Origin of the sequence: Nonomuraea sp. NPDC049725 (genome assembly GCF_040674795.1) — a bacterium.
GTDB lineage: Bacteria > Actinomycetota > Actinomycetes > Streptosporangiales > Streptosporangiaceae > Nonomuraea > Nonomuraea ceibae.
The window spans coordinates 1-54312 of the sequence record NZ_JBFANJ010000013.1 but is presented as its reverse complement, the minus strand read 5'-3'; the positions used below and the strand labels follow the sequence as shown (position 1 = coordinate 54312).

The following is a 54312-nucleotide window of genomic DNA, read 5'->3' as shown; positions in this document are numbered from 1 at the left end:
CCGCCGCCGGTCGGCAGCACGTACACCTCCTCGGGCCCCTCCTCCCGCCCCACGAACGCGACCTGGTCGCCGCGCGGTGAGATGCGCGGATACCCGGCCTCGGCCACGCCCGCCGTCAGCCGGAACGCCCGGCCGCCCTCGGCCGACACCATCCACAGGTCGTCCTCGGCGGCGAACACCACGACGTCCCGCAGCACCGCGGGGAAGCGCAGATATCCGGACATGAGGCCCTCCCCAACAGCCGATCAGGCAGCCGGAACCCCGGCTGCCTGATCACGTCACCGCGTCACGCCTCTTCGGGGCGCGTGGTGGCTTCCTTCTTCGTCTCCTTGGCCTGGCGATTCGCCTTGATCGCCTGCTTCTTGCCCTTGCCGGACTTCGCGCTGGGTTTCTTCTTCGTGTCAGCCATGGTGTTTTCCCCCCTGTACGGACAGGAGCGCCGGATTGGCGCAACCAATGGCGTTACTACCCATCTATCGCCATAATCCGACATACCACTATTTCGACACCCTTTCAGGCGGCTATCGCCCACCGGCGATCAGTCGAGGGTGGCGGCGAGCCGTTCGAGGAGGGCGGCGAGCCGGTCGCGCTCGTCCGGGGTGAGCCCGGCCAGGAGCCTGCGCTGGTTGTCCAGGTGGGCGGCCATGAGCTCGCCGGTCAGCGCCACGCCCTCGGCGGTGAGCGTGATCAGCCGGCCGCGCGAGTCGCCCTCGGCCACGCTCCGGCTGACCAGGCCGCGCGCCTCCAGCCGGTCGACCCGCTTGGTGATCGCGCCGGTGGTGACCAGGACCGTGCGGCTGAGCTCGCCCGCCGACAGCGTGTAGGGCTCGCCGGAGCGCCGGAGCGCGGCGAGCACGTCGAAGTCGCCGTTGCCCAGCCCGGCGGCGGCGAAGGGCGGCCGCAGCCGCTGGTCGAGCGCGTCGGTGAGCCGGAAGAGGCGGCCGACGACGAGCATCGGGGCGGTGTCGAGGTCCGGCCGTTCGCGTTTCCACTGCTCGACCATGGCGGCGATGGCGTCTGGCTGCATGGCTTCCATTATAGCTTCCATGGAAGATAAAGTATCTTCCATGGAAGATTCCTCGGCCGTCGTGCCCGTCGTCTGCTACTTCGACCCCGCCTGCCCCTTCGCCTGGGTCACCTCCCGCTGGCTCCTGGAGGTCGAACGCCTCCGGCCGATCGACCTGACCTTCCGGATCATGAGCCTGTCCGTGCTCAACGAGCACCGCGAGCTCGAACCCTGGTACCGGGAGTTCAACGACCGCGCCTGGGGCCCCGCCCGGGTGTGCGCCGCTGCCGAGGCCGGGCACGGCACCGCGATCCTGCGCGACCTCTACACCGCGCTCGGCGAGCGCATCCACCGCGCGGGCGACAAGGACTACTCCGCCGTCATCGCCGCCGCCCTCGACGAGCTGGGTCTGCCCGCGTCGCTGGCCGAAGCCGCCACCGGCGACCGGTTCGACGCCGCCCTGCGCGCCAGTCACCAGGCCGCCCAGGACGCCGTCGGCGAGGAGGCCGGCACGCCCGTCGTCACCGTGGACGGCGCCGCGTTCTTCGGCCCCGTCCTCACCGCCGCCCCCACGGGCGAGGCGGCCGGCCGGCTGTTCGACGCCGTACGGACCCTGGCCGGCCTGCGCGCCTTCGCCGAGCTCAAGCGGGGACGCGGTGCGCTCGACCTCGCCTGAGCGCGTCGCGCCGCGCAGGCTCATCGCCGCGAGCCTGGCCGGGTCGATCGGCGACGGCATCTACGTGCCGCTCACCCTGCTGTTCATCCACTCGCTCACCGGCCTGTCGCTGACCGCGATCGGCGCCGGGCTGACCGTCGCCGGGCTGTGCGCGCTGGCGTTCATGCCGGTCGTGGGCGTCCTCATCGACCGGGCCGGCGCCCGGCGCGTGGTGATCGGCGCGCTGGCGCTGCGGGCCGCCGGGTTCGCCGCCTACCCGTTCGCCGGCGGCTACCCGGCGTTCCTGGCGGTCGCGCTGGTCGTCGCCGTCGGCATGTGGGCCTCCTCGCCCGGCCAGCACGCGCTCATCGGCGAGCTCGCCGAAGGCGCCGAACGCGACCGGCTGCTCGCCTGGGACCGCAGCCTGCGCAACGGCGGCATGGGCTTCGGCAGCCTGGCCGCGGCGGGCCTCCTCGCCGTCGACGGCGACGCCGGGTACACCGCCGCCACCGTCGCCCTGGCCGCCGTCTTCGCCGTCGCCGCGGTGCTGGTCACCCGCATCCCGGCCGCCCGCCGGGGCGTCAGGCGCCCCGAGGAGGCGGGGGAGGGCTACCGCCGCGTCCTCGCCGACCGGCCCTACCTGCTGCTCACCGCCGCGAACTTCCTCATCGCCTTCGGCTACACCGCCCAGGCCATCGCCCTGCCGATCTTCCTCACCCGCGACGTCGGCCTCCCGGGCGCGCTGGCCGGGGTCGTGTTCGCGGTCAACACCGCGCTTGTCGCGCTGCTCGGCGTCCCGGCCGCCCGCCTGGCCCTGCGCGGCCGGCGCACCCGGGGGGCCGCGCTCGGCGCGCTCGTCTTCGCGATCTCCTTCGCCGCCTTCGCCGTCCTCCCGCAGGTCGCGGCCGGCACGTACGCGATCGTCGCCGTGCTGGCGGTCGCGGCCGTCTACACCGCCGGGGAGCTCGTCCACTCCGCGCCCGCGCAGAGCCTGTCGGTCCAGGCCGCCCCCGCGCACCTGCGCGGCCGGTACCTGTCGGTCTACCAGCTCTCCTGGTCGCTGTGCCGGACCGTCGCGCCGCTGCTGCTCGGGTTCCTGCTGGAGGCCGGCCCGTGGCTGCTGTGGGCGGTGCTCGCGGTGACGGTCCTGTCCGGCGCGGCCATCCTCCTGTACGCCGAACGCGGCCTCCCGGCCCACGCCGTCAGCCCTCGTGACGCCCTCGACCCGGACCCCCGCCCGGACCCCGAACAGGTCCCGGCCTGACAGCCGGTCAGTGCTGGACCAGCCCGCCGACCGGGACGGGGGCGACGTGGCCGGTCGGCGGCAGGGTCAGGGCCAGCGCGAGGCCCACGTCGACCAGCGACGACCGGCGCAGACCGGCGACGCCGGCCACCGGGGTCCAGACCGACTCGGCGATCTCGCCGCCGGGCTCGGGCCGCAGCCGCCCGCCCGTGATCCGGACCCGGTAGAAGACGCCGACGTTGTGGTGCTCGACGCCCGCGCGGGCCTCGGCGGCGGGGATCACCCGGGAGTCCACGCCCAGCAGCCGCTCGGCCACCGCGTCGCAGCCGGTCTCCTCGGCGACCTCGCGGATCACCGCGTCGAACGGGTCCTCCCCGTGCTCGACCCGCCCGCCGGGCAGCGTCCACGCGGACCCGCCCTCGGGCGGCACGTGCCGCGCGAGCAGCACCCGCCCGTCCTCGACACACACGGCGTACGCCGCCAACCGGAAGCTGATGCCCCCCACCTCCACGTACTGATCTTCGCCGTGAACGGCCTGATCCTAAGGGCTCACAGGAGGGTCAGCTGCTCAGGGGCGGCCCGCGGGGCGGCCCCGCCTGGGGCCGGGCGGGGCGGGAGGCGGCGGGCCGTGGCCGGGGTGGCGCGGCCCACGCCGTGACGCTCGGCCAGGGCCCTGACCTGGGCCGTGACGCGCTCCTGGTAGGACTTGGGCGCGTAGGCGCCCCGGCCGTAGAGCTCCAGGTAGCGCGGGACGAGCCGAGGGTGCTCGCGCGACAGCCAGGCCAGCCACCACTCGCGCGCCCCCGGCCGCAGGTGCAGCACGATGGGCGCGATGTGGGTCGCGCCCGCCTCGGCGATCTCCCGGACCGTGCGGTCGAGCTGGGCGGGGGAGTCGGTGAGGTAGGGCAGGATCGGCGCCATCAGCACGCCGGTCGCGATGCCGTTGTCGTTGAGCGTGGCGCACGTCTCCAGGCGGCGCCGGGGCGAGGGGGTGCCGGGCTCGACCGCGCGCCACACGTCGGCGTCGACGAACCCCACCGACAGGTTGGCCCCCACCTCGGCGCGCTCGGCGGCCTCGGTGAGCAGGTCGAGGTCGCGCAGGATCAGCGTGCCCTTGGTCAGCACCGAGAACGGGTTGGCCGCGTCGCGCAGCGCCGACAGGATGCCGCGCATGAGCCGGTAGCGGCCCTCGGCGCGCTGGTAGCAGTCGACGTTGGTGCCCATCGCCACGTGCTGCCCCCGCCAGCGCGGCGAGGCCAGCTCCCTGCGGGCCAGCTCGGCCGCGTTGACCTTGACCACGATCTTCGAGTCGAAGTCGGCGCCCGCGTCGAGGTCGAGGTATTCGTGGGTCTTGCGGGCGAAGCAGTAGACGCACCGGTGGCCGCAGCCCCGGTAGGGGTTGATCGTGAACTCGAACGGCACCCGGCTCGCCGCCGGGACCCGGTTGATGATCGAACGGGCCTGGATCTCGTAGAAGGTCATCCCCCGGAATCCGGGCGTGTCGAACGTGCGGGTGACCGCGCCGCGGGCGAACAGCGGCGCGGCCGGATCGTCCCGGCCGGAGTCGGCCAGGCGCAGGTTGTCCCAGCGCATGCCATGATTAGAACAAAGGTTCGACGGTGATCGCAAATGGAAAGAGGTCGCAATTACCTGGTCAGGGCGGGGCTAATGATCTTCATGGTTGGGCAGGAAACCCCGCACAGAGCTTGCGTTCCGGAGGTGCACCCATGGCCTGGTCGCAGGACGAGGAGCGGATGCTGGCCCAGATCGAGCAGCACCTCGTCGAGGACGATCCGCGACTCGTGGCACGGCTCGAGTCGTTCAACGAGCGGGTGCGTCGCAGCGAGGAGAGGTCCGGACGGACACCCGGGGCGCGCCGCAGGCCCCGCAGGTCGACCGTCATCATCCTGGTCAGCTGGCTGCTCATCGCCACGCTGGTCACCACACTGCTGATCATGGTGCTGCGGCACGAGGCCGCCGGCGCGCTGGCGCTGGGCGGCTCCGCGAGCCGACCCGCCCCCGTTCCCGTGCCCGCCCAGGCCGCCCCGCCCGCCGCCGAAACGCTCACGCTCACCGCCCGCCGCTGACCCGCGCCGCCGGACCCGGCCCGCCTGCGGTCTGCCCGTACGCTCTCAGCCCACCTCGACCGTCGGCTCGTGGTGCACCGGGAAGTTGACCGAGCTCGCGATGAAGCACGCCTTCTGCGCGTCCTCGTGCAGCCGGACGGCGGCCTCCACCATGTCGGGCGAGGCCACGGTGACGTGCGGGCGCAGCGTCGCCTCGGTGAAGTGCCCGCCGGTCGCGGTCTGCGTCATGATGCCGGTGGCGTGATCGGCGTACGCGGTGACGACGACGCCCGCGACGGCGCACACGTGCAGGTAGGACAGCAGGTGGCACTGGGAGAGTGCGCCCAGCAGGAGCTGCTCGGGGTTCCAGCGGGCGGGGTCGCCGCGGAAGGCCGGGTCCGAGCTGCCCGCGATGGGCGCCGGGCCGTCGGCGGTGAGCTCGTGGGCGCGGTCGTAGGCGCGGTAGCCGCTGGTGCCCGTCCCCAGGTTGCCGGTCCAGGTGACGGTGGTGGCGTAGGTGTGCAGGTGGGACATGGGTGCTCCTCGTGTCAGTGATCGGTGGGCGGGTCGCCGGCGCTGGCGCGGGTGTCGAGGACGTGCAGGCGGGCGACGTGGCCGGCCTCCTCGGCGTCGCCGCGCCGGATCGCCGCGAGCAGGTCGTCGTGCTGCGCGCTGACGTGCGCGTGGCGGGCCGGGGGCGCCAGCGAACGCAGGGTGGAGACGTGGATCTGGTCCCACACCCGGTCCAGCGTGTCGAGGGCGATGGCGTTGCCGGCCAGCTCGGCCACGCGGCGGTGGAAGCGCCGGTTGAGCGTGACCGCCTCCGCCATGCGTCCGGCGTCGGTGGCCTCGGCGGTGGTGGTGGCCAGGTCGTCCAGGGCCGCCAGGTCGGCGGGGGCGATGCGGCCCTCGCGCTGCCTGCGGGCGGCGGTCTCGGCGGTCAGCGCCTCCAGCGCGGCCCGTACCTGATAGGCGTCCTCCAGGGCGGCCGGGTCGAGGGCGACCACGACCACGCCCCGGCCGGTGGGCCGCACCAGCCCGTGGGCCGCGAGCGCGCGCAGCGCCTCGCGGACGGGGGTGCGCGACATCTGGAGAGCGGCCGCGGCGTCCAGCTCCGTCAGGCGCGCGCCCGGCGGATAGGTGCCGTCGAGGATCAGCTCGCGCAGCCGGCGATGTGCCACGTCGTTCTGCATGGCACCTGACCCTAAGCTATTGCATGCATTGCATGCAAACAACGGTGACGTTGTCCCGCCCGCCCTCGGCGAGCGCGTGATGGACCAGCCGGCGCGCGTCCTCCAGCGGGCCGCCGCCCGGCCCCAGCGCCTCCCGCAGCGACGCCGCGTCGGGCAGATATCGCCACAGCCCGTCCGTGCACAGCAGGAGGCGGCCCGGCCCGCGCGGCCGGTAGCCGCGCACGCGCGGCACGGGCTCGCCCGCGTCGGCGCCCAGCCAGGCGGTGATCACCTCGTCGCCGTCCACGTCGTCCTCGGTCAGCGCCATCGCCGTGCCCTCGTCGGGCAGCCAGTACGCCCTGCTGTCGCCCACCCACGCGCACCACACGCCCTGCGGACCGGCGATCCCCGCCACGTACGTGCAGGCCGGGGCGGCCCGGACGGACGACGCCAGCGCCGCCACCGCGCGCCCGGCGCGGACCGCCGAGGCCGCCAGCGCCTCCTCCGGCAGCAGCGGCACGGCCAGCAGCGCGGCCAGCGCCGCGACGCCCGTCTCGGCGGCGACCCGGGCCGCCCGTTCCGCCCTCGGCGACATCGACACCCCGTCGCACACCACCCCCGCCGTCCACGGGCCCGGCGTGGCCAGCGCCATCGCGTCGGCGTTCACCTCACGCCGCAGGCCGCGGTCGCTCACCCCGGCCGCGCCCGGACCGGCGGTGATCTCCAGGTGCGCGCGGAAGGCCGGCTGCGCGGCGCCGCAGTGCCAGCAGTGCCCGTCGGGGGCCACCGTGCCGCCGCACCGGACGCACTCCGTGATCTCCGTCATGCCGCCAGGATTCCACCGGAGATCCACCGGGCGCGCAGCGCCCGTACGGGACGGGGACGCGCGTCCGGCGGCGCCGCGAGCGGACCGACTACCGGGCCACCCGCCCCGGAGGGCGCGCGGTCACACGGACGGGAGGGCGCGCAGGAAGTCGGCGGCGATCGGGGCCGCGACCTTGCCGCCGCCTCCGCCGCCCTCGACCACCACCGCGAACGCCACGTCCTCGGTGAAGCCGATGAACCAGGCGTGCGAGTCGAGCTTCGGCCCGCTGCCGTACTCGGCGGTGCCCGTCTTGCCGCGGGTGCCCGACGGCAGCCCGGCCGACTTCGCGGTGCCCTTGGTGACGACGGCCGCCATCATGCCGTGCAGCGCCTCGGTGACGCCGCCGGGCAGCTTGCGGGCCTCGGCCTTCTGCTTCAGCTCGGGGACCAGCGTCGGCGGGCGCCAGGTGCCGTCGGCGATCGCGGCGGCCACCGACGCCATCGACAGCGGGCTGGCCGTGATCCGGCCCTGGCCGAACGACTCGGCGGCCAGCTCCGCGTCGGACTCGGCGCGGGGGAAGCTCGCCTTCGTGGCCGGGACGCCGATCGACAGCGGCTGGTTGAAGCCCACCAGCTCGGCGGTCTGGAGCAGCTTGTCCGCCCCCAGCCGCTCCTCGGCCAGCGGCGCGAACGTCGTGTTGCACGAGTGGGCGAAGGAGTCGGAGAACGACAGCGACCCGAACTCCGCCTTCTCCGAGTTGCGGATCCGCAGCCCGCCGACGGTCACGTACTTGGGGCACGTCACGGTGTCGCGCGGCGACAGCCCGTCGGCGAGCAGCCCGATGGCGGTGACGGCCTTGAACGTCGAGCCGGGCGCGTAGCGGCCGTCGAGCGCCCGGTTGAAGCCGCCCCGGTTGTTGACCACGGCCAGGATCTCACCCGAGCCGGGCTCGATCGCCACCATCGAGGCGGGCTTGTCCACGTCCTTGACGGCGGTGACGGCGGCGGCCTGCACGCCGGGGTCGAGCGTGGTGCGCAGCGGCTCGCCGTCGGTGCCGTCGATCTTCTCCAGGGTCTTGCCGCCCGCCTGGATCTCGGTCGTCGGCGTGCCGGCCAGCCGCTCCTGGAACGCCTGCTGGAGCCCGCCCCGGCCGACCGCCTGGCCCACCTTGTAGGCGGAGCCGAGCTTGGCCACGTCCTTCTTGGTCGCCTTGTCCAGGTAGCCGACGAGCTGCTGCACCGAGCCGCCCACGTCGCCGCCGTCGATGCGGCCGCCGCCCGCGTCGGTGATCGCCGCGCGCTCCGGCCACGACGTCTTGAGCGCGAACGTCGCGCCCGGCGTCAGCTGCGGGTGCAGGGCGGCGGGCGTCCAGTCGACCTTCCAGTGGCGGTCGGCGACCTTCAGCGCGAGCTCGCCCTCGTACGTCCACTCTCCGGCGTTCTTCAGCCGGTGGGTGGCGGTGTAGGGGACGGTGGCGCGGCCGTCGCGCTCGCGCGGGGCGCCCACCTGGATCGTCGAGGACTCCACGCCGAGCCCCTGCCGGAACTGGTCGTAGACGCCGAGCTCCTGCGGCGCCGCCAGCTCGGCGCTCATCCGGGCCCGGTCGCCCGCCTGCCACGCCGCGGCGAAGCGCTGCGCGGTCTCGGCGGGCGTGCCGCGGGTGTGCAGCAGGTAGTAGGCGCCCCCGCCGGCGGCTCCCAGCGCCAGCACGGTGGCGCCGGACACGATCGCGATGGTGCGGCCACGCGCCACGGGTCAGCCCCCTCCGGTTCCGATGGCCGCCTTGTGGCTGGCCGCGTAGGTCGGCACGTACTCCTGGCCGGACAGCTCCTGGATGGCCGCCATGATCTCGTCGGTGACGCGGCGGCGGTCCTGGGCCCTGGTGTGGTCGCCGGTGAACGTCATCGGCGCGCCGATCGCGATGCCGATCCTGGCCGGCCGCGGCACCTTGGCGCCGAGCGGCAGCACCTTCTCGGTGCCGCTGAGCGCCACGGGCAGCACCGGCGCGCCCGTCTTCAGCGCCAGCCACGCCACGCCGATCTTGCCTCGGTAGAGGCGGCCGTCGGGGGAGCGGGTGCCCTCCGGGTGGATGCCGAACAGCTCACCGCGCTCCAGGAGCGCCGCGGCGGCGTCGAGCATGTCCTGGGCCGCGTGCGCGCTCTCCCGGTCGGTCGGCAGGCTCCCGCCGAGCCGCATGAACCAGCCGGCGACCGGGTTGCCGGAGAAATACTCGTTCTTGGCCGCGAACGTGACGTGCCGGGGCAGCAGCGCGGGCAGCAGGAACGAGTCGAGCACCGAGAGATGGTTGGCGGCCAGGATCGCCGGTCCGCTCCGCGGCACGTGCGCGGCGCCCGAGATGTACGGACGGCACATCGCGTGGGCGAGGGGTGCGGCGGCGAACTTGACCACTTGATATAGCAACGGGCTCTCCTGGACGATCGTCGGCTCGGCCACCCACCATAAGGCAGGCGCCCCGTCCGGGGACGGGGCGCCTGGGAAGCTGTTAAGGCCGATGTGGCGGTCGCCTCCTCGGCGAGGTGCACAACACGGCTCCAGCCGAACGGTATTCCGTGAAGGCGGTAATTTGCGGCCCGGGGGACACAGACCACATCGGCCTTTCGATGCTAACGGACATCCGGCGGCCCGTATTCCACCGGGCCCAAAGAGCGGGTCATCTTCTGGTCCGCAGCGACCGGCTGGCGCCAAGGATGCCCAGCTCACAGCCCCCACCCAACTCCCGCGAATCACCGCGAATTCCCCTCGGCCCGCCGTTCTCAGGTGCGGAGGGTGCTGGCGTCCTCGCCGGCCGCGTAGTTGCCCCTGGAACGCGCGAGGTCCTCGCTCTGCCTGCCCATCGCGTCGGAGAGCAGGTCCAGCGCGGTCCCGATGGCCGCCATCCGCTCGCCCCTGGCCTGCCAGTAGGCGTCGCCGTACTCGTCGGCGCCGAGCGCGACCCGGACGGCCTTCGTGACGGGCTCGTAGCGGACGGCCACGTCCCGCACGGCCTCCTCCATGTCGCCCACGCCCCTGGCCAGGCCGCGCAGGTGGCTCTTGCCGTAAGCCATGCCCTCGAGCGTCATGACGGGCAGGATAGCGAGATCAGGTGCGGGTCCAGTGGGGCTGGGCGACGTCGAGGACGCGGGTCTCCCGGCCGCGCAGCGCCACCTCGGCGAACTGCCACAGGATGGCCCCGGTCGGCGCGTGCACGACGATCGACGGCCCGAGCGGCATCTGCAGCAGTCCGTCGCGCCAGCGCGGCACGCCCGGCGCGAGGAAGCGCTCCAGCGGCACGGCGTGCACGGAGGCGACCTCGCGCGGGTCGGCGACCGGCTGCTGCGCGCCGCCGAAAGCCACCACCGGCGTGATCACGAACCCGGAGTCGGTGACGAAGTCGTCGAGCAGCCCGGCCACCTCCACCCCGGTCACCGCCGTCTCCTCGGCCAGCTCGCGCAGCGCCGCCTCCACCGGCCGCTCGCCGTCGTCGAGCCGGCCGCCCGGCAGCGCCCACTGGCCGGGGTTGCGGCCGTGCGGGGCCCTCCTGATGAGGATCGTGTACGGCTCGCGCGCGGAGTCCTCCAGCACGCACACGGTCACGGCGGCGCGGCGGATGCCCGCGGCGGGCGGCACCTCCCGCCTGGGGAAGCGGCCGAGCCGGGCGGTGATCAGCTCACGCAGGGCGTCGATCGGGGGCAGCACACCGGCAGGATCTCACGCCGGCAGCAGCAGGTAGCCGAGAACCATGCCGGCGGCCGTCGTGACGGCGGCCGTGACCGCCGCCCACCTGCCGAGCCGCTCGCCCTGGCTGTGCCCCACCAGGCCCAGCACGATCCCGGCCGGGCCGAACAGGATCGGGACGAACACCAGCGCGACCGCCGCGCACCCGAACCCGGCGATCGACAGAACCTGCGTGGTCCGCAGCGGGTCGTCCATGGCCGCTCCTCGGAGGGACGGGACCCTCATCACACACCCGGGGCCCGGGCGCTGTCGAGCGGCCGGGGGAGCGGCAGGGCGTGCACGACGTCCAGCCGCGACACCGCCCGGGTCAGCGCCACGTACAGCAGGTTGAGCCCGCGCGGCCCGCTCGCGGCGATGGCGGCGGGCTCGCACACGACCACGTGGTCGTACTCCAGCCCCTTGGCCGTGGACGCGGCCACCACGGCGAGCCGGCCGCCGACGTCGAGCCCGTCGTCCCACAGCGCGGCCGTGACCTTCTCGGCGGCGTCGTCGGCGGCGATCACGCCGATCGAGCCCTCGAACTCCAGCGCCTCCCGCGCCGCCGCCGTCACGCCGCTCTCCAGCGGGTCGGCGCGGATCAGCCGCAGCCTGCCGTCGGAGCGGTGCGAGCGGGTGACGGGCACGTCGGCGTCGAGCGCGGGCAGCAGCCGGTTGGCCAGCTCGACGACCGTGGCGGGCACCCGGTAGCCGGTGGTCAGCTCGACGATCCGGCCGTCCGGCTTGCCCAGGAGCTCCAGGTGCCGGGCCCAGGAGCGGGCCGCCCACGGGGTGGTGCCCTGCGCCAGGTCGCCGAGCACGGTGAGCGAGCCGTGCTCGCTGCGCCGGGCGACGGCCCGGCACTGCATCGGCGACAGGTCCTGCGCCTCGTCCACGATGACGTGGCCGTAGCCGCGCGGCCGTTCCAGCAGCCCGGCCAGCTCGTCGAGCAGCACCAGGTCGGCCTCCGTCCAGCGGGCGCCGCGGTGGCCGCGCGGCGGGCGCTCCCAGGTGACGGCCGCCCGTTCGGCGTCCGTCAGCGCGGTGGCGGGGGAGCGGCCGCTCAGCACCTCGAACAGCACCTCCTCCGGCCGCACGGCCGGCCACACCGCGTCCAGGAACGGCATCACCGCCCGCCCTGTCCTGCGGGTCCAGGCGGCGGTGGCGCTGAGCCCGCGCGCCTCGGCCTGCCGCCGCACCAGCTCCACCACGCGGGCGCGGACCCGCTCGCGGCCCGTCAGGTACGGCAGCGCGTCGCGGCGGGTGTCGTCCACGATCCGCCGCAGCTCGGCCTCGCCGACCCGCCAGGTGGCCGAGCCGTCCGGCACCGCCAGCGGCTCGACCGGCTTGCGTACGCGCGCGTACAGGGCCTCGCGCAGCACCTCGGCCATCCGGGCGTCGTGCTTGACCAGCGCGGCGGCCGGGCTGTCCGCGGCCCGCACCGGGACGGAGGCGAGCAGCCGCTCCAGCGTGGTCTGCTCGACGTCCATCTCGCCGAGCGCGGGCAGCACGGCGGAGATGTAGCCGAGGAAGGCCCGGTTCGGGCCGAGCACGAGGACGCCGCCGCGTTCCAGCCGCTGGCGGTGCGCGTACAGCAGGAACGCGGCCCGGTGCAGGCCGACGGCGGTCTTGCCGGTGCCGGGCGCGCCCTGCACGCAGATCGACTCGGACAGGGCGGCCCTGACCAGGTCGTCCTGCTCGGGCTGGATGGTGGCGACGATGTCGCGCATGGGGCCGACGCGCGGCCGTTCGATCTCGGCGGCCAGGATGCGGCTGTCGCGCTGCTCCTCGCCCCGGTCGAGCCGCTCGTCCTCGTAGGAGGTGAGCGTGGTGCCGGACCAGCCGAACCGGCGGCGCACGGCCACGCCCTGCGGGTCGCGGGCGCTCGCCCGGTAGAAGGCGCGCGAGACCGGCGCCCGCCAGTCGACGACGACCGGCGGGCCGCCGTGCTCGCCGCTGATGTGCCGCCTGCCGAGGTGGTAGCTGCGGCCGGGATGGTCGGCCGAGCCCGGCCCGAAGTTGAGCCGGCCGAAGAACGGCGGCCCGTCCGGCTCCTCGCCGAGCTGCTTGGCCAGGCTCTTCAGGTGGCGGCCGAGCCGTTCGGCGCTGTAGCGGTCGCCGGCGACGGTCTCGCCGACGACGACATTCTCGCGGGCGGCGTCGAGCATCCTGCGCAGCCCGGCGGCGCAGCGCTCGATGTGCCTGCGCTCCTCGTCGAGTGTGGTCATGGCACCTCCTGGCGTTAACTCGGTTAATAGATTAACCAGGTTAACACTTTGGTAGGGTGGGCCCATGACGGGACTGCGGGAGCTTCAGCGGCAGCGGGTGCGTGAGGCCATCTCCTCGGCGGCCATCCGGCTCTTCCTGGCGCGCGGCTTCGACGAGGTGCCGGTCACCGAGATCGCGGCGGCGGCGCAGGTGTCCAAGCCGACGCTGTTCAAGTACTTCCCGACCAAGGAGGACCTGGTCCTGCACCGCATCGCCGACCACCGGGGCGAGCCGGCCCGCGTGGTGCGCGGGCGGGGGCCGGGCGAGTCGCCGGTCGCGGCCCTGCGCCGCCACTTCCTCGACGGCCTGGCCCGCCACGACCCCGTCACCGGGCTGAACGACCATCCGGAGGTGATGGGCTTCCACCGGATGGTGTTCGGCACGCCGAGCCTGGGCGCGCGCGTGTCCACGTACGTCGAGCACGACGAGCGGACGCTGGCCGAGGCGCTGACGGGGCCGTACGACGAGCTGACCGCGAGCCTGCTGGCCGCGCAGACGCTCGCCCTCCAGCGGGTGCTGGCCCGCCGCAACTGGCGGGCGCTGGCCGACGGCGTGCCGCTGGCCGAGCTGGAGCCGGAGGCCGTACGCGCCGCCGGGGTGGCGTTCGGCCTGCTGGAGCCCGGCCCCGCCTGAGAGGTCAGCCGATCCAGGTCTCGTGCAGGTGCGCCCAGCGCAGGGCGCCGCCCTCACGGCGCAGCACCGCGGTCGCCCGGCGGCCCCGCCCGCGCTGCCACTCCTCGTAGGCGGCCACCACCAGCGGCCCGGCCGCGGCCACCACGCGGGCGTCGCGGATCTCCACGCGCAGCCCCGGGTCCGCGCCGCGCGCCGCCGCCACCTCCGCCAGCACCCGCTCCCGCGACAGCGCCTGGCCGTCGGGCGTGACCAGCGTGAAGTCCGGCGCGTGCGCCTGCGCGAACGCCTCGAACCCGCCCGTCCCGGCCAGCCAGCGTTCGATCACCCGGTGATGCCGGACGATCTCCGCGCCGACCATCCAGTCACGCGGCGGCGTCAGCGCCAGGCCGTGCCAGGGATCGGCCGCGAACAGCCCGGCCGGGCGGGCCGCGCCGATCCAGCGGTAGGTGGCCGCCACCTCACGGGCGACCTCGGCGCCGAGCGCCCCGGCCAGCCCGGCGGCGAACGCGTCCACGTCCAGTTCCTCGTAGCGGGCCCCGGCGGCTGCGGCCAGCTCGGCCCCCGTCACCGCCTCCGGGCCGCCCGCGTCGGCCACGCCCGCCAGTCCGTCCCGCGTCAGCGCCGCCACCGTGATCGCGCCCAGGTCCGCATGGCTCAGCCACGCCACCGGCAGGTCGCCCGGCAGCGGGTAACGCAGCACCCCGTCCTCCAGCACGCCCGGCATGAGCAGGTTGTCCAGGTAGAGCGCCGGTCGCAGCACCACGACCGGCAGCCCGGACGCCAGCATCGCCCGCGCCGCCTCCCGCCGCGTGTCGAACGCGGCCGCCCCCGTCTCGGCGTCCGGCAGCCGGTTGCCCGTGGCGAACACCAGCCGCCGCACCCCGGCCGCCCGCGCCCCCTCGATCACGTTGCGGGTGTACGCGCGCACCAGGTCCGGCTCGTACACCAGCGGCAGCGTCACCGACGCGTGCGTGACGCCGTCGAAGGCCGCCTTCACCCGTGCCGCGTCCCCCAGCTCGCCCGCGAACGCCTCCACCCCGTCCGGGACCCGCTCCGTGCGGGCGAAGCCGCGCACGGCGTGCCCCTCCGCGACCAGCCTGCGCGCCACCGCGCCCCCCTGCGCGCCCGTGGCGCCGAACACCAGGAATCTCATGCGTCCAGCCTCCCGCCGATCCCCGATACGCTCGATAAAGCGACCTCCACTGATATTTAAGGATCGTCCGGATGGATCTGCTGAGCGAGCTTCTCGCACCTCTGCGCCTGCGGGCCGTCTTCCACAGCCGCTGGACCGTGCGCGCCCCCTGGGGCGTGGCCGGCCCGGCGGAGCGATGCGCGCTGATCCACTACGTCCAGGACGGCGGCTGCGTCGTGGAGCTGCCCGGGCTGCCCGCGCCGGTCCGGCTCGCCGCCGGGGACCTGGCCGTGTTCCCGCACGGCGCCGCCCACCGCCTCGCCGACGCGCCCGGCCGCCCGGCCGTCCCCCTGGAGAGCCTGCTGCCCGCCCGCGACCCCGGCGCGACCGGCGCCGTCCGCATCGACGGGGACGGCCCGGCCACCACCATGCTCTGCGCCGGCCTGCACTACGACGAGCCCGCCCCGCCGCTCTACCGGGCGCTGCCGCCCGTGCTCGTGCTCGGCCGGGCCGCCGTCGCCCGGCAGCCGCTGCTCGCGGGCACGCTGGCCGGGCTGGCGCGGGAGTGGGACGGCGACGAGCCGGGGCTGCCCCTGGTGGCCGTGCGCGCCTTCGAGCTCGCCTTCGTCCTGGCCCTGCGCGCCGCCCTGGCCGAGCCCGAACCCGGCCCGGAAGGCACATCGGGGAGTGCGCCCGTTCTGCGGGCGCTGCGCCACCCGGCCGTCGGGGCCGCGCTGCTGGCCGTGCAGACCCGCTACGCCGAGCCGTGGACCGTCGAGACGCTGGCCGCCGAGGCCGGGCTGTCCCGCTCGGCCTTCGCCGCGACCTTCCGCGAGCTCGTCGGCGAGACGCCCATGCGCCACCTGACCGCCCGCCGCATGCACGAGGCCGCCAGGCTGCTCACCGCCACCCGGCTCCCGCACGCCGCCGTCGCCCACCGCGTCGGCTACGGCTCCACGGTGGGCTTCCACCTGGCGTTCAAGCAGTGGTACGGCACGACGCCCGGCGGCTACCGCAGCTCGGCCACCCCTTCCAGCAGCCGGTCCACGTCCGAGCGGTCGTTGTAGTGGACCAGCCCGACCCGCACCGCGCCGCTCTCGCGGATGCCGAGCACGCCGGTCAGCTCCCAGGCGTAGTTGTGCCCGTTCCACACGTTCACGCCGCGCGCCGCCAGATGCTCGGCCACCTGGCGCGGGGTGCGCCCGGCGACGGTGAAGTAGGCGGTGGCCGTCCGCCGGGCCGGCTTGCCGTACAGGGTGACGTGCGGCATTGTCTCCAGGCCCGCCAGCAGCACCGCGAACAGCTCCATCTCGTGCGCCTCCGCCGCGGCCAGCGAGGCGGTCAGCCGCTCGCGCCGCGTCCCCGTGCCCGGCACCAGGCCGGCCAGGTGGTCCACGGCGGCGCTCACCCCGGCCAGGTCCGCGAACGGCGCCGTGCCGCGCTCGAACCGGTCCGGCACCGTGTCCGGCGCGGGGGCCAGCTTGTCCGGCCGGATCGTCTCCAGCAGCGCCGGATCGGCGACCACCGCGCCGACGTGCGGCCCCGACCACTTGTAGGCGCTGGTCGCGTAGAAGTCGGCGCCGAGCGCCCGCATGTCGACCGGGCCGTGCGCGGTGGCGTGCACGCCGTCGACGTACGTGAGCGCGCCCGCCTCGTGCGCCAGCGCGCTGATCGCGGCCACGTCGGGCCGGGTGCCGAGCACGTTGCCCGCCGCCGTCACCGCCACCAGCCGGGTGCGCGGCCCGATGAGCCGGGCGTACTGCTCCACCGGCAGCTCGCCGGTCACCGGATCGACCTCCGCCCACCGGACCGTCGCGCCGGTCGCCGTCCACGGCCGCACGTTCGCGTCGTGGTCCAGCCGCGACAGCACGACCTCGTCGCCGGGGCCCCACCCGCGTGACAGCGCGCCGGCCAGCCGATAGGTGAGCGTCGTCATGTTGGGCCCCAGGATCACCCCGTCCGGGTGCCCGCCGACCAGGTCGGCCACGGCCTGGCGGCAGGCCGCCACGATCGCCTCGGAGCGGCGGGCGGCGGGGAACGCCCCTCCCGCGTTGCCGAGGCCGCCTCGGTAGGCCCCGGCGATGGCGTCGATCACCGGCTGAGGGACCTGCGTGCCGGCGGCGCCGTCCAGATACGCGTGGCCGTCGGCGAGAGCGGGGTAGGCGGCTCGTACAGCTTCGATGGGGAAAGGCATGATGTGTTCATGCTCAGCCTGCGCGACCTCAACCGGGCCACCCTGGCCCGCCAGCACCTCCTGCGACGCCACGAGGGCAGCGCGGCCGACGTCGTGCACCGCCTGGCCGGTCTCCAGGCGCAGGAGCCGCGCCCGCCGTACCTGGGCGTGTGGACCCGGCTCGCCGGGTTCGGCCGCGACGAGCTGCACCGCGACCTGCACGCCGGCACGCTCGTCCGCGCGACGCTGCACCGCGCCACGCTGCACCTGGTGACCGCCGGCGACTACGCCGCGTTCCGGCCGCTGCTGCACCCGGTGCTGGCCGCCGCCGCCCGCCGCTTCGAGGGCGTCGACGCCGACGCCGTGGTGGCCGCCGCCGCGCGGCTGCTCGCCGAGGGGCCGCACACGTTCAACGAGCTGCGGCCGAAGCTGCTCGAGGAGTTCCCCGAGGCGGACCAGCGGCACCTCGGCTACGCGGTGCGGATGCTGGTGCCGCTGGTCATGGTGCCGACGCAGGACCGGTGGAGCTTCCCGCGCGACCCCGCCTTCGCCCCGGCCGGCGTCACCCTCGATCCGGCGCCCTCGGCGGAGGCGTTCGCCGAGCGCTACCTGGCTGCCTTCGGCCCCGCCACCGCCGCCGACCTCCAGGCGTGGTCAGGGCTGGGCGGCCTGGCCCCCGTCCTGGACGGCATGCGCGACCGGCTGGAGGTGCTGACCGGCGAGGACGGCAGGGTCCTGTACGACCTGCCGGACGCGCCCCGGCCGGGCGGCGACGTCCCGGCGCCGGTGCGGTTCCTGCCCGACTTCGACACGCTCGTCCTCGGCCACGCCGACCGCAGGCGGCTCGTCGCCGACGAGCACCGCGGCCTGGTCACGACCAAGAACCTGCGGGTACGCGCCACGTACCTGATCGACGGGTTCGCCGCCGGGACGTGGCAGATCAAGCGCTCGGGCAAGAAGGCCAGGCTGATCGTCACCCCGTTCGCGCCGCACCGGCCGGACATCCTGGAGGAGGAGGCGACGGCGCTGCTGGCCTTCGCCGAACCCGACGCCACGCAGCGCACGCTCGAAGTCGCGGAGGACTGACATGGCCCAGCTGACCGCCCTCGACGCGGGATTCCTCCACTTCGAGACCGAGACGAACGTCGCCAACATCGCCGGCCTGGCCGTGCTCGACGGCCCCCTCGACCGCGCGAGCCTGCAGTCCCTGCTGGAGGCCCGGCTGCCGCACGTGCCCGCGCTGCGCCGCAAGCTCGCCCGCGTCCCGTTCGACCTGGACCACCCGTACTGGGTGCGCGAGGACGACCTCGACCTCGACTACCACGTGCGCGAGATCGGCCTGCCGCCGCCCGGCGACGACCGGCAGCTCGCCGAGCAGGTGTCGCGGCTGCACCCGCGCCGCCTGGACCGCAGCCGGCCGCTGTGGGAGATCTACCTCATCCACGGCCTGGCCGGCGGCCGCACCGGTCTCTACACGAAGATCCACCACGCGGCCGTCGACGGGATCGGCGGCGCCGACGTGCTGGCCGCGCTGCTCGACCTCGGCCCCGAGCCCGCGCCGCCGCCCTCGGGCGAGCCGGAGCCCGACGCGCCGCTGCCGCCCCGCGCCGAGATGCTGGCGCGCGGCCTGGCCAGGATGGCCCGCAACCCGGCGCAGGCGGTGCGGTTCGCCGCCCGGGCGGTGCCGCACCTGGACGAGATCCCCGTCCTGTCGTGGCTGCCCGGCAGCAGCGTCGCCGCCCGGCTGGCCCGCAAGGCGGCCGGCACCGGGCAGGCGCCGGAGCTGCCCGTGCTGCCCGCGCCGCGCACCCCGTTCAGCGGCCCGGTCTCCCGGCACCGCCGCTTCTCGTTCGTCTCGCTGCCGCTGGAGGAGGTCAAGGCGGTGCGCAAGGCGTTCGGCGTCACGGTCAACGACGTGGTGATGGCCGTGTGCGCGGGCGCGCTGCGCCGCTGGCTGGCCGCGCACGGCGGCGTCCCGCGCCAGCCGCTGATCGCGGGCATCCCGCTCTCGCTGCGCGCCGCCGGCGACGAGGCGCCCGGCAACCAGGTCGCGATCATGACCGCGCCGCTCGGCGTGCACCTGGAGGACCCCGCCGCCCGGCTGGCCCAGGTGCGGCAGGCGATGCGGCGGATCAAGGACCGGTTCTCGCTGTCGCCGGCCCGCTGGCTGCGCGAGTTCAGCGAGTCGATGCCCGCCGCCCTCATGGGGCTGGCCGCCCGCTCGGCGTTCGAGCTCGTCGGCCAGACCGCGCCGCCCATCAACGTCGGCGTCTCCAACGTGCCGGGGCCGCAGTTCCCGCTGTACGTGTGCGGGGCGCGGCTGCTCAGCCTCTACCCGGTCTCGGTGATCACCGACGTGAGCGGCGGCATCAACATCACCGCGTTCTCCTACGACGGCTCGCTCGACATCGGCGTCATCACCGACCGCGACATGGTGCCCGACGCCTGGGAGCTGGCCGCCGACCTCCGCGCCGCCCTCGACGAGCTCCTCAACGCGGAACCTCCCTTGCCGCGATAGTCCCTACCGTGGGCGTCATGACGCCGAACAGCCGCGTACTCGACCGTCGCACGCTCAACCGCACGACGCTCGACCGCCAGCTCCTGCTCGCCCGCTCGGCCATGACGCCCGCGCAGGCCGTCGAACGGCTGGTCGCCCTCCAGGGGCAGGACGTCAACCCGCCCTACTACGGCCTCTGGTCGCGGCTGTCGTCCTTCACCCAGGACGACCTCACCTCCCTGCTCCACAGCAGGCAGGTCGTGCGCGGGTCACTGCTGCGCGCCACCCAGCACCTGACGCTGGCCGGCGACTACGTGTGGCTGCGGCCGCTCCTGCAGCCGCGCCTGTCACGCGGCCTGCGGGGCGCCTTCGGCGGCGCGCTGCGCGACGTCGACCTCGACGAGCTCGCCCGCCTGGCCCGTGCCCACCTGATCCGGGCCCACCTGAAAGGGCGCACCCTCACCCGCACCCAGGTGCGCGACCTGCTCGCCGAACGCTGGCCCGGCGTCGACCGGCTCGCGCTCAACTGGACCGTCCAGGCCGTCCTCCCGGTGATCCACACCCCGCCCAGCGGCGAGTGGAACCGGGGCGGCGCCGTCCCGTTCACGCTCGCCGAGGAGTGGCTCGGCCGCCCCCTCGACACCGCGCCCCCGGTGGAACGCCTGGTCACCCGCTACCTGGCCGCCTTCGGCCCGGCGGGCGTCATGGACGTGCAGGCGTGGTCCGGGCTGACCCGGCTGCGCCCGGTGATCGAGGCGATGGACCTGCGCGCCTACCGCGACGAGGACGGGCGCGTCCTGTACGACCTGCCGGACGCCCCGCTGGCCGACCCTGAGACACCCGCGCCCGTACGGTTCCTGCCGTACTTCGACAACCTGATCGTCGCCTACGCCGACCGGTCCCGGCTCATGACCGCCGAGCGGCGCAAGGCCGTCTGCGTGGGCGCGGTCATCCACCCGACGTTCCTGGTCGACGGCCTCGTCGCGGGCATGTGGGACCTCAAGGACGACACCCTGCGCCTGCGCCCCTTCCAGCCGCTGCCCGGCCCGGTCATGGAGGAGCTGACCGCCGAGGGGGCGCGGCTGCTGGCCTTCGCCGGTGAGAAGGACGCGGCGATCGCGCTTGACCTCATCCAAAGTTGAGGTAGGAGGCTGGGTCCACCGAAACGGACACCGACTCCGAGGAGTGAACCCTGTGCGTGCGATCCAGGCGCGTGAATTCGGCGGACCCGACGTGCTCGCCGCCACCGAGCTGCCCGACCCCGTCGCCGGACCCGGCCAGGTCGTCATCGGGCTGGCCGCCGCCGACGTCATCTACCTCGACACCCTGCTGCGCCGAGGCTGGGGCGGCGAGATGTTCCCCAAAACGCCCCCGTACGTGCCCGGCACCGGCGGCGCGGGCACCGTCCTGTCCACCGGCGAAGGCGTGGACCCGGGCTGGACCGGCCGCCGCGTCGTCGCCAGCCTCGGCAGCGGCTACGCCGAGCAGGTCGTCGCCGGCGTCGAGGAGCTCACCGAGCTGCCCGGGAACGTGAGCTTCGAGCAGGCGGCCGCCGTCCTGCACGACGGCGTCACCGCGCTCATGCTCACCCGGCTGGGACCCCCGGAGAAGGACGAGTGGGTCCTGGTGACCGCCGCTGCCGGAGGCGCCGGATCGACGCTCGTGCAGCTCGCCCGCGACGCCGGGGCCCGCGTCGTCGCCGCCGCCCGGGGCGAGCGCAAGCTCGGCCTCGCCCGCGAACTGGGCGCCGAGCACACCGTCGACTACAGCGAGAAAGGCTGGCAGGAGCGCGTCCGCGACCTGACCGGCGGCGGCGCCCGGCTCGTCTTCGACGGCGCGGGCGGCGGGCTCGGCCGCGCGGCGTTCGAGGCCGTCGCCGACGGCGGCCGGTTCGTCAGCTACGGCACCGCCGACGGCGGGCTCACCGAGGTCGACGCCGAGGAGGCCGCGCGCCGCCGCGTGGACGCGGTCAACGCCCTCGCGTCGGGGCCGCCCGACCCGGCGACTCCAGGGCGTGGCTCGCCGAGGCGCTCGACCTGGTCGCCCGGGGCCGGCTGCGCCCGGTCATCGGCGCCACCTTCCCGCTGGAGCGGGCCCGCGACGCCCACGTCTCGCTGGAGGAGCGCCGCACGATCGGCAAGTCGCTCCTGCTCGCCGGCCCGGACCGGCCGGCGGCCCGGTAGCGGCTCAGCCCAGGTAGTCGCGCAGCGCCATCGCCCGTGACGGGTGACGCAGCTTGGACATCGTCTTGGCCTCGATCTGGCGGATGCGCTCGCGCGTCACCCCGTAGATGCGCCCGATCTCGTCCAGCGTCATCGGCTTGCCGTCGACCAGGCCGTAACGCATCGAGATCACCCCCGCCTCCCGCTCCGACAGCTCGTCGAGCAGGGCGCGCAACTGCTGCTGGAGCAGCGTGAAGGAGACGGCGTCGGCGGGGGAGACCGCCTCGGTGTCCTCGATGAGGTCGCCGAACTCGCTGTCGCCCTCCTCACCCAGCGGCGTGTGCAGAGAGATCGGCTCGCGGCCGTAGCCCTGCACCTCGACGACCCGCGCCGGGTCGAGCTCGGTCTCGGCCGCGATCTCCTCGGGAGTGGGCTCGCGGCCCAGGTCGATCTGCAGGCGCCGCTGGGCCCGCGCCACCTTGTTGATCAGCTCGACCATGTGCACCGGGATGCGGATCGTCCGCGCCTGGTCGGCCATCGCCCGGGTGATCGCCTGCTTGATCCACCAGGTGGCGTAGGTGGAGAACTTGTAGCCCAGGCGGTAGTCGAACTTCTCGATCGTGCGGATCAGCCCCAGGTTGCCTTCCTGGATCAGGTCGAGGAACAGCATGCCGCGGCCCGTATAGCGCTTGGCGATCGACACCACCAGCCGCAGGTTGGCCTCCAGCATGCGGCGCTTGGCCCGCTCGCCGTCGTCGGCGATCCACTCCAGGTCGGCCCGCAGCTCGCGGTCGAGGCCGGGCTCGGTGTCGAGGCGCTCCCTGGCGAACAGCCCGGCCTCGATCCGCTTGGCCAGCTCGATCTCCTGATCGGCGGTCAGGAGGGGCACCCGCCCGATCTCCTTCAGGTATGTCTTGACGGAATCGGCGCTGACGGACACGCCGTCAGCGGGGGTTTCGTCCAGTTCGAGAGCCTCTGCTGTTTGGGTCAAGACAATCTCCTCGCTCGGGTCGGACGGGATCGGGCGTCACAGGGGCGGGCCATCGACCTCCAAAGCGCGTCTTCCCCTTCAAGCTACCCAACGCCTACGACAGGTTGTGACCGCCGTCTCAGAGTCGGCCCGGGCCGGCTCACAGGACAGCACTCACGGACATCCAGGCCGCCGTCGCGTCGTCGTGGCGCTTGCCGCTGACCGGGCCGCGCTCCCGCTCCAGGCGGCGCACCTCGGCGATCAGCGCCTCCGGCTCCCGCGCCCCCTCGACCAGGTCCGCCCAGGCGCGCCCGTACCAGTCGGCCAGCCGCGTGACGCCGTCGGTGAACAGCGCGACCCCGCTCAGCCCGGCGGCCTCGACCGTGCCGGTCAGCGCCCGCGCGGCGGCCGACGGGCAGGTGCTCGCCACCCAGAAGCCGCCCGGCCGGTTGCGCAGCGACGACACGAGCTCCACCGAGTACGGCCGCCCGCCGGGCAGGTGGTCCAGCCGGTCGTCGCGCACCACCGTCACGCCGCCGTCGCGCCCCCGCAACCCGATCGCCGAGTCGCACAGCACCAGGTAGTCGAGCCGGTCGCCGCGCAGCCGGGCCAGCGCGGCCGTGGCCGACGGCGAATCGGGGTTCGACAGGTCGCAGGTGCCCGCGTGCCGCGCCATCACGTCCGCGATCGCCCCGGCCAGCACGTCCGCCAGCGGCTCGCCGCCGTCCATCCGCGCCGCCACCCCGGTGGCCAGCGCCCGCACCAGCCACCGCACGTCGTGCGCGCACCCGGACGGGACGCCGGGCGGCGCGCTCGCCCCGTCGAACAGCGCCACCCACGACGGCCCGGCGACGACGTAGTCCTCGTTGCGGTGCTCGCCGCCCCGCGCCGGGGCGGCGGCGGTCGCGTAACGGACGTGTGGCATCGAACTCCCAGCGGGCGCTCCGCCGCCCAGAAAGCCTGGGCAAACGGGCATCCAAGATTTTCACGTGAGCCGAGGGCACGGCCGGGTAGCTGACTTACATTCCCATCATGAAGGCCCAGTCCACTGACTTTTGGCGGTGCCCCTCGTGACACGCCCCCGTTCGAGCCTGGCGCACCAGGCGTCCTACGCGCTCAGGCACCCGCACAAGGTGATCCCGCACCTGCGGCGGCTGGCCCGCGACACCTGGCTGCGCCTGCACAGCCGCGACCACATCTCCTACTACCGGGCGGTGATGCGGTCCGACACGGCGCGCAGCCCCGAGGGCGCGGTCGGCTCCCACACGCACAAGCGCTGGCTGGCCCTGGGCCAGATGCAGTTCGACTACCTGCTGGAGCACGGGCTCAAGCCCGAGTGCCGGATGCTGGAGATCGGCTGCGGCAACCTGCGGGCCGGCCGCCTGTTCATCGACTACCTGCACACCGGCAACTACTACGGCATCGACATCTCGCCCGACATCCTCATGGCCGCGCAGGACACCGTCGCCGACCACGGCCTGCGCGACAAGCTGCCGCACCTCACCCCGGTCCGCGACCTGCGCTTCGCGTTCCTGCCGGACGAGCACTTCGACGTCGTGCACGCGCACAGCGTCTTCTCGCACTCGCCGCTGGAGGTGATCGACGAGTGCTTCGCCCACGTCGGGCGGATCATGCGGCCCGACGGCTGGTTCGACTTCACCTTCGACCGCACCGAGGGCAAGGAGCACCAAGTGCTGCGCGAGGACTTCTACTACCGCACCGAGACGCTGGTGCGGCTGGCCGGGCAGCACGGGCTCGACGCGGTGTTCATGGACGACTGGGAGCGCACCCCGCACAAGCAGTCGAAGATCCGGGTCACCCGCAGGAGCTGACCGCCGGTGTCCTAGGGTGGCGCGCGTGAGAGACGTACGCCTGCTGCCCAAGGCCCACCTGCACGTCCACCTGGAGAGCACCGTACGCCCGGAGACCGTGCGCGACCTCGGCGGCGAGGCCCTGCCCGGACAGGGGGCCGAGCGGGGCTTCTCGAGCTTCCGCGAGTTCGCCGACCGCCGGGCGCTGGTGCGCGGGCTGCTGCGCACCGCGGACGACTTCCGCCGGATCGCCCTGGAGTTCTGCGCCGACGAGGCCGCCCAGGGCACCGGCTACGCCGAGGTCACGTTCACCGCCGCCTCCCACGGCGAGCGGCTCGGCGCGCCGGAGATGCCGCTGGAGGCGGTGCTCGACGGCCTGGCCGAGGGCGGCTCCCGCTACGGCGTCGAGTGCCGCGTGCTGCTCGACCACTCGCGCCGCCGGCCCGTCGAACGGCTGTGGGCCACCTTCGAGCTGGCCCGCCGCTACGACGCGGTGATCGGCATCGGGCTGGCCGGTGACGAGAGCCATCCGCTGGCCCCGTTCGCCGAGGTGTTCGACGCGGCCAGGGACGCCGGGCTGCGGCTGGTGCACCACGCGGGCGAGTTCGCCGGGCCCGCCAGCGTCCGCGAGGCCCTCACGCTGGGCCACGCCGAGCGGCTGGGCCACGGCATCCGCGTGCTGGAGGATCCGTCGCTGGTGGCGGAGCTGCGCGAGCGGGGCGTCCCGCTGGAGGTGTGCCCCACGTCCAACGTCCTGCTCGGCATCGTCCCCTCGCTCGCCGCCCACCCGCTGCCGCGGCTGCGCGAGGCGGGGCTCGCCGTCACGCTCAACACCGACGGCGAGAGCGAGCTCGCCGCCGAGTACGCGCGGGTCCGGGAGGTCTTCGGGTACGGGGACGAGGTGCTGGCGGAGCTGGCCCTGGCCGGGATCGACGCCTCCTTCGCCCGCCCCGAGCTCAAGGAACGCCTGCGCTCGGGGGTCAAGGAGTGGCTGGCGGCCTGAGCCTCCCCGCCCGGTTCGTAAACGATCGCGCGGCAGCCTGACGCCCCTGCGCGGCCGCCGTGGCTCGCACCGCCCTTCCGCTCGGACGCGTACCGTCACCCGCCGCCGCGCTGCCGGCCGCCCGCACGCGCGGACGGCGCGGTCGTACGGCCGCACCGCGGGGGACGGTCTCGCGACAGAAGGCGGCATCGCGGCGGGCCGTCGCGCCGCCCGGGCGGAGCGCGGCGGATCCCAGACGCAGCGCCAGGCCCGGGAGCGCGCCACGCGGCACGCCCGCGCGGGCGCCCGGTCCCGGTGGGCCGGCACGGGCGCGCGGCGGCCTCCGTGCGGCCTCGCCGGCGCGCGGCGGGTGCAGGCGGGACGGGCCCGGGTATGCGGCTGGCCTGCCATCGCGGAACTCCTCGCACAGGGCTGTCCCAGAGGGCGTACCGCCGGATGCCCGGCCTCAAGCCCAAAAACGGGCCAAGAATGCGCCTAGGCGTGCGGACCGACGGTCACCGTGCCGACGGTGAGCCGCGCCCGGGCCTCCAGGATGGCACCCACCCGGTCCACCTGCTCGCGCAACTCGCCGAGCCGGCCCGCGTCCAGCTCGCGCAACGGCTCCACCGTGACGTCGATCCGCGACCCGGAGCGGCGCTGGTGCCACACCCCGGCCACCTGCCCGTCCACGAGCAGCACCGGGTAGTTGCCCGCCTGCCCGCCCGACAGCGCCCGCCCCGCCGCGGCCCCCGCGTACAGCAGCTCCCTGGGCCGCCCCGCCACCACGTACGCGTCGAAGTACGGCAGCAGCCGCACCCCGGACGGCGGACCGGCCGGGACCTCGGTGTCGCCGGGCAGCACCCACGCCGGGGACCCCTCGAACGACACCTCCTCCAGCCCCGCCGAGGCGAACAGCGCGACGGCCCACGCCTTCGGCGCGCCCAGCCAGCGGGCGAACTGCTCCGGCGTCGCGGGCCCGTACGCGTGGAGGAAGGCGCGCAGCGGCCCGTCGTCGCCGGCGGCGGGCCGGAAGCCCTCCGGCGGGGCGGTGAAGGTGACCTTGCGGCCCCGCGCCGGGCCGAACACGAACGCGCCCCGGTGCGCCGCCACCCCCAGCGCCTGCCGCCAGCGCGGCCACATGCCCTGGAACGCAGGCATCACCAGGTCGCCCGCCCACGGCCCGGTGGCGGCGATCACGGCGTCGCTCAGCTCGTCGATCGTCAGGTGCGTGCCGTCCACCGCCTTCGCGATCGCCGCCACCACCTCCTCGACCTGCTCGGCCGTCATCCCCCTCTCGCCCGGGAACAGGGCGTTCCCGGCGGGCGGCGAGGACAGCATCCCGGTCCACGCGGGCAGGTCGCGGGCGGGCAGCAGGTGCACGGTGCCGCGCGGCCCGTGCGTCTTGACCAGGCTGCGCTCCTCCCACAGCGCCGCCCGCACGTCCGCGCGCGTGGCGTCCCGCAGCCGGAGCGCGATCGACAGCTCGGCCGCCGACATCACCTGCGCGTGCGCCCCGCACATGGCCGCGACCATCTCAGCGGGCGTCGCCGCGGCCGGCTCGGCCAGCCCCGCCCTGGCCAGCCGCCGGGCGCTGACCTGACGCCACGTCATCTCCACCATCACGCACTCCTTCGTTCCGTATGCCGCCACCGTAGTGACCAATGCGGAAGGACAGCTTCCGCGATGCGGACGTTTGACAACTTATTTTTTCGGTGCCATCGTGGCCCCATGCACGAAGTCGCAGTGATCGAGGACGCCGAGGCGGCCGAGGCGTCGCTCGACCCCATGCGCTCCAGGCTGCTCGCCGAGCTGGTCGAGCCCGGTTCGGCGACGACCCTGGCCGCCAAGGTCGGCCTGGCCCGGCAGAAGGTCAACTACCATCTGCGCACGCTGGAGAAGCACGGCCTGGTCGAGCTCGTCGAGGAGCGCAAGAAGGGCAACGTGACCGAGCGGGTGATGCAGGCCAAGGCCGCGTCGTTCGTGATCTCGCCGCTGGCGCTGGCCGCCGTGCAGCCCGACCCGGCCAGGTCGCCCGACCGGCTGTCGGCGCGCTGGCTGCTGGCGCTCGCCGCCCAGCTCGTCCGTGACGTGGGCGCGCTCATCACCGGCGCGACCGAGGCGCGCAAACGGGTGGCCACGTTCGCCATCGACGGCGAGGTGCGGTTCGCGTCGGCGGCCGACCGGGCGGCGTTCGCCGAGGAGCTGACCCAGGCCGTCACCACCCTGGTCGCGAAATATCATGACGAATCGGCCGAGGGCGGCCGCGATCACCGCCTGGTCCTGGCCGTGCACCCCTCGGTCAAGGAGGGCTGACATGGGCCACGAGTTCGAGATCCCCCAGGAGGCCCTGGTCGAGGCCACGCCCGAGCAGGTGTGGGAGGCCATCGCCACCGGGCCGGGCATCGACGCCTGGTTCATGGGCCGCAACGAGGTGGACGGCGGCGTGGTCCGCACCGCCTTCGGCGGCGCCGCCCTGCCCGGCTCCGTCGTCACCACGGCCGACCCGCCGCACCGCTTCACGCACGGCTCCGAGCCCGCCCCCGACGGGCGCTTCGTCGCCTACGACTTCCTGATCGAGGGCCGCGACCGGGGCAGCACCTCCGTCCGCCTGGTCGCCAGCGGCTTCCTGCCGGGCGACGACTGGGAGGGCGAGTACGAGGCGATGTCCACCGGCCTCGCGCTGTTCTTCGCCACGCTGGTCGAATACCTCGGCCACTTCGCCGGCCGGGCCGCCACGCCGGTCACGGAGTTCGGGCCGCCCGTCACCGACTGGCCGCGCGCCTGGCGGACCCTGTACGAGGAGCTCGGCGACCCCCGGCCGGGCGACAAGATCTTCCTGGAGCCCGCCGGTCAGACGGGCGTCGTCTACTTCGCCAACGCCCAGACCCTCGGCGTGCGCACCGGCGACGGCCTCTACCGGTTCATCCAGGGCAGGGGCGGCTCGATGGTGGCCTCCCACCACCTGTTCGGCGGCCCCGCCGACCCGGGCCCGGCCTGGCGTACGTGGCTGGAACGGCTCTACGGCTGAGCCATGAGCGCGGCCAGGGCCCCGGCCAGGGCGTCCTGGTCGAGCGGGTCGTCGTTGACGAGCGCGTGCAGGACGGCGCCGTCGACGAACACGGCGGCCCGGCGCGCCGCCTCGGGGCCGACGTGCGCGGCGAGGACCTCGGTCAGGCCGTCGTTCCACGCCCGGGCCAGCGGCCGCAGCTCGGGCCGGTGCCCGGCGGCGGCGTACATCTCGTTCCACGTCACCATCCGGTCGCGCTCGCGCAGGTAGGCGGCGGTGAGCGCGGCCAGCGTGGCCGGCACGTCGGCGGCGGAGGCGAGCTCGCCCGCCCAGCGGTGCAGCCACTCGGCGGTCAGCTCGGCGGCCGCCTCCAGCGCGGCCTCGACCAGGTCGCCGAGCGTCTTGAAGTAGTACGTCGTGGCGCCCAGCGGGACGTCCGCCCGCGCGGCCACCAGCCGGTGCGTCAGCCCGCCCACCCCGACCTCGGGGATCAGGTCACAGGCGGCCTCGACGATGCGGCGGCGGCGCTCGGCCGGGTTGCGCGCGGCGCTCAATGGGCACCGCCGAGCTGGAGGGTGACCACCCCGGCCACCACGAGCGCGACGCCCACGACCTTGGCCCAGTTCAGCGGCTCGCTCAGGAACAGGACGCCGATGACCACGATCAGCGTGGTGCCCAGCCCCGACCACACGGCGTAGGAGAAGCCCACGCCCAGCCCTCGCGTCAGCGCCTGGGTGAGCATGTAGAACGCGGCGGCGTACGTGGCCAGGCAGCCGAGCGTCGGCCACAGCCTGGTGAACCCCTCGGTCGACTTGAGCAGGCTGGTGGCCAGCACCTCGGCGGCGATGGCGAGGGCGAGGAACAGGTAAGCCATGACGACCCCTCCGGACTAGTACGTCTGTACATGTACAAGCGTACTAGAAAAGTTTGCGGGCCCGGACCGCCAGCACCATCGGGACCGGGCCGCCCGACTCGGCGAACCGCTCCGGCGTCAGCCCCGCCGCCACGAAGGCGTTCAGCAGCTCCGCCACCGGCCAGTGGCTCGCGCCCACCTTCGCCCGCACCCCCTCGCCGGTCCACGACTCCTTCGTCCAGTGCCGGTCCAGGTAGCCGGGGCGGATCACCACGGCCTCCGGGTCGCCCCGGTCGGCGAACCCGCCGCAGAAGCACGGGTGCAGCCCCACGTGCACGAGCACGCCGCCCGGCCGCAGCACCCGGGCCGCCTCGCGCAGCACGGCCGGATAGTCCGGCATGTCGGTGTGCGCCAGCACCACGACCGCCGCCGGCACGCAGGCGTCGCGGACCGGCAGCCGCGCCGCGTCGCCCCGTACGGCCGGCAGCCGGTCGCGGGCGTGCCGCAGCATCCCGGCCGACAGGTCGACGCCCGCCGGGGTCCAGCCCAGCCCGCGCAGCACCGCCGCGTGCACGCCGGTGCCGCACCCGATCTCCAGGCACACGCCCCGGCCCTCGCCCAGCAGCTCCCGCAGCACCCGCTGGGCGCCCAGGGGGTCACCGGCGGTCAGGAACACCCCTTCGTACCAGTCCGCGATCTCGTCATAGGCAGCGTCCATCCTCCGAGCCGACCACGCGGGCGGTGGCGCGGCCAGAGGTTCCGCCGACGGCTTACGGCGCGCCGAACAGGTCGTCGCGGGCCGTCGACAGCCCGGTCGCCACGGCGCCGCGCAGCACCGGGTTGTCCTCGATCGCCGTGACCCGCACCTCGACGGGCACCGGCGCGAGCCCCGCCAGCCGGTCGGTCACCAGGGCGGCCAGCTCGCCGCCGCCCGCCCGGCCGACCTCCCCGGCGAGCACGACCAGGCCGGGGTCCAGCAGCGCCACCGCCGGGAACACCGCCGCCGCCACCCGCGCCGCCACCTCGCCGGCCGCCAGCCCGCGCAGGGCCGCGCCGTTCAGCACGTCGCACAGCGGCCCGCCGCCGGCGTCGAGGAAGCCGATCTCGCCCGCGCCCCCGGACACCCCCCGGCGCAGCCTGCCGTCCAGCACCACGGCCGCGCCCACCCCGTCGTCCAGCCACAGCAGCACGAAGTCGGCGCGCCCCGCCGCCGCGCCCTCCCGGTGCTCGGCCAGCGCCGCCAGGTTCACCTCGTTCTCCAGCACCACCGGCCCGTCCAGCCGGGACCGCAGCTCCCGCAGCACGCTGCCGCGCCAGCCCGGCACGTCGTTGAGCCGGGACAGGTCGCCGGTGCGCGGGTCGACCAGGCCGGGCGCGCCGACCACCACGGCGTGCAGGGGCCGCCCCCCGGCCGCCTCGGCCACCGCGCCGGCGACCAGCTCGGCGATGTCACCCGTGTCGCCCGCGCCGTCGCCCGACCCCACCCTGCGCCCGGCGGTGCCGGTGGTGGCGCCGGTCAGGTCGGCCACGGTCACGGTGACGGCGTCGCGGCGCACGTCCACGCCGGCCACGTGCGCCCGCCCGGCCACGATCCGGTACAGGCGGGCGTTCGGCCCCCGCCGGTGGCCCCCGGCCTCGCCGCCCGCCTCGATCAGCCCGTTGGCCTGCAGCCTCTCGATCAGGTCGGAGACCGTCGGCCGCGACAGCCCGGTCAGCGCCCTGATCTGCGGCGCGGTCAGCGGCCCGCGCTCCAGCAGCAGGTCCAGGGCCAGCCGGTCGTTGATGGCCCGGGCCGTACTCGGTGTGGCGGTGCGCACGTTGCCCCTCTATTCATTAGGAACCCTGCCTGATAATTTACCTCGCATGAGACACCCCCATCATCGTGCGATCGCCGGGGTCTTCGCGGTCCACGGCGCCGTCGGCGGCAGCCTGGCCACCAGGATGCCGTGGATCCAGGACCACCTCGGCCTCGATCCCGCGGTGCTCGGCCTCGCGCTGCTGTGCCCGGCGCTCGGCGCGCTCGTGGCGATGCCCACGGCCGGGCGGCTCGCCCACCGCTTCGGCGGGCGGGTCGCCACCCGGGCGCTGCTCGCGCTGTGGGGGACGGCGCTCGCGCTGCCCGCGCTCGCTCCCGGCCTGCCGTGGCTGTGCGCCGCCCTGCTCGTGTACGGGGCCGCCGCCGGGGCCTGCGACGTGGTGATGAACGCCCAGGGCGTCGTCGTCGAGCGGCGGCTGGGCGGCCGGTCGATCATGTCGGGCCTGCACGGGATGTGGAGCGTCGGCAACTTCGCCGGGGCCGGCGCCGGGGCGGCGGTCGCGGCGGCGGCGATCGACGCGCGGGCGCACCTGGCGCTCATGGCCGGGGCGCTGCTGCTGGCGGGACTGGCCGTGACGCGCGGGCTGCCCGACGTGCGGCCCGAGCCGGGGGAGCAGGCGCCGCCCCGGTTCGCGGTGCCGTCGCGGGCGATCCTGGCGATCGGCCTGGTCGGGCTCTGTGCCACGGTCACCGAGCTGTCCGGGGCGCAGTGGGCCGCCGTCTACACCGTCGAGGTCACCGGTGCGGGTGAAGGGCTCGGCGCGGCCACGTACGCCGTCTTCGCCGCGTTCATGGTCGTCACCCGGCTGTGCGGCGACGCGATCGTGCGGCGGCTTGGGCCGGTGCTCGCGGTGCGGGGCGGGGCGGCGCTCGCCACGGCGGGCGCGCTCGTCGTCGCCACCGCCCACGTCCCTGCGGCGGCCGTGGCCGGGTTCGCGCTCGTCGGCGTCGGGGTGGCGGTCACCGTGCCGCTGGTGTTCGCCGCCGCCGGGAACGCGGGGCCGACACCGGGGCAGGGCGTCGCCGGAGTGGCGACGATCACGTACCTGTCAGGGCTGGCCGCGCCCGCCGTCACCGGCTGGGTGGCCGGAGCCACCTCGTTCCCGGTGGCGTTCGGGCTGCTCGCCTGCGTCACGCTCGTCATGGGCGCGGGCGCCGGCGTGCTGCGGCCCCGCCGGGAGCGGGCATGGGCCGGCGCCGGCCTGGAATCCCAGACCGGCGCCGGCGAGGCAGGTCAGTCGCGCCAGCCGTCGTAGCCGTCCCAGCCGCTGTCCTCCCAGCGGTCGGCGTTGTTCCAGCGGCCGAAGTCGCCGTAGTCGCCGCGGTCGTCGTCGTTGTCCCGGTTGTAGTAGTGGTGGTGGCCCTTGCAGGCCTCGAACAGCTTCGAGCCCGCCTTGACCGAGTTGTGGTCGACGTTGAGCCACGAACTGGAGCCTTCGGCGCCGTAGTAGCACATGTTCGAGCTGTCGCTGACGTCCGCCGCGGCCGGACCGGCCATGGCGGCCGCCGCCAGAAGCGCGCCCCCGGCGACGATAAGAATACCCTTCATGATCTCCCCTTGATCACGAACTGCCATTGAGTCGTCACTATACGTATCCATCCGGAGGAGTGATAACACGCCACGCCCAGGCGTCGATTGAGTATTACTCCTGGTCAGATACGCCCAAGTCAGGCCGCGGGGGTCACACGGACGCCCCGGCGCCACACGGCGGAGATCGCGCGGGTGTCCTTGATGTCGCGGGTGGGGTCGCCGTCGACGAGCAGCAGGTCGGCCAGCAGCCCGGCGGCCACCCGGCCCCGGTCGGTCAGGCCGAAGTGGCGGGCCGGGACGCTCGTGGCGGCGGCCAGCGCCTCCTCCGGCGTGAGCCCGGCCTGCGTGAGCAGCACCAGCTCGCGGTGCATGCCGGCGCCGTGCATCGGCGCGAACATGTTCGCGTCCGTGCCCGCCAGCAGCGGCACCCCGGCCCGGTGCAATTCGCGGGCGGAGTGCAGGGCGTTGACCGATCCGGCCGTCGGCACCGGGACCGCCGACAGGTCGCGGCCGGGGACCGTCCTGAGCCGCTCGGGCAGCCGGGCCGACACGCGCGGGTCGCGCACCAGCTCCAGGCCGCTCTCGTCGCCGGTGACGGCCTCGAAGTAGGACAGGGTGCTGACCACGTACACGCCCTGGGCGGCGATCCTGGCCGCCAGGTCCCCGGCCGCATCGCCGCCCGGCGCGGCGTCGCTGACGACGTGGGCCAGGCCGTCGATGCCCGCGTCGAGGGCCACCAGCGCGTCACGCACCGTGACGGCGTGCCCGATCGCCCGCAGTCCGGCCGCGTGCGCGGCCTCCACCAGCGCGGCCACGGTGCCCGGCGACAGCGTCGGCAGGCTCAGGCCGCCCGTCGAGCCGTCGTCGATCACGATCTTCAGGTAGTCGGCGCCCTGCTTCAGCCGCGCCTCGACGAACGCCTCGGCCTCGTGCGCCCCCGCCACCGTGTCGAACGGCCCGGCCGCGTCGCCCAGGTGGGCCAGGTTCGCCGCCTCGGCCGCCATGATCTGGCTCGGATGCCCGCCGGGGGCCGTCGCCAGCACGCCGGGGCTGCGGATGTCGGCCACGTCGTCCCGCTCGGCGGCGGTGCGGCGCTGCCTGGCCAGGTTCGACGGCAGGCAGAACATGTCCAGCTCCGTCGTCACGCCGAACGCCACCGCCTGGGCGAGCGCGCCGTCGAAGGCGTGGGTGTGCGCGTCGATCAGGCCCGGGAGCAGCGTCTTGCCGGAGCCGTCGACGGTGACGTCCACGGGTGCGCCGTCGGGGTCGGCGATCCGCTCGCCGTCGATGAGCATGTCGGCCCGCTGGACGGTCCGCTCGCCGTCGAAGACCCGGACGCCGGTGATGAGAGTACGCAAGGTTGCCTCCAAGATGATTGGGGGCCTGATAGTAAAATGTCTAACTATTAGGGGTCAAATTAGCAGCCTTGTCACCCTGGGCACCCCGCCAGGTGGTGGTTCACCGTGAGAGCGTTTCGCCCCAGGAGAGGAACGACATGGCAGACGGGTTCGCCGAGTACGTCGCGCAACGGCACGAACGCCTGTGCCGCACGGCGTACCTGCTCACCCGGGACTGGGCCGCCGCCGAGGACCTGGTGCAGACGTCACTGGTCAAAGCCTGGGCGGCCTGGCCCAGAATCGACGGCGACCCCGACCGGTACGTGTACCGGATCATCGCCAACACGCACGCCTCCTGGTGGAGGCGGCGCTGGCGGGGCGAGGTACCCACGGAGGTGCTGCCCGACAGCCGCGCGCACGGCGACATCGCCCGGCCGGTCGCCGAGAGGGCGGCCCTGTGGGCGGCGACCGGCGCCCTGCCCCCGCGCCAGCGGGCGGCGATCGTCCTGCGTTACTTCGCCGACCTGCCCGTGGAGCAGGTGGCCGCCACCCTCGGCTGCTCCACCGGCGCCGTCAAGAAGCACCTGGCCAGAGGCCTGGCGCGGCTGCGGGTGGACCCGGCGGTGCACGACCTGGAACTGGAGGAGATCAGGTGACCCGCTACACCGAGCACGACCTGCGTACGGTGTTCGCCGACTACAGCGACGGCGGCCCCGGGCGGCCGCGCTCACCCCGCCTGGACGAGCTGGTCCGCCGGGGGCGCGCCCGGCGGCGGCGCGCCCGCACGACGACGGGCGCGCTGCTCGCGGGCGCGGCGGCCGCGCTCACCGTGTTCGTCACCGTGCCCTTGACGGGCGGCGGCGTCGACGCGGTACGGGTCGCGCCCGGCGTCGAACTGCCCGAGGAGATCACGGGAGGCAACCAGGAACGGCTGCGGCTGATCGCGTCGGCCGCCGGCGAGACTCTGGGCGACCACGTCACCGTGACGTTCCGGCCCACGAGCGTCCGCACCGCCTACTCCGTACGCTGCGCCGACCCTGACGCCTGGGTGCTGGTGCGGTCCGTCGGCGACGCCGACGGGTGGAGCGACCTGGGCCGCTGCGGGGAGCGGACCGGCCCCGGCCCGGACTCCCAGTACCACGCGGGCTCCGTCAGGCCTGACTGGCTCCGGGCGCAGCAGGCGATCGAGGTGTGGGTCTTCCCCGCCGGAGCCCCGGTCGGCGACCCCCGCTTCCACGGTCAGAAGCTCGTCGCCGACCCCGAAGCCCTGAAGAAGGTCGCGGGCACCCGGCCGGGCCGCTGGGCGGTCGCCGTCTACGACCAGCCCGGGTAGCCGCCGGTCAGGAGAAGTGCATGACGATGGCCAGCCCGACGACGTGCATCGCCACGACCACCACGAGCAGCGCGACGAACACGAACTTGGCCGGCCCGTGCTCGAAGTGCTTGCCCTCCTTCAGAGGGGGCAGCTTGGCCTGCCGCTCGGCGATGCGCTCCTCCAGCGGCTTACGGTGAAACATGCGTCCCTCCATGGGTCGCTCAAGGTTTGCGTGGCAATTCTTGGTACGCTAATACTTTGTACACAAACTAGTTTACCCGAGGCCTCCGGAGGCCCGCACATGGACACCACGGAAGAGGCGGCGGACCTGCTCGCGCTGGACCGGCAGGTCTGCTTCGCCCTCAGCATCGCCTCACGCAGTGTGATCGCCCTCTACCGGCCGCTGCTGCAGCCCATGGGGCTGACCCACCCGCAGTACCTGGCCATGCTCGCCCTCTGGCAGCACGAGCCCCTGTCCGTCAAGGAGCTGGGGGAGCTGCTCCAGCTCGACCCCGGCACCATGTCCCCGCTGCTCAAACGCCTCCAGGCGCTCGGCTACATCCACCGCGAGCGCAACAGCCAGGACGAGCGCGCCCTCGTCGTCACCCTCACCCCCGCCGGGCGGCAGCTCCGGGCGGAGGCGGAGAAGATCCCGCCCGCCATCGTCGCCCGGCTCGGCATGAGCCTCGACGAGCTCCAGAACCTGCACCAGGCGCTCACGCGGGTCATCGCCGCCGCGCACCGCGACCCCGCCTGACCCTCCTCCCGGGTAGGTTCGCGGGCATGGAAGATCGTCCCGACGACCTCAGCGACCGCGACCTGCTGACCGCCCTGGAGGCGTGGGGGCTCGGCCCCGTCACGCTCGACTACGCGCCGGTCGGGTTCGGCGACTACCACTGGATCGCCACCGGCCCCGCCGGCCGCTGGTTCGTCACCGCCGTGGATCTCGCCGCCAAGCCGCCGACCGGCCTCGCCGACCTGCGCCGCGCCATGGACACCGCCGCCGCCCTGCACGCCACGCTCCGGCCGTCCGCCGCCGTGGTCGCACCCCTCCTGTCCCGCGACGGCTCGACGACCGTACGGACCGGGCCGCGCCACGCCGTCACCGTCTTCCCGTACGTGGACGGGGTCGCCGGGCACTTCGGCGAGCGGCTGCCCCAGGCGCGGCGGGACGCCCTCATCGACCTGCTCGCCACCCTCCACCGCACCCCCGCCCCCGCCTCCACCCCCACGGCCCCCCTCACCCTGCCCCGCCGCGACCGCCTGGAGGCAGCCCTGACCGAAGCGCTGGCGAACGCCGACGCCGGGCAGGAACCAACCCCCCAGACCAGAGCTACCGCCCCCGAAACCGCACGCACAACCGGAAGCACGGACGAAGGGGCGAACGCGGGCACAGACCGGAGCGCGGGTACCGGAGCGGACGCGGGGACCGGAACGCGCGGCGCCACCGGCACGGGAAGCGCGGCCGGATCCGGGGCCGGGGTGGGCGCTGGCATCCGGGGCGCTGCGGATCCCGAGGCCGGGGTGGCCGTTGGGGGAGTGGCTGGGGCAGGGGGTGGTTGGCGGGGTGGGCCGTATTCGGAGCCGGCGCGTGCGCTCGTGGCCGCGCGGGCGGACGGGCTGCGGCGGGCGCTCGAGCGCTTCGACCGGCTGGCCCGGGAGGTGCGGGGGCCGTTCGTCGTCACGCACGGGGAGCCGCACCCCGGCAACCTGCTCTGGCGGGACGGGCGGCCGGCGCTGGTCGACTGGGACACGGTCGGCCTGGCCCCGCCCGAGCGGGACCTGTGGCTGGCCGCCCCGGAGGAACGCGACCTGGCCCGCTACGAGGCCGCCACCGGCAGGCGCCCGGACCCGTCGGCCCTGGCCCTCTACCGGCTGCGCTGGGACCTCGACGACGTGTGCGACTTCCTCGACTGGTTCCGGGCCCCGCACGGCCGCACTCCCGACACGGAGGTGGCGTGGCGCGGCCTGGAGGACGCCCTGGCGCGCTTCTCCCGCCTCTGACCGCACCCGCCACGCCCGCCAGGGGCTATTCCTTGCCCGTGTAGACCTGGCTCGCGGGCGGCGCCTTGATCGTCTGGCGGTGGCCCCAGCCCTCGTACACCGTCCGGGTGCTGACCTCGTCGCCCGGCGAGGTCGAGTTGCCGCCGAACCCGTGGGCCGTCGCCAGGTAGGTCGTCCTCAGCTGCCTGGGCAGCCGGTCGGCCTCCACGGTGAGCGTGTAGCGGATGACCTCGTCGTCCTGCTCGCCCACCAGGACCGACCGCGCCCACGGGGACGCCTTCGCCAGCTGCTTGAACGTGATGCTGCCCGTGTAGGTCCGGCCTGACCGCTTGGCGCCCTTGACCAGCGCCTTGAGCGCCTCCGGCTCGGCGGCGTTGACCGGCTGGGTGTAGAAGGCGGTCAGCCCGGCGGGCAGCGGCCGGTGGGTCCTGGTCCAGGTCTTGCCCTTGGGCAGCCCCTCGCCCAACAGCTTGTTGCGGACGTAGGAGACCTTCCCGACGGTGATGACGCGTTCGTCGTCGAGGAAGGTGTGCACCCGTTCCTTCTCGGTGTGCTTGACCGAGATGTCCGAGGCGGCGAACCCGGACTTGCCGTACTGGAAGGCGCCGCGACGGGTCAGCAGCTCGCTCTTGCCGGCGAGCTCGACGTAGGAGGCGACCTCGGTGAACCTCACCCCCTTGCCCGCCCCCGAACGGCTCTTGAGCGCGGCGACCGGGTCGGCGGGCGCGGCGGCGGCGGCCGGGGCGGGCGTGGCGAGGAACGCGCCCGCCAGGAGCGCGGCGACGACCAGCTTCATCTCTGGGGGGATCCTTCCGACGGCGGTATCGCCGGTCGATTGTGCCGGACGATGATCACGACGGCGTATCGCCGGGCGGTCAGAGGAAGGCCGCGACGAGCGAGGCGAACTCGTCCGGCGTGATGATCTCGACGCCGAGCGACTCGGCCTTGGCCCGCTTGGAACCGGCCTTCTCGCCCGCCACCAGCAGGCTCGTCCTGGCCGAGACGCTGGACGACGACCTGCCGCCGGCCCGCTCGATCAGCTCGTTCATCTCGTTGCGGGACAGATCCTCCAGCTTGCCCGTCATGGAACCGGTGACCACGACGGACTTGCCCGACAACGGCAGCGCCGCGACGAGCGCCTCCCCGTCGCCCGGCTCCCCGGCGGCGCCGGCCTCTCCAGGCGCGGCCTGACCTGGCGCGGCCTGACCCGGCGAGGCTTGTCCCGGCGAGGTCTGGCCGGGCGCGGGCGGGGTGACGCCGGGCTCGGTCATGTTGACCCCGGCCGCGATCAGCTTGTCGATGAGCGGCCGCAGATCGGCCAGCTCCGCCACCAGCAGGGCCGCCTTCTTCTCCGCCATGCCCTCGACCGCCTGGATCGCCTCCACGTCGGCGGCCAGGATGGCCTCCATCGTGCCGAAGTGCCGGGCGATCCGGCGCGACATCGCCCGGCCCGTGCCGCGTACGCCCAGAGCGCAGAACACCCTGCTCAACGGCCGCGTCTTGGCCTGCTCGATCGCCGCCAGCAGCTTGGCGGTGCTGGTCTCGCCCATCCGGTCCAGCGCCAGGACCTGCTCGTGGGTGAGCGTGAACAGGTCGGCGAAGTCGGTGACGAGCCCGGCCTCGATCATCTGGACGATCCGGCTCTCGGCCAGCGTCTCGATGTCGAGCTGGTCGCGGCCGGCGGCGTAGAGCACGGACGTGGTGATCTTGCAGGCCCGGCCGCGCACGCACCGCCACCGCTCCTGCGACTTGTCGATCTCCCCCTGACAGTTGGGGCACACGTCAGGGATCGCGATCGGCTGCTCCTCGCCGGTGCGCAGGTGGACGACGGGCGCCTCCACACGCGGGATCACGTCACCGGCCTTGTGCACCATGACCCGGTCGTACAGCATCAGGCCGCGCCGGGCGATGTCGGCCGGATTGTGCAGCGTGGCGTAGCGGACCTTGCTGCCGTCGAGCTCCACCTCCTCCAGCTCGGCGCGGGGCGCGATGATGCCGGTGCGGCCCACGTTCCACTCCACGCCGATCAGCTTGGTGATCTTCTCGGTGGCGGGCAGCTTGTAGGCGACGGCCCAGCGCGGCACCCGCGTGCCGAACCCCGCCTCCGCCTGGTCTGCCGCGCTGTCGGCCTTGATGACGATCCCGTCGATGCCGAACGGCAGCTCCGCCCGGACCGCCGCCAGCTCGCCGATGCGCCGCTGGATCTCCTCGACCGAGGTGGCGACGATCCCGGCGACCGGCGTCGACCCCGTCGTCGCCACGCCCAGCGCGGCGACCAGCTTCATGATCTCGCTGTGCGGCAGCTCGCGCAGCCGCGCCGCCAGCTCCGAGTCGTCGTCCGGCGGCAGCGGCAGCGCGCTGTAGCCGAAGAAGGTCAGCTCGCACACGTACGGCCGGTCCTTGGCGCGCAGCGTGCCCGCCGCCGCGCTGCGCGGATTGGCGAACGTGGTGCCGTCGTGCGCCTGCCGCTTGGCGCACGCCGCCTCGAACTGCTCGGCCGTCATCAGCACCTCGCCGCGGATCTCCACCGTCACCGGCTCGGCCAGCGTCAGCGGCAGGCCCACGACCGTGCCGATGCCGTGGGAGACGTCCTCGCCCTCGGTGCCGTTGCCGCGCGTCACGAGCTGGACGAGCCTGCCGTCGTGATAGCGCGCGGAGATCGCCAGCCCGTCGAGCTTCGGCTCCACGCTGAACGCCGTCACCGGCCTGCCCAGCCGCCGCTCCAGCCCCGCCACCCAGCGGAGCAGCGCCTCCGCCGAGAACACGTTGTCCAGGCTGAGCATCGGCACCGTGTGCGGCACGTCACCGGTCACCGCGCCGCCCGCCACCTTGCCCGTCGGCGAATGGGGCAGCACCTCGTCGGGGTGCGCGCTCTCGTACGCCTGGATGCCGCGGAACAGCCGGTCATAGGCGTCGTCGTCGAGCGGGGATTCGCCGTCGCCGTAATAGGCGGCGTTGGCGTCGACCGCGATCTGCACCGCCTCGGCGTAGGCGGCGTGATCGAGCAGCTCGGTGTGCGGGGGCGCTTCAGTCATGAACACATCGTGCCGCCTCCCACCGACAATTCTCACCCGCGAAACGGTGCTCGTCCGGCGCGCCTGAACAGCCCCGATCCGGCGAGATCCCGCCGCGTACCGGCCGGATCGCGGCGTGCGCGGCGGGACGGGGCCGTATCGGCCGGATGCGCGGTTCCGGCCCTCGGCCGGGTTGTGGTGATTGCGGGGCAGAGGTCCCTCCTGGCGCGCGAGCGCGGCCCGTGGCCACGGCATGGTGCTTTGACCTGGGGCACCGGTCGCCCTCACAGTGAATCCCCGTAGTTGGCTGATCACTCGGGGTGGGCGGATGCCCGCCGGTGGAGGCGGACGTGCTCGTGGGCGGAGTCGGTGGCCAGGCGGTGGCCGTAGTCGGGGCCGGCTGCCGGTTGCCGGGCGGGATCACGGACCCGGACGGGCTGTGGGCCGCCCTGGAGGCGGGGCGCGACCTGGGCGTGGGCGGCGTCGGCGGCCAGGGGGCGGCCGGGTTCGACGCGGGCTACTTCGGGACGCGGGCCGGGGAGGCCGCCGCGGCCGACCCCCGGCACCGGCTCCTGCTGGAGATGGCCGTCGAGGCGCTCGACGACGCCGGGCTCGACCCCGCCCGGCTGGCCGGCTCCGACACCGGCGTCTACACCGGCGGCGCGCCCCACGACCCGCTGACGCGCTTCTTCGGCCTGCGCGGGCCCGGCGCCTCCGTCGACCCCGGGCCCGCGTCGTCGCTCGCCGCACTGGCCCGCGCCTGCGACGCGCTGGCGCGCGGCGACAGCCGGGTGGCGCTCGCCGGCGGCGCCACCTGCCCCGACGTGGGCGCCGAAGGCGGCGCGATGCTGGTGCTCAAACGGCTCGGCGACGCGCTGGCCGACCGCGACCGCATCCACGGCGTGATCGCCGCCTGGGGGCGGGTGCCCGAGGTGTACGAGCGCGCCCGGGTCGACCCGGACGACCTCGTGTACGTCGAAGCGCTCGGCGGCCCCGGCGACTGGCGGGACCTGGGACACGGCCTCGGCGCCCGCCGCGAGACCCCGCTGCCCGTCCAGGCCCAGCTCAGACCCCTGGAGACCGCCTCGGGCGTGGCCGCGGTCCTGAAGGCGCTCCTCGTCCTCCGCCACCGCCGCATCCCCGCCCCGCCCCCCGCCGACCCCCGCACCCCGCGCACCGGGTCGTCCGGCCCGTGCGCCGAGCCCTCCGGCCCTGGAGCCGGACGGGCCGCCCTTCCGCCAGGACCCGCGGCGCCCGCCGAGCCCGGGGCGGCGACCGCCTCCGGCCGGTGCGGCGAGTCGTCCGGCCCGTGCGCCGGACGGGCGGGCGCCTCACCGGGCCCCGTGGCGCCCGCCGAGCCCGTGGCGGCCGCCTCCGGCCGGTGCGTCCCGTCCGCCGGGCTCCCCGATGCGCCGGTCTCGCCCGTCGGCGGGGAGCATGCGCGCGGGGAGACACCCGGGTGCGGAGGCTGTCGGCGTGGGGAGGCGTCCGGGTGCGGGTGCTCTTGTTCGTGCGGGGAGGCGCCCGGATGCGGGGGCCGTTCGTGCGGGGGTTGTTCGTGTGGGGAGGGGGTCGAGGGCGGGGCGGGGCTGGTGGCGTTGACGGAGGCGTTGCCGGCGGCGAAGGGGTTCGCGGGGGTGAACTGCGGCGACGCGCACGTCATCGTCGCGCCCGCGCCCGCCGACCTGGGCAGGCCCGTACGGCAGCGCGGCCCGCTCCCGGTGGTGGTGTCGGCGCGCTCGGAGGAGGCGCTGGCCGAGGCCGCGCGGCGCATGGCCGACCGGCTGGCGGAGGCCGCCCCGGAGGAGTTCTACGACCTGGCCTACACCGCGTGCGCCCGGCGGGGGCGGCACCCGTACCGGAAGGTGGTGCTGGCCGAAGGCCCTCGGGAGGCGGCCGAGGCGCTGGCGCGCGGCGGCAGGCGGGGGGCGGCGGACGGGCGGGTGGCGTTCGTGTACTGCGGCGACGGCGGGGAGTGGCCGGGCATGGGCGCCGACCTGCTCGCCGACCGGGCGTTCCGCAAGGCCGTGGGGCGGGTGGACGAGGCGCTGGCGCCGTACCCGGGAGGAGGGACGGTCGCCGGGCGGCTGGCGGCGGGGGAGTGCGGCGAGGGGCGGGCGCTGCTGTTCGCGGTCCAGGTGGGGGTGACGGAGATGCTGGCCGCGCGCGGCATCCGGGCGGTGGCGGCGGTCGGTCACGGCGTCGGCGAGCTCACCGCCGCCTGGGCGGCCGGCGACCTGCCGCTGGAGGAGGCGGCCCGGCGCGCCGCCGAGCCGCCGTCCCCGGCGGCGGGGCCGGAGGGGGCGAGCGGTGAGGGGCGGGGGTCCGCGCTGGCCGGGGTGGAACTGCTCGCGCACATCGGGCCGCCGCCGATGCCCGTCACGCTCATCCGGCAGAGCGGGTCACCGGCGATCGTCGCCACCATGGACCCGGGCCGCGACGGCGTCGAGGTCGTCGACCGGGCGGTGGACGAGCTGGTCGTCGCGGGGGCCGACACCGACTGGTCCGCCTACTTCACCCGGCCGGGCCGGGTCGTCACCCTGCCCGCCTACCCCTGGCAACGCGATTGCGGCCTGCCGGCGCGCCGGATGCTACACAATGTATCCGGGCAAGCACTGTACGTCGGGGGAGTCTCGTGAAGATCACGCCGATCGCCGGAGCCGTCGCGTTGCTCGCCGGCCTCACCCTCGTCCCCGCGGGGTCCACGGTCCGGCCCGCCGCGGCGACGGGAGCCGCGCGGCCGCACCCGGCCGTCCCGCGTGCCGGGGCGCCCGCTGCTCTCTCCCAGGCCGCCGCCGCAGGCGGGAAGGGGCGGGCCGCGGTGCTCGCCTGTGCGGTCGGGACGCCGCCCGGGAGCCCGATCGTGTTCACGCCGCCCGTGGGCCTGGTGCCCGGGAAGGTGGCGGCGCGGGGGGCGTTGTGGCTGAGCGGCTGCCGGGGGAAGCCGGGGCGGCTCAGGTCGGGGTGGGCGTCGCTGCGCGCCGAGGGGGAGGCGTCGTGCGCCGCCGTGCGCGGGATGCGCGGGCACGCCGCCATCACCTGGTACGACGCGACGGGCCGGCCGGTGGGCAGTTCCCGGCTGCGCATCCGCAACGACGAGCTGGGCGCGGCCGGTGCGCTGCTGACCGGGAGGGTCACCGGCGGGCCGCTGGACGGCAGGCGGGCCAGGGGCGGGATCGCGCCGGAGGGCGGGGTGCTGGGGTGCGCGACGGGCGGGCTCGGCGCGATGCCGGGCACCGGGCGCATCGAGTTCGGCTGACCGGGCCGCGCCGCCGGGGTCCGCTCGCCGGCGGTGGAGATCATGCAGGATTGGGTGCAGTGACAGTGAACGCCGGGCGGGCCCCACGGCCCCCACGAGATGTCCCTGCGCGCGGAAGGGGCCGCATGGCACCCGTGAAGGAAATCACCGAACTTCTGCACCGGACCTTCTTCAGGTCGCTCTCCCTGCTCTCCTCGCGGGGGCAGGGCGCCGTACTGCGTCGTTACTTCGACTGGTGGCATCGCCGCCCCGACCCGTGGCACATGGGCACCGACGCCTATGAGCAGGCCAAGTACGCCGCCACGCTCGCCCAGCTCCCCGATCTGCCCTACCGGCGGATCCTGGAGGTGGGGTGCAGCGAGGGGGTGTTCACCGAGCAGCTCGTCACCGCCTATCCGGAGGCGCACGTCACGGGCGTGGACATCTCCGAGCGGGCGCTGGCCCGGGCGGCGGAGCGGGTGGAGAAGGCGGCCGACAGGACGCTGCTGCTGCCGGCCGACATCCTCCGCTTCACCTCCGAGCACCGCTATGACCTGGTGTTCTGCTCGGAGACGCTCTACTACCTGGGTCGCCGCGACCGGCTGCGGCGGGCCAGCGCCCGGCTGACCGGGCTGCTGGCGCCGGGCGGCGTGCTGGTGCTGGTGCATCCGTGGCCGGAGGCGCGGCGGCTGCACCGGTTCGTCGAATCCGGGCGGGCGGTGTCGCGGCTGAGCGAGCTGGTGGAACGGGAGGCTCACCGGCCGTTCGCGGTGTCGGTCTACCAGGCCCCGCCCGGCTGATCGGGCTCCTCAGACGCCGCCCGGGCAGGCCGGGGCCGTGTTCCGGTGGGCGGCGGCAGCGCGGGGGCGGCGCTCGGCGGAGGCGGCCAGGGCGACGGCGCCCAGGGCCAGCAGGCCCAGCGCCGCACCGATCCAGCCGAGCGGCGCGTACCCGTACCCGGCGGCGATCAGCAACCCGCCCAGCCACGGGCCCACGGTGATGCCGACGTTGAACGCCGACACGTTGAACGAGGCCGCCAGCGTGGGCGCGTCGTGGGCGACGGCGAACACGCGGGTGTTCAGCGCCGGGTTGGTGGCGAAGCCGGACGCGCCCAGCAGGAACACCAGCGGCACCGCCAGCCACGCCACCCCGGCGCTCAGCGCCAGCGCCCCCGAGATGACGACCAGCGCGGCGAGGCCGGCGTACAGGAGGGTGAAGGGGCGGGCGTCGGCGACGCGCCCGCCGACGGTGATGCCGATCAGCGAGCCCGCGCCGTACAGCGCCAGCACCGCAGGCACCCACCCCGGGGCCAGCCCCGTCGTGTCGGTGAGCAGCGCGCTCAGGTAGCTGAAGGTGACGAGCAGCCCGGCGGTGGACAGCGCGGTGGTGCCGAGGGCGAGCCACAGCCGGGGGTTCGCCAGCGCGCCCAGCTCCCGCCGCAGCGACGTCTCCGTACGGGGAGCCGACGGGTGCGGGGCCGGGGCCCGGCCCGGCACGGTGGCCAGGACGCCGAGCGCGGCCAGCGCGGACATGCCCGCCACCACCCAGAACGCGGCCCGCCAGCCCAGGGCCTGCCCCACGAGCGTGCCCGCCGGGAGGCCCAGGGTGGTGGCCACGGTGAGGCCGCCCGCGACGATCCCCATCGCCCGGCCGCGCGCGGCGGGCCCGGCGAGGCCGATCGCGGTGACGGCGGCCACGGCCCAGAACCCGGCGTACACGAACGCGGCCACCACCCGCGTCACCAGCAACGTCGCGTAGTCGGGCGTCAGCGCGCCGACCACGTGCGCCACGGTGAACACCGCCATGAACGCCAGCAGGGCGGTCCGGCGCGGCCAGCGCAGCGTCACCACGGCCAGCACCGGCGCCCCCACCAGCATCCCGACGGCGAACGCCGAGATGAGCAGCCCGGCGTCGGGCACCGACACGCCGAGCCCGGCGGCCGTCTCGGGCAGCAGCCCGGCCAGCATCAGCTCCGAGGTGCCCTGGGCGAAGATCGCCAGCCCCAGGACGTAGACAGCCAACGGCATCGAGCACTCCATTTATTCGATCGACCAGTACAAAACCGAGGCACGGAAACGCTCAGAACGCGTCGAGCGCCGTGGCCGCGATCGCCTCCAGCGCCGCCCGGTCGCCGCCCGCCCGCGCCACCACGCGCATGCCGCTCACGACGGCCGCCACGAACCGCGCCAGGGCCGCCGGGTCCTTGCCCGGCCCCAGCTCGCCGCGCGCCCGCGCCAGCCCGATGGCCGCCCGCAGCGCCTCGAACCGCCGCTCCTGGTCGCGCCGCAGGATCTCGGCGATCTCCGGGTCGCGGGGCGCCAGCTCGACCATGCTGTTGACGACCAGGCAGCCCGGCGGCTCGCCCGGATCGCCCTCGGCCACCGACTGGAGCAGGACGCGCACCTTCTCCCGGATCGGCAGGTCGCGCTCCAGCAGCTCGAACAGCTTCGCGTCCTTCTGCTCCATGTAGTGGCCCAGCGCCCGGACGAACAGCTCCCGCTTGCCGTCGAAGGCGTTGTAGACGCTGCTGCGCCCCAGCCCGGTGGCCTCGCACAGGTCCCGCGTGGAGGTGGCCTCGTAGCCCGACTCCCAGAACGCGCGCATGGCGCCCTCCAGGGCCCGGTCCTCGTCGAACGTCCTCGGTCGTGCCATGCGCCGACCGTAACACGTTTTGGACCGACCAGTGCAATACGGGAATCCTCCATACGGGTCGGCGGATCGCCCCCATGGCCGCCGCCGCCCCGGCTGCCTACCGTGAGGCAGCGTGATCCGACTCGACCATCTCACCAAGAGGTACGGCGACCGCGCCGCCGTGGACGACCTGACGCTGGAGCTGAGACCCGGCGCCGTCACCGGCTTCCTCGGCCCGAACGGCGCAGGCAAGTCCACCACGATGCGCATGATCCTCGGCCTCGACGCCCCCAGCTCCGGCCGCGCGCTCATCGGCGGCAGGCCGTACCACGAGCTGGAACACCCGCTGCGCACGGTCGGCGCGCTGCTGGACGCCCGCGCCGTCCACCCCGGGCGCAGCGGGCGCGCCCACCTGCTGGCGATGGCGCGCGGCGCCGGCATCCCCAAGGCGCGCGTGGCGCGGGTGCTGGAGCTCGTCGGGCTCGGCGAGGCGGCCGGGAAGCGGGCGGGCGCGCTGTCGCTCGGCATGAGCCAGCGGCTCGGCATCGCGGGCGCGCTGCTGGGCGATCCGGAGGTGCTGATGTTCGACGAGCCCGTCAACGGGCTCGACCCCGACGGGGTGCGCTGGGTGCGCCGCCTGATGCGGTCGCTGGCGGCCGAGGGCCGCACGGTGTTCGTCTCCAGCCACCTGATGAGCGAGATGCAGCTCACCGCCGACCACCTGGTGGTGATCGGCAAGGGCCGGCTGATCGCCGACGCGCCGCTCGCCGAGGTGCTCGCCACCCCCTCCGTGCTCGTACGGTCCCCGCACGCCGGCGACCTCGCGGACCTGCTGACGGCACAGGGCGTGAGCGTGGAGCGGCGCGGCGAGAACGAGCTCGTCGCCACCGGCGCGACGCTGGAGCGGATCGGCGACCTGGCCCACGAGGCGGGCGTCCGGCTGCACGAGCTGAGCCCGCGCGAGGCGTCGCTGGAACAGGCATATCAGGAGCTGACCGCCACGAGCGTGGAGTACGGCGCGGGAGGAACGCGATGAGGAACGCACTGGGGAGTCCGCTGGGGCGGGCCGTCGCGGCCGAGTGGGTCAAGCTCTGGTCGGTCCGCTCGACCTGGCTCTGCCTGGCCTCGGCGGTGGCCGCGACCGTGCTCGGCGGGCTCACGCTCGGCGCGGCGCAGGCGACCGAGGCGCTGCGCGAGGGCGCCGCCGGGGCGCGCGTGGTGGTGACCGGCCCGATGATCTCGGCGACGGCGTTCGCCCAGTACGCGGTGATCACGCTGGCGATGCTCCTGGTCACCTCCGAGTACGCCTCCGGGTCGATCAGGAGCACGCTGCAGGTGGTGCCGATCCGGGGCCGGATGCTGGCCGCCAAGGCGCTGGTGGCGGCGCCGGTGCTGTTCGCGGCGGGGATCGTGGCGGGCGGCGCCGGGGCGCTGGTCACGTACCTGGTGCTGTCGGTGGAGACGTTCGGCGGGGCGGCGGCCTTCCCGCCCGGGCAGGCGGCGGCCGACCTGCTGCGGCTCGGCGTGTTCTGCGCGCTGACCGGCGTGCTGACCGTCGGGGTGAGCGCGGCCGTGCGCGGCTCGGCGGGGGCGCTGACCGTGATGTTCATGCTGACGCTCGGCCTGCCGCTGCTGCTGGTCATGACCGGGAGCCAGGCGGCGCTGGAGGCCTCGATGCGGCTGCCGACGTTCGCCGGGCTGGCGTTCATGGAGAGCGCCGACAACCTGACCGGCGGCCCGATCCCGTACCCGGCGGGCGAGGGGCTGGCCTGGCTGGCGGGGTGGACGGCGCTGGCCCTGCTCGCCGGGCTGGTCGTGCTGCGCCGGCGCGACGCCTAGACTGCCGAGCCGTGATCGTACGAAGGCTCGCCGGGGTGCTGGCGGGAGCGGTGACCGGCGGGCTGGAGCTGGTCCTGCTCGTGCTGGCGTGGCCGCTCGCCCGCTGGTGGGCGCCCCGGCTCGTGGCGCTCGAACGGGCCAGGCTGCGGGTGCTGCTCGGCCACGACAGCGACCCCGGCACGGCGGGCGCCGGCTACCTGGCGCTGCGCGCGGCCGTGGGCGTGCTCGGCGGCTACGTCGCCACGTCGCTGATCTTCGTCGGCCTGCTCTTCGTCGGCGGCGCCTGCTGGGCGATGCTGACGGGCGAGTCGTCGCCCGTGGCGCTGGAGTTCCCCGGCATCCGGCTGACGACCGAGAGCTGGGCGATCGGCCTCACCTCCGGGATCTTCCTGCTGGCCGTGGGCACGCTCTGCTGCCAGGCCGTCGTCGCCGCCGAGCGGCGGCTGGCCCGGCGCTTCCTCGGCCCGGGCCCGCAGGAGCGCATGCGCCGCCGCATCGCCGAGCTCACCGCCACCCGCTCCGGCATCGTGCGCGCCGTCGACGACGAGCGCCGCCGCATCGAACGCGATCTGCACGACGGCGTCCAGCAGCGCGGCGTGGCGCTGGCCATGCTCCTCGGCCGCGCCCGCCACGCCTTCGCCGGCACCCCGGGGCCCGCCGCCGACCTGGTCGCGCAGGCCTACGCCGAGTCGCGGCACCTGCTGGACGAGCTGCGCAGCGTCGCCTGGCGCATCTACCCGACCGCGCTCGACGAGCTCGGCCTGCGGGCCGCGCTGGCCGGGGTCGCCGAACGCGCCGGGGTGCCCGTCACCGTCCACCACGGCCTGACAGGGCGGCTCGCCACCGAGGTGGAGACCGCGCTGTACTTCGTGGCCCGCGAGGCGATCACCAACGCGGTCAAGCACGCCGGCGCCCGTGACATCCTGGTCGTGCTGAGCGAGGACGAGCGGACGGTGCGCGTGGTGATCTCCGACGACGGCGCGGGCGGCGCCGACCCGGCCGGCGGCGGCCTGTCGGGCCTGGCCCGCCGGGTGCTCGCGCTCGACGGCGAGTTCGAGGTGGGCGACGCCCCCGGCGGCGGCACCCGGGTGCGCGCCACGCTGCCGAAGGAGCCGCCGTGCGGCTGATCCTGGCCGACGACGCCGTGCTGCTGCGCGAGGGCCTGGCGAGCCTGCTGCGCGACGCCGGCCACGAGGTCGTCGCCGCCGTCGGCGACGCCCCCGCCCTCATCGAGGCGGTGGCCGAGCACCGGCCCGACGTCGCCGTCGTCGACGTGCGGATGCCGCCCACCCACACCGACGACGGCCTGCGCGCCGCGCTGCGCATCCGCGAGAGCTGGCCCGCCGTCGGGGTGCTCGTGCTGTCGCAGTACGTCGACAAGACGTACGCCGCCACGCTGCTGGCCGGGACCGAGGGCGGGCTCGGCTACCTGCTGAAGGACCGGGTGTCGGAGGTCGCCGAGTTCCTGGAGTCGCTGGAGCGGGTGCGCGGCGGCGGCACCGTCATCGACCCCGAGGTGGTGCGCCAGCTCCTGGCCCGCACCACGCACGCCGACCCGCTGCGCACGCTCACCGAACGCGAGACGCAGGTGCTCGGCCACCTGGCGCAGGGCTACGCCAACGCGGCGATCGCCGCCGCGCTGCACATATCATTGAGCACGGTCGAGAAGCACATCAACGCCATCTTCGACAAGCTGGATCTGCCCGCAACCCCCGTCTACAGCCGCAGGGTGCTCGCGATCCTGCGCTACCTGGACGGCTGACACGAGGGGGACCATTGCCGGGCACGCTTCGGGGCGACTGCGCCAACTGCTTCGGGCTGTGCTGCGTCGCCCTGCCGTTCGCCGCCTCGGCCGACTTCGCCGCCGACAAGCCCGCCGGCCAGCCGTGCGGCAACCTGCGGGACGACTTCGGGTGCGGCATCCACGAGCGGCTGCGCGAGTCGGGCTACCCGGGCTGCGTGGTCTACGACTGCTTCGGCGCCGGTCAGCAGGTCTCCCAGGTCACCTACGGCGGGCGCGACTGGCGGCGGGAGCCGGGCAGCGCGCGGGAGATGTTCGCGGTGTTCCCGGTCATGCGGCAGCTCCACGAGCTGCTCGCCTACCTCACCGAGGCGATCGCGCTGCCCGCCGCCCGGCCCGTCCGCGACGACCTGCGCCGCGCGCTCGGCGCGATCGAGCGCCTCACCCGGCTCGGCCCCGCCGAGCTCCTCGACCTCGACGTGGCCGCCCGGCGGGCCGAGGTCAGCGTGCTGCTGCTGCGCGCCAGCGAGCTCGCCAGGAAGGGCGCCGGGCGGCGCAAGGAGCACCGGGGCGCCGACCTGATCGGCGCCAACCTGAAGGGCGCCGACCTGCGCGGGGCCAACCTGCGCGGCGCCTACCTGATCGGGGCCGCGCTCAAGGGCGCCGACCTGCGCTCGGCCGACCTCATCGGCGCCGACCTGCGGGGCGCCGACCTCAGCGGGGCCGACCTGACCGGCGCGCTCTTCGTCACGCAGTCACAGCTCAACGCCGCCGCCGGCGACGCCGCCACCCGGCTCCCCGCCGGGCTCTCCCGCCCCGCGCACTGGACCGCCCGGAAGTGAGAACCCGGCCTGCGTGATCAGGGCGCGCAGGTAGGCGGTGATCTCGTCCGGGTCGAGCGGGCCGGGGGAGAGCAGCAGCTTGCAGATCACCGCGCCCTCCATCATGTCGGCGAGCACGTCGGGGTCGGCCGCCGGGCTGAGGTGGCCGTCGCGCTGGGCCCGCACCATGATCTCCCTGGCGCGCTCGCGGCGCGGCAGCAGGTGATGCTTGCGGTACGCCTCCAGCAGCGCGGGATGGCCGGCCCCGGCCGCCAGCAGCCGCGCCGACAGGGCCCGGAACCTCGGCTCGGCCAGCATCTCGCCCCAGCGGGGGAGCAGCCGCTCGATCACCTCGGGCAGGCTGCCCTCGGTGTCGGCCACGTGGGGCAGGTCGGCGCGGGCCGTCTCGATGGCCTGGGCGAGCAGCTCCTCCTTGCTGCGCCATCTGCGGTAGACCGTCACCTTCGTCACGCCGGCCCGGCGGGCGATCGCCTCGATGCTGGTCTGGTCGGCGCCGCGCTCGGCCAGCAGGTCGACGGCGGCGCGCAGGATGGCGGCGTCGGCCTCCGGGTCGCGGGGGCGCCCGCGGCCGTCGCGGCGCGGCTCGGTCGTGGTCATCGCCCGCACCGTAGCGCATCGGTGACCCGGCGCCGCAATCGAGCGTGCCGCGCCACGCTAGAACCGCCGGGCGTACCAGGCCGGGGTCTCGCCGAACAGCTTGCGGAAGTCCCGCGTGAAGTGCGCCTGGTCGGCGTAGCCCAGGTCGGCGGCCAGCGCGGCCCAGTCGGGCGGCGTCCCCGCCGCCATGCGGCCGGTCGCCTCGCGCAGGCGGTAGCGGCGGATGACGCGCTTGGGCCCGAGGCCGACGTGCTCGGCGAACAGCCGCTGCAGCTCGCGCACGCTCAGCCCGGTCTCCCGCGCCAGCGCGTCCACGCGGGTGATCGCGGGCGTGGCGGCGATCAGCGCGACGACCTCCGCCGCCCGGGCCGCCCTCGGATCCGGCTCGGGCAGGTGCGCCCGCAGGAACTCCTCGACCGGCTCCACGTCGACCGGGTCCGGCAGCGGGCCCGGGAACACCTCGGCGGCGTCGAAGCGCCGGTCGGCGATCGTGGACACCGGCGCGCCCAGGAACGGCCGGAACGCTCCAGGCCGGAACGCCACCCCGAACACCCCGCCCCGGCCCTCCAGCACCCGCACCTGATGCCCGCTCACCGGCCCCTGGAGCGTGGCGGCCCCGTCCTGGAACGTCAGGTGCACGCTCGGGTACGGCACGATCAGCTGCCGGTACGGCTCGGCGTAGTCCCAGGTGGCGACCCAGTAGCGCTCGACGTACGGGGCCAGGTCGGGCGAGGGGGAGGGGAAGGCGTGGCGCTGGTGCCGCGCCCAGGCGCCGTCGAGCTCGCGTGCGTCCCTGGCCATGCCGACGAGCTTATGTCGTGTTTGTTCAATACGGCGGGGCGGTGTCATGGTTGGGTGTACCCCATGTCTGACCTGCATTTCATCGCCCAGGCGGCCGCCGGCGTGCCGGAGATCGTCCGCCGGGTCGAGCCCGGCGATCTCGGCGCGCCGACGCCGTGCGCCGAGTACGACGTCCGCAAGCTGATCAACCACCTGCTGTTCTGGGGGCCGTCGCTGGAGGGGGCGGCGCGCAAGGAGAGCGTCCCGCCGCCCGCCGCGTCGGAGGACGACGTGGACCTGACCGGAGGGGACTGGTCGGCCGAGCTCCAGGCGCAGACCACGCGGCTGGTGGCGGCCTGGAGCGAGCCGGCCGCCTGGGAGGGGACGACGTACATGGGCGGCGCGACGGAGCTGCCCGCCGCGATGGTCGGCGGCATGGTCGCCGGCGAGCTCGTCGTGCACGGCTGGGACCTGGCCCGCGCCACCGATCAGCACCCGCGGTGGGACGACGATCTGCTCGAACGCCTGGCCGCACAGGTGGCGGCCACCGCCGAGCAGGGCCGCGCCATGGGCGTCTACGGCCCGGAGGTGCCGGTGCCGGCCGACGCCCCGCCGCTCGACCGCGTCCTCGGGCTCACCGGCCGCGACCCGTCGTGGAAGCCGGCCTGACCGGTGAGCACCCGGGCCGTCAGGACAGGCGGCCCACGTAGGCGAGCGCCTGCTTGAGCAGGGTGCCCTGGCCGCCCGTCATCTCCTGCTGCACCATCGGCGAGGCGGCCTCCTCCGGCGTGAACCACACCAGGTCCAGCGCGTCCTGCCGGGGCCGGCAGTCGCCGCGCACCGGCACGATGTAGGCCATCGAGACGGCGTGCTGACGCGGGTCGTGGTAGGGCGTGACGCCCGGCGTCGGGAAGTATTCGGCCACGGTGAACGGCTGCGGCGAGACGGGCAGGCTCGGCAGCGCCACCGGGCCCAGGTCCTTCTCCAGGTGGCGCAGCAGCGCGTCGCGGATCCGCTCGTGATACAGGACGCGGCCGGAGACCAGGGCCCGGCTCACCGTCCCGTCGGGCGCGATGCGCAGCAGGAGGCCGACGCGGGTCACGGAGCCGGTCTCGTCGACCCGCACGGGCACCGCGTCGACGTAGAGGATCGGCATGCGCCCTCGGACCGACTCCAGCTCCTCGGGAGCGAGCCAACCGGGCATGGTCTCGGTTATTTCGGTCACTCGTTGATCGTACTTGCCGCCGGACCGTGAACCTCGCAGGGGCGGCCGTCCCGTACGGGATCTACATTGTAAAGGCGCCCGGCCCGGACGAGCGCCACGATGGCCGGGACCGGGAACAGCAGCAGGTAGAGGTTGGGCGCCCACCAGGCGGGCGAGAAGTCGCCGCGCAGCGTCCAGAACGCGATGGCCATCAGCCCCGAGGCCATCGTCAGCACGAGCGAGACCAGCATGAGCGGCGGCCCGCCGGGGTCGCGGCGGCGCAGCAGCCACAGGCTCGTCAGGCCGGTGGCGCTGGCGAGCAGGTCGATCCAGAGGAAGGACCAGTTCCAGGCGGCCATGATCGGGTTGGCGTAGTCGGCGAACGCCCACTCCGGCGGGATGAGCCCGAGGCCGGTGACGAGGAAGTAGACGACGAACCCGACGTCGGTGACGAGCATGAGGATCTTCGTCACGCGGATGCGGGGCAGGTCAGGCGCAGGCACGGTCGATCAGCTCCATGAGGTGGGCCCGGGTGCGCTCGTGCAGGCCGGGGCCGGGTTCGGAGAGGCCGAAGAGGCGGGCGGCCCACCAGCCGTCCACGGCCAGCCGCACGGCGGTGGCGGCGGCGGGGTCGATGCCGTCGCCGGTGAGGCGGGCCTGCCAGGCGGCGTAGCGCTCGCGCAGCGGGGCGAGGCCGGCGGGGTCGACGAGCACGGCGGCGAGCAGCGCGGCGGTGACCCGGTCGGCCGGGGCGGCGGCGGGGCCGGTGGTGTGGCGGGCCGGGATGGTCGCGTCGACGTAGGCGCGCAGGATGTCGCGGGGGTGGTCACCGGCGTCGGCCAGGGCCTGGTCGAAGGCGCCGGTGAGGCGTCCGACCAGGCCGGCGACGAGGGCCTGCTTGGTGGGGAAGTGGTAGAAGAGGCCGCCCTTGGAGACGCCGGCGCGCTGGGCGACCGCTTCGAGGGTGAGGGACTCGGCCCCCTGGGCGAGGAGCACGTCGGCCGCCGCGTCGAGCAGCCGTTCGCGTGAGCTGGGTCGTGGCACCTGGGTAACTATACCGGTCAGCCGGTACAGTTACGCACGCCCTCGAGGGCGCCCCGGTGGCGCTTTGGTACGTTCGAGCACGTCGTTGACCCTGGGACGAAGGGTGTGCGCTGGGTGGGCGTGCTGGCGTGGGTGAGTGTGGCGGTGTTCCTTGTCGCGTACGCGTTGATCGCGTCGGAGAAGGTGCATCGGGTGGCGGCGGCGCTGGGCGGGGCGGGGATCATGTTGTTGAT

Annotated in this window: 61 protein-coding genes and 2 pseudogenes (1 of these 63 only partly in view); 28 read left to right on the top strand and 35 right to left on the bottom strand. The window is 74.8% G+C overall.

Translation table 11 applies throughout. The features are described 5' to 3' along the window. From AB0J53_RS30615 to AB0J53_RS30605, 3 genes are all read right to left on the bottom strand, one after another. Positions 1-224 carry the 5' end (the start) of a PDZ domain-containing protein gene (locus AB0J53_RS30615; protein WP_357593402.1) on the bottom strand. 2893 nt of this gene lie to the left of the window's left edge, so only the first 224 of its 3117 coding nucleotides appear in the window; its start codon is at positions 222-224; its stop codon lies off the left edge, out of view. 62 nt (positions 225-286) lie between these two features. Beyond that, positions 287-409, bottom strand: a complete 123-nt coding sequence (locus AB0J53_RS30610; protein WP_281427120.1) for a hypothetical protein — start codon at positions 407-409, stop codon at positions 287-289. Positions 410-538: 129 nt separating this feature from the next. Then, positions 539-1027, bottom strand: a complete 489-nt coding sequence (locus AB0J53_RS30605; RefSeq protein WP_364178916.1) for a MarR family transcriptional regulator — start codon at positions 1025-1027, stop codon at positions 539-541. Positions 1028-1067: 40 nt separating this feature from the next. Here AB0J53_RS30605 and AB0J53_RS30600 point away from each other — a divergent pair, with 40 nt between their 5' ends. Further along, complete coding sequence (locus AB0J53_RS30600; RefSeq protein ID WP_364178914.1) at positions 1068-1682, top strand: disulfide bond formation protein DsbA; 615 nt, start codon at positions 1068-1070, stop codon at positions 1680-1682. Further along, positions 1663-2925, top strand: a complete 1263-nt coding sequence (locus AB0J53_RS30595; RefSeq protein ID WP_364178912.1) for an MFS transporter — start codon at positions 1663-1665, stop codon at positions 2923-2925. The genes AB0J53_RS30600 and AB0J53_RS30595 overlap by 20 nt, the downstream gene beginning before the upstream one ends. 7 nt (positions 2926-2932) lie before the next feature. Here AB0J53_RS30595 and AB0J53_RS30590 read toward each other — a convergent pair whose 3' ends face one another. Both AB0J53_RS30590 and AB0J53_RS30585 read right to left on the bottom strand, forming a co-directional pair. Further along, positions 2933-3415, bottom strand: a complete 483-nt coding sequence (locus tag AB0J53_RS30590; protein ID WP_364178910.1) for an NUDIX domain-containing protein — start codon at positions 3413-3415, stop codon at positions 2933-2935. A 38-nt stretch (positions 3416-3453) separates the two neighbouring features. Next, positions 3454-4497: an Rv2578c family radical SAM protein gene (locus tag AB0J53_RS30585; protein WP_364178909.1), complete on the bottom strand. Its 1044-nt coding sequence runs from the start codon at positions 4495-4497 to the stop codon at positions 3454-3456. Between the two features lie 134 nt (positions 4498-4631). Here AB0J53_RS30585 and AB0J53_RS30580 point away from each other — a divergent pair, with 134 nt between their 5' ends. Continuing rightward, complete coding sequence (locus tag AB0J53_RS30580; protein ID WP_364178907.1) at positions 4632-4991, top strand: DUF3040 domain-containing protein; 360 nt, start codon at positions 4632-4634, stop codon at positions 4989-4991. A 45-nt stretch (positions 4992-5036) separates the two neighbouring features. Here the strand turns inward: AB0J53_RS30580 and AB0J53_RS30575 are convergent, their stop codons facing one another. From AB0J53_RS30575 to AB0J53_RS30535, 9 genes are all read right to left on the bottom strand, one after another. Beyond that, positions 5037-5504: an OsmC family protein gene (locus AB0J53_RS30575; protein WP_364178905.1), complete on the bottom strand. Its 468-nt coding sequence runs from the start codon at positions 5502-5504 to the stop codon at positions 5037-5039. A gap of 14 nt (positions 5505-5518) precedes the next feature. After that, a complete protein-coding gene (locus tag AB0J53_RS30570; protein WP_364178903.1) occupies positions 5519-6163 on the bottom strand; it encodes a GntR family transcriptional regulator in 645 nt (214 codons plus the stop codon). A gap of 16 nt (positions 6164-6179) precedes the next feature. Then, positions 6180-6968, bottom strand: a complete 789-nt coding sequence (locus AB0J53_RS30565; RefSeq protein WP_364178901.1) for a protein phosphatase 2C domain-containing protein — start codon at positions 6966-6968, stop codon at positions 6180-6182. Positions 6969-7088: 120 nt separating this feature from the next. Further along, positions 7089-8672, bottom strand: coding sequence for a penicillin-binding transpeptidase domain-containing protein (locus AB0J53_RS30560; protein ID WP_364178899.1), 1584 nt, complete (start codon positions 8670-8672; stop codon positions 7089-7091). A 30-nt stretch (positions 8673-8702) separates the two neighbouring features. Next, complete coding sequence (locus tag AB0J53_RS30555; RefSeq protein ID WP_308125890.1) at positions 8703-9401, bottom strand: lysophospholipid acyltransferase family protein; 699 nt, start codon at positions 9399-9401, stop codon at positions 8703-8705. Positions 9402-9721: 320 nt separating this feature from the next. Beyond that, a complete protein-coding gene (locus tag AB0J53_RS30550) occupies positions 9722-10027 on the bottom strand; it encodes a hypothetical protein (protein ID WP_364178897.1) in 306 nt (101 codons plus the stop codon). 19 nt (positions 10028-10046) lie between these two features. After that, positions 10047-10643: a CoA pyrophosphatase gene (locus tag AB0J53_RS30545; protein WP_357593418.1), complete on the bottom strand. Its 597-nt coding sequence runs from the start codon at positions 10641-10643 to the stop codon at positions 10047-10049. Positions 10644-10655: 12 nt separating this feature from the next. Next, entirely contained in the window at positions 10656-10877 is a 222-nt protein-coding gene (locus tag AB0J53_RS30540) for a hypothetical protein (RefSeq protein WP_364178895.1), read from the bottom strand. Between the two features lie 29 nt (positions 10878-10906). Beyond that, positions 10907-12886, bottom strand: coding sequence for an ATP-binding domain-containing protein (locus AB0J53_RS30535; RefSeq protein WP_364178893.1), 1980 nt, complete (start codon positions 12884-12886; stop codon positions 10907-10909). A 64-nt stretch (positions 12887-12950) separates the two neighbouring features. On the opposite strand from AB0J53_RS30535, the gene AB0J53_RS30530 reads away from it, so the two are divergent. Then, positions 12951-13559, top strand: coding sequence for a TetR family transcriptional regulator (locus AB0J53_RS30530; protein WP_364178891.1), 609 nt, complete (start codon positions 12951-12953; stop codon positions 13557-13559). A gap of 4 nt (positions 13560-13563) precedes the next feature. Here AB0J53_RS30530 and AB0J53_RS30525 read toward each other — a convergent pair whose 3' ends face one another. Then, positions 13564-14712, bottom strand: coding sequence for an NAD(P)H-binding protein (locus AB0J53_RS30525; protein ID WP_364178889.1), 1149 nt, complete (start codon positions 14710-14712; stop codon positions 13564-13566). 71 nt (positions 14713-14783) lie between these two features. Between AB0J53_RS30525 and AB0J53_RS30520 the strand changes: the two genes are divergently transcribed. Next, a complete protein-coding gene (locus tag AB0J53_RS30520; protein ID WP_364178887.1) occupies positions 14784-15758 on the top strand; it encodes an AraC family transcriptional regulator in 975 nt (324 codons plus the stop codon). Here AB0J53_RS30520 and AB0J53_RS30515 read toward each other — a convergent pair. Then, on the bottom strand, positions 15701-16885 hold the full coding sequence (locus AB0J53_RS30515) for a cysteine desulfurase-like protein (RefSeq protein ID WP_364178885.1): 1185 nt from the start codon (positions 16883-16885) through the stop codon (positions 15701-15703). The genes AB0J53_RS30520 and AB0J53_RS30515 overlap by 58 nt on opposite strands. Positions 16886-16894: 9 nt before the next feature. On the opposite strand from AB0J53_RS30515, the gene AB0J53_RS30510 reads away from it, so the two are divergent. From AB0J53_RS30510 to AB0J53_RS30490, 5 genes and pseudogenes are all read left to right on the top strand, one after another. Next, positions 16895-17950 (top strand): winged helix DNA-binding domain-containing protein, encoded by a 1056-nt coding sequence (locus AB0J53_RS30510; RefSeq protein ID WP_364178883.1) that lies wholly within the window; start codon positions 16895-16897, stop codon positions 17948-17950. A 1-nt stretch (position 17951) separates the two neighbouring features. Beyond that, complete coding sequence (locus AB0J53_RS30505) at positions 17952-19382, top strand: wax ester/triacylglycerol synthase family O-acyltransferase (protein WP_219508107.1); 1431 nt, start codon at positions 17952-17954, stop codon at positions 19380-19382. 17 nt (positions 19383-19399) lie between these two features. Continuing rightward, positions 19400-20503, top strand: coding sequence for a winged helix DNA-binding domain-containing protein (locus AB0J53_RS30500; protein ID WP_364178881.1), 1104 nt, complete (start codon positions 19400-19402; stop codon positions 20501-20503). Between the two features lie 211 nt (positions 20504-20714). Next, positions 20715-21266 (top strand): annotated as a pseudogene (locus AB0J53_RS30495) (zinc-binding dehydrogenase); the annotation flags it as partial. A gap of 131 nt (positions 21267-21397) precedes the next feature. Then, entirely contained in the window at positions 21398-21544 is a 147-nt protein-coding gene (locus AB0J53_RS30490; RefSeq protein WP_364179224.1) for a zinc-binding dehydrogenase, read from the top strand. A 4-nt stretch (positions 21545-21548) separates the two neighbouring features. On the opposite strand, the pseudogene AB0J53_RS30485 reads toward AB0J53_RS30490, so the two are convergent. Together AB0J53_RS30485 and AB0J53_RS30480 are read right to left on the bottom strand one after the other, a co-directional pair. Further along, positions 21549-22454 (bottom strand): annotated as a pseudogene (locus AB0J53_RS30485) (RNA polymerase sigma factor); the annotation flags it as partial. A 199-nt stretch (positions 22455-22653) separates the two neighbouring features. Continuing rightward, complete coding sequence (locus AB0J53_RS30480; RefSeq protein WP_364178879.1) at positions 22654-23418, bottom strand: protein phosphatase 2C domain-containing protein; 765 nt, start codon at positions 23416-23418, stop codon at positions 22654-22656. 145 nt (positions 23419-23563) lie between these two features. Between AB0J53_RS30480 and AB0J53_RS30475 the strand changes: the two genes are divergently transcribed. After that, positions 23564-24325, top strand: coding sequence for a class I SAM-dependent methyltransferase (locus AB0J53_RS30475; protein WP_219508115.1), 762 nt, complete (start codon positions 23564-23566; stop codon positions 24323-24325). Positions 24326-24350: 25 nt separating this feature from the next. Next, entirely contained in the window at positions 24351-25307 is a 957-nt protein-coding gene (gene add, locus AB0J53_RS30470) for an adenosine deaminase (RefSeq protein WP_219508117.1), read from the top strand. 474 nt (positions 25308-25781) lie between these two features. On the opposite strand, the gene AB0J53_RS30465 is transcribed toward add, so the two are convergent. Next, a complete protein-coding gene (locus AB0J53_RS30465; protein ID WP_364178876.1) occupies positions 25782-26906 on the bottom strand; it encodes a winged helix DNA-binding domain-containing protein in 1125 nt (374 codons plus the stop codon). A 108-nt stretch (positions 26907-27014) separates the two neighbouring features. Here AB0J53_RS30465 and AB0J53_RS30460 point away from each other — a divergent pair, with 108 nt between their 5' ends. Then, complete coding sequence (locus AB0J53_RS30460) at positions 27015-27599, top strand: helix-turn-helix domain-containing protein (protein ID WP_219508120.1); 585 nt, start codon at positions 27015-27017, stop codon at positions 27597-27599. 1 nt (position 27600) lies between these two features. After that, the gene (locus tag AB0J53_RS30455) at positions 27601-28314 is read left to right on the top strand and encodes an SRPBCC domain-containing protein (protein ID WP_364178874.1); all 714 of its coding nucleotides are present in this window, start codon (positions 27601-27603) and stop codon (positions 28312-28314) included. On the opposite strand, the gene AB0J53_RS30450 is transcribed toward AB0J53_RS30455, so the two are convergent. Genes AB0J53_RS30450 through AB0J53_RS30435 form a run of 4 tightly spaced genes read right to left on the bottom strand, consistent with a single transcriptional unit; the run spans position 28305 to position 30963 of the window. Then, positions 28305-28847, bottom strand: a complete 543-nt coding sequence (locus AB0J53_RS30450; RefSeq protein WP_364178872.1) for a TetR family transcriptional regulator C-terminal domain-containing protein — start codon at positions 28845-28847, stop codon at positions 28305-28307. The two genes, AB0J53_RS30455 and AB0J53_RS30450, sit on opposite strands and share 10 nt — an antisense overlap. Continuing rightward, positions 28844-29167 (bottom strand): multidrug efflux SMR transporter, encoded by a 324-nt coding sequence (locus AB0J53_RS30445; protein WP_364178870.1) that lies wholly within the window; start codon positions 29165-29167, stop codon positions 28844-28846. Before AB0J53_RS30445 ends, AB0J53_RS30450 begins: the two co-directional genes overlap by 4 nt. A gap of 43 nt (positions 29168-29210) precedes the next feature. Continuing rightward, positions 29211-29864: a class I SAM-dependent methyltransferase gene (locus AB0J53_RS30440; RefSeq protein WP_364178868.1), complete on the bottom strand. Its 654-nt coding sequence runs from the start codon at positions 29862-29864 to the stop codon at positions 29211-29213. Between the two features lie 52 nt (positions 29865-29916). Next, a complete protein-coding gene (locus AB0J53_RS30435; protein WP_364178866.1) occupies positions 29917-30963 on the bottom strand; it encodes an ROK family transcriptional regulator in 1047 nt (348 codons plus the stop codon). A gap of 46 nt (positions 30964-31009) precedes the next feature. Here AB0J53_RS30435 and AB0J53_RS30430 point away from each other — a divergent pair, with 46 nt between their 5' ends. Next, entirely contained in the window at positions 31010-32218 is a 1209-nt protein-coding gene (locus tag AB0J53_RS30430) for an MFS transporter (RefSeq protein ID WP_364178863.1), read from the top strand. Here the strand turns inward: AB0J53_RS30430 and AB0J53_RS30425 are convergent. Together AB0J53_RS30425 and AB0J53_RS30420 are read right to left on the bottom strand one after the other, a co-directional pair. After that, positions 32197-32511 (bottom strand): hypothetical protein, encoded by a 315-nt coding sequence (locus AB0J53_RS30425; RefSeq protein ID WP_364178860.1) that lies wholly within the window; start codon positions 32509-32511, stop codon positions 32197-32199. The genes AB0J53_RS30430 and AB0J53_RS30425 overlap by 22 nt on opposite strands. A gap of 119 nt (positions 32512-32630) precedes the next feature. Next, positions 32631-33851, bottom strand: a complete 1221-nt coding sequence (locus AB0J53_RS30420; RefSeq protein WP_364178857.1) for an amidohydrolase family protein — start codon at positions 33849-33851, stop codon at positions 32631-32633. Between the two features lie 137 nt (positions 33852-33988). On the opposite strand from AB0J53_RS30420, the gene AB0J53_RS30415 reads away from it, so the two are divergent. Together AB0J53_RS30415 and AB0J53_RS30410 are read left to right on the top strand one after the other, a co-directional pair. Next, entirely contained in the window at positions 33989-34486 is a 498-nt protein-coding gene (locus AB0J53_RS30415) for a SigE family RNA polymerase sigma factor (protein WP_219508137.1), read from the top strand. Further along, positions 34483-35163 carry a hypothetical protein gene (locus AB0J53_RS30410; protein WP_364178855.1) on the top strand — a complete coding sequence of 227 codons (681 nt, stop codon included), beginning with the start codon at positions 34483-34485 and terminating at the stop codon, positions 35161-35163. Before AB0J53_RS30415 ends, AB0J53_RS30410 begins: the two co-directional genes overlap by 4 nt. A gap of 7 nt (positions 35164-35170) precedes the next feature. Here the strand turns inward: AB0J53_RS30410 and AB0J53_RS30405 are convergent, their stop codons facing one another. Further along, on the bottom strand, positions 35171-35347 hold the full coding sequence (locus tag AB0J53_RS30405) for a hypothetical protein (protein WP_219508141.1): 177 nt from the start codon (positions 35345-35347) through the stop codon (positions 35171-35173). Between the two features lie 99 nt (positions 35348-35446). Here AB0J53_RS30405 and AB0J53_RS30400 point away from each other — a divergent pair, with 99 nt between their 5' ends. Both AB0J53_RS30400 and AB0J53_RS30395 read left to right on the top strand, forming a co-directional pair. After that, positions 35447-35902: a MarR family transcriptional regulator gene (locus AB0J53_RS30400; protein WP_364178852.1), complete on the top strand. Its 456-nt coding sequence runs from the start codon at positions 35447-35449 to the stop codon at positions 35900-35902. A 26-nt stretch (positions 35903-35928) separates the two neighbouring features. Further along, positions 35929-37149, top strand: coding sequence for a phosphotransferase (locus tag AB0J53_RS30395; protein ID WP_364178849.1), 1221 nt, complete (start codon positions 35929-35931; stop codon positions 37147-37149). 25 nt (positions 37150-37174) lie between these two features. On the opposite strand, the gene AB0J53_RS30390 is transcribed toward AB0J53_RS30395, so the two are convergent. Both AB0J53_RS30390 and ligA read right to left on the bottom strand, forming a co-directional pair. Continuing rightward, on the bottom strand, positions 37175-37945 hold the full coding sequence (locus tag AB0J53_RS30390; RefSeq protein WP_364178847.1) for a hypothetical protein: 771 nt from the start codon (positions 37943-37945) through the stop codon (positions 37175-37177). A gap of 79 nt (positions 37946-38024) precedes the next feature. Next, complete coding sequence (ligA, locus tag AB0J53_RS30385; protein ID WP_364178845.1) at positions 38025-40184, bottom strand: NAD-dependent DNA ligase LigA; 2160 nt, start codon at positions 40182-40184, stop codon at positions 38025-38027. Between the two features lie 329 nt (positions 40185-40513). On the opposite strand from ligA, the gene AB0J53_RS30380 reads away from it, so the two are divergent. The 3 genes from AB0J53_RS30380 (at position 40514) to AB0J53_RS30370 (ending at position 44201) form a co-directional block, all read left to right on the top strand. Then, positions 40514-42802 (top strand): beta-ketoacyl synthase N-terminal-like domain-containing protein, encoded by a 2289-nt coding sequence (locus AB0J53_RS30380; protein ID WP_364178843.1) that lies wholly within the window; start codon positions 40514-40516, stop codon positions 42800-42802. Beyond that, positions 42799-43422, top strand: coding sequence for a hypothetical protein (locus AB0J53_RS30375; protein ID WP_364178841.1), 624 nt, complete (start codon positions 42799-42801; stop codon positions 43420-43422). Before AB0J53_RS30380 ends, AB0J53_RS30375 begins: the two co-directional genes overlap by 4 nt. Positions 43423-43547: 125 nt before the next feature. Continuing rightward, complete coding sequence (locus AB0J53_RS30370; protein ID WP_219512422.1) at positions 43548-44201, top strand: class I SAM-dependent methyltransferase; 654 nt, start codon at positions 43548-43550, stop codon at positions 44199-44201. Positions 44202-44210: 9 nt separating this feature from the next. Here the strand turns inward: AB0J53_RS30370 and AB0J53_RS30365 are convergent, their stop codons facing one another. Beyond that, positions 44211-45428: a Cmx/CmrA family chloramphenicol efflux MFS transporter gene (locus AB0J53_RS30365; protein WP_364178839.1), complete on the bottom strand. Its 1218-nt coding sequence runs from the start codon at positions 45426-45428 to the stop codon at positions 44211-44213. A gap of 52 nt (positions 45429-45480) precedes the next feature. Beyond that, entirely contained in the window at positions 45481-46053 is a 573-nt protein-coding gene (locus tag AB0J53_RS30360) for a TetR/AcrR family transcriptional regulator (protein WP_357593222.1), read from the bottom strand. A 112-nt stretch (positions 46054-46165) separates the two neighbouring features. Here AB0J53_RS30360 and AB0J53_RS30355 point away from each other — a divergent pair, with 112 nt between their 5' ends. The 5 genes from AB0J53_RS30355 to AB0J53_RS30335 are packed head-to-tail and all read left to right on the top strand — an operon-like array spanning position 46166 to position 50454. After that, positions 46166-47068, top strand: coding sequence for an ATP-binding cassette domain-containing protein (locus AB0J53_RS30355; protein ID WP_219512397.1), 903 nt, complete (start codon positions 46166-46168; stop codon positions 47066-47068). After that, positions 47065-47871: an ABC transporter permease gene (locus tag AB0J53_RS30350; RefSeq protein WP_364178836.1), complete on the top strand. Its 807-nt coding sequence runs from the start codon at positions 47065-47067 to the stop codon at positions 47869-47871. Before AB0J53_RS30355 ends, AB0J53_RS30350 begins: the two co-directional genes overlap by 4 nt. Before the next feature lie 11 nt (positions 47872-47882). Continuing rightward, on the top strand, positions 47883-48998 hold the full coding sequence (locus AB0J53_RS30345; RefSeq protein ID WP_364178834.1) for a histidine kinase: 1116 nt from the start codon (positions 47883-47885) through the stop codon (positions 48996-48998). Next, positions 48989-49633, top strand: a complete 645-nt coding sequence (locus AB0J53_RS30340; protein ID WP_364178832.1) for a response regulator transcription factor — start codon at positions 48989-48991, stop codon at positions 49631-49633. Before AB0J53_RS30345 ends, AB0J53_RS30340 begins: the two co-directional genes overlap by 10 nt. 14 nt (positions 49634-49647) lie before the next feature. Then, a complete protein-coding gene (locus AB0J53_RS30335; protein ID WP_246646390.1) occupies positions 49648-50454 on the top strand; it encodes a pentapeptide repeat-containing protein in 807 nt (268 codons plus the stop codon). On the opposite strand, the gene AB0J53_RS30330 is transcribed toward AB0J53_RS30335, so the two are convergent. Next, positions 50368-51051 (bottom strand): TetR/AcrR family transcriptional regulator, encoded by a 684-nt coding sequence (locus AB0J53_RS30330; RefSeq protein WP_364178829.1) that lies wholly within the window; start codon positions 51049-51051, stop codon positions 50368-50370. The genes AB0J53_RS30335 and AB0J53_RS30330 overlap by 87 nt on opposite strands. A gap of 57 nt (positions 51052-51108) precedes the next feature. Next, positions 51109-51852: a helix-turn-helix domain-containing protein gene (locus AB0J53_RS30325; RefSeq protein WP_364178827.1), complete on the bottom strand. Its 744-nt coding sequence runs from the start codon at positions 51850-51852 to the stop codon at positions 51109-51111. Between the two features lie 63 nt (positions 51853-51915). Here AB0J53_RS30325 and AB0J53_RS30320 point away from each other — a divergent pair, with 63 nt between their 5' ends. After that, a complete protein-coding gene (locus AB0J53_RS30320) occupies positions 51916-52500 on the top strand; it encodes a TIGR03086 family metal-binding protein (protein ID WP_219512350.1) in 585 nt (194 codons plus the stop codon). Positions 52501-52519: 19 nt separating this feature from the next. Here the strand turns inward: AB0J53_RS30320 and AB0J53_RS30315 are convergent, their stop codons facing one another. Genes AB0J53_RS30315 through AB0J53_RS30305 form a run of 3 tightly spaced genes read right to left on the bottom strand, consistent with a single transcriptional unit; the run spans position 52520 to position 54079 of the window. After that, positions 52520-53056, bottom strand: a complete 537-nt coding sequence (locus tag AB0J53_RS30315) for an NUDIX hydrolase family protein (RefSeq protein WP_357593236.1) — start codon at positions 53054-53056, stop codon at positions 52520-52522. Beyond that, positions 53053-53538 carry a DUF5360 family protein gene (locus tag AB0J53_RS30310; RefSeq protein WP_364178825.1) on the bottom strand — a complete coding sequence of 162 codons (486 nt, stop codon included), beginning with the start codon at positions 53536-53538 and terminating at the stop codon, positions 53053-53055. The genes AB0J53_RS30315 and AB0J53_RS30310 overlap by 4 nt, the downstream gene beginning before the upstream one ends. Beyond that, positions 53525-54079 (bottom strand): TetR/AcrR family transcriptional regulator, encoded by a 555-nt coding sequence (locus tag AB0J53_RS30305; protein ID WP_364178822.1) that lies wholly within the window; start codon positions 54077-54079, stop codon positions 53525-53527. Before AB0J53_RS30305 ends, AB0J53_RS30310 begins: the two co-directional genes overlap by 14 nt. Positions 54080-54312 lie beyond the last annotated feature (233 nt).

Coding starts and splice junctions, on each gene's coding strand:
- AB0J53_RS30610 (WP_281427120.1), bottom strand. CDS start 409: ATGGCTGACACGAAGAAGAAACCCAGCGCGAAGTCCGGCAAGGGCAAG.
- AB0J53_RS30605 (WP_364178916.1), bottom strand. CDS start 1,027: ATGCAGCCAGACGCCATCGCCGCCATGGTCGAGCAGTGGAAACGCGAA.
- AB0J53_RS30600 (WP_364178914.1), top strand. CDS start 1,068: ATGGAAGATTCCTCGGCCGTCGTGCCCGTCGTCTGCTACTTCGACCCC.
- AB0J53_RS30585 (WP_364178909.1), bottom strand. CDS start 4,497: ATGCGCTGGGACAACCTGCGCCTGGCCGACTCCGGCCGGGACGATCCG.
- AB0J53_RS30580 (WP_364178907.1), top strand. CDS start 4,632: ATGGCCTGGTCGCAGGACGAGGAGCGGATGCTGGCCCAGATCGAGCAG.
- AB0J53_RS30575 (WP_364178905.1), bottom strand. CDS start 5,504: ATGTCCCACCTGCACACCTACGCCACCACCGTCACCTGGACCGGCAAC.
- AB0J53_RS30570 (WP_364178903.1), bottom strand. CDS start 6,163: ATGCAGAACGACGTGGCACATCGCCGGCTGCGCGAGCTGATCCTCGAC.
- AB0J53_RS30565 (WP_364178901.1), bottom strand. CDS start 6,968: ATGACGGAGATCACGGAGTGCGTCCGGTGCGGCGGCACGGTGGCCCCC.
- AB0J53_RS30550 (WP_364178897.1), bottom strand. CDS start 10,027: ATGACGCTCGAGGGCATGGCTTACGGCAAGAGCCACCTGCGCGGCCTG.
- AB0J53_RS30540 (WP_364178895.1), bottom strand. CDS start 10,877: ATGGACGACCCGCTGCGGACCACGCAGGTTCTGTCGATCGCCGGGTTC.
- AB0J53_RS30535 (WP_364178893.1), bottom strand. CDS start 12,886: ATGACCACACTCGACGAGGAGCGCAGGCACATCGAGCGCTGCGCCGCC.
- AB0J53_RS30530 (WP_364178891.1), top strand. CDS start 12,951: ATGACGGGACTGCGGGAGCTTCAGCGGCAGCGGGTGCGTGAGGCCATC.
- AB0J53_RS30525 (WP_364178889.1), bottom strand. CDS start 14,712: ATGAGATTCCTGGTGTTCGGCGCCACGGGCGCGCAGGGGGGCGCGGTG.
- AB0J53_RS30520 (WP_364178887.1), top strand. CDS start 14,784: ATGGATCTGCTGAGCGAGCTTCTCGCACCTCTGCGCCTGCGGGCCGTC.
- AB0J53_RS30515 (WP_364178885.1), bottom strand. CDS start 16,885: ATGCCTTTCCCCATCGAAGCTGTACGAGCCGCCTACCCCGCTCTCGCC.
- AB0J53_RS30510 (WP_364178883.1), top strand. CDS start 16,895: ATGCTCAGCCTGCGCGACCTCAACCGGGCCACCCTGGCCCGCCAGCAC.
- AB0J53_RS30505 (WP_219508107.1), top strand. CDS start 17,952: ATGGCCCAGCTGACCGCCCTCGACGCGGGATTCCTCCACTTCGAGACC.
- AB0J53_RS30500 (WP_364178881.1), top strand. CDS start 19,400: ATGACGCCGAACAGCCGCGTACTCGACCGTCGCACGCTCAACCGCACG.
- AB0J53_RS30480 (WP_364178879.1), bottom strand. CDS start 23,418: ATGCCACACGTCCGTTACGCGACCGCCGCCGCCCCGGCGCGGGGCGGC.
- AB0J53_RS30465 (WP_364178876.1), bottom strand. CDS start 26,906: ATGGTGGAGATGACGTGGCGTCAGGTCAGCGCCCGGCGGCTGGCCAGG.
- AB0J53_RS30460 (WP_219508120.1), top strand. CDS start 27,015: ATGCACGAAGTCGCAGTGATCGAGGACGCCGAGGCGGCCGAGGCGTCG.
- AB0J53_RS30455 (WP_364178874.1), top strand. CDS start 27,601: ATGGGCCACGAGTTCGAGATCCCCCAGGAGGCCCTGGTCGAGGCCACG.
- AB0J53_RS30445 (WP_364178870.1), bottom strand. CDS start 29,167: ATGGCTTACCTGTTCCTCGCCCTCGCCATCGCCGCCGAGGTGCTGGCC.
- AB0J53_RS30440 (WP_364178868.1), bottom strand. CDS start 29,864: ATGGACGCTGCCTATGACGAGATCGCGGACTGGTACGAAGGGGTGTTC.
- AB0J53_RS30430 (WP_364178863.1), top strand. CDS start 31,010: ATGAGACACCCCCATCATCGTGCGATCGCCGGGGTCTTCGCGGTCCAC.
- AB0J53_RS30425 (WP_364178860.1), bottom strand. CDS start 32,511: ATGAAGGGTATTCTTATCGTCGCCGGGGGCGCGCTTCTGGCGGCGGCC.
- AB0J53_RS30415 (WP_219508137.1), top strand. CDS start 33,989: ATGGCAGACGGGTTCGCCGAGTACGTCGCGCAACGGCACGAACGCCTG.
- AB0J53_RS30405 (WP_219508141.1), bottom strand. CDS start 35,347: ATGTTTCACCGTAAGCCGCTGGAGGAGCGCATCGCCGAGCGGCAGGCC.
- AB0J53_RS30400 (WP_364178852.1), top strand. CDS start 35,447: ATGGACACCACGGAAGAGGCGGCGGACCTGCTCGCGCTGGACCGGCAG.
- AB0J53_RS30395 (WP_364178849.1), top strand. CDS start 35,929: ATGGAAGATCGTCCCGACGACCTCAGCGACCGCGACCTGCTGACCGCC.
- AB0J53_RS30390 (WP_364178847.1), bottom strand. CDS start 37,945: ATGAAGCTGGTCGTCGCCGCGCTCCTGGCGGGCGCGTTCCTCGCCACG.
- ligA (WP_364178845.1), bottom strand. CDS start 40,184: ATGACTGAAGCGCCCCCGCACACCGAGCTGCTCGATCACGCCGCCTAC.
- AB0J53_RS30370 (WP_219512422.1), top strand. CDS start 43,548: ATGGCACCCGTGAAGGAAATCACCGAACTTCTGCACCGGACCTTCTTC.
- AB0J53_RS30365 (WP_364178839.1), bottom strand. CDS start 45,428: ATGCCGTTGGCTGTCTACGTCCTGGGGCTGGCGATCTTCGCCCAGGGC.
- AB0J53_RS30360 (WP_357593222.1), bottom strand. CDS start 46,053: ATGGCACGACCGAGGACGTTCGACGAGGACCGGGCCCTGGAGGGCGCC.
- AB0J53_RS30350 (WP_364178836.1), top strand. CDS start 47,065: ATGAGGAACGCACTGGGGAGTCCGCTGGGGCGGGCCGTCGCGGCCGAG.
- AB0J53_RS30330 (WP_364178829.1), bottom strand. CDS start 51,051: ATGACCACGACCGAGCCGCGCCGCGACGGCCGCGGGCGCCCCCGCGAC.
- AB0J53_RS30325 (WP_364178827.1), bottom strand. CDS start 51,852: ATGGCCAGGGACGCACGCGAGCTCGACGGCGCCTGGGCGCGGCACCAG.
- AB0J53_RS30320 (WP_219512350.1), top strand. CDS start 51,916: ATGTCTGACCTGCATTTCATCGCCCAGGCGGCCGCCGGCGTGCCGGAG.